The organism is Streptomyces sp. NPDC048255, assembly GCF_040652415.1.
Taxonomy (GTDB): Bacteria; Actinomycetota; Actinomycetes; order Streptomycetales; family Streptomycetaceae; genus Streptomyces.
This window is the reverse complement of sequence record NZ_JBEZMA010000049.1, coordinates 1-55,523: the sequence shown is the minus strand read 5'-3', so window position 1 is coordinate 55,523 and position 55,523 is coordinate 1. Positions and strand designations below refer to the sequence as shown.

General features: G+C 71.1%; 54 protein-coding genes and 3 pseudogenes. 33 read left to right on the top strand and 24 right to left on the bottom strand.

Annotated elements, in window-relative coordinates; all coding sequences use genetic code 11:
- Window positions 1–103 precede the first annotated feature (103 nt).
- The 3 genes from AB0D94_RS29105 to AB0D94_RS29095 form a co-directional block, all read right to left on the bottom strand.
- Window positions 104–1,081: a DEDDh family exonuclease gene (locus AB0D94_RS29105; RefSeq protein ID WP_362057501.1), complete on the bottom strand. Its 978-nt coding sequence runs from the start codon at window positions 1,079–1,081 to the stop codon at window positions 104–106.
- Between the two features lie 99 nt (window positions 1,082–1,180).
- A complete protein-coding gene (locus tag AB0D94_RS29100) occupies window positions 1,181–3,802 on the bottom strand; it encodes an MXAN_6230/SCO0854 family RING domain-containing protein (RefSeq protein ID WP_362057498.1) in 2,622 nt (873 codons plus the stop codon).
- Window positions 3,803–3,954: 152 nt separating this feature from the next.
- Entirely contained in the window at window positions 3,955–4,614 is a 660-nt protein-coding gene (locus AB0D94_RS29095; RefSeq protein WP_362057495.1) for a TetR/AcrR family transcriptional regulator, read from the bottom strand.
- A gap of 123 nt (window positions 4,615–4,737) precedes the next feature.
- Between AB0D94_RS29095 and AB0D94_RS29090 the strand changes: the two genes are divergently transcribed.
- The 7 genes from AB0D94_RS29090 to AB0D94_RS29060 all read left to right on the top strand — a co-directional run bounded on the left by AB0D94_RS29090 (window position 4,738) and on the right by AB0D94_RS29060 (window position 12,150).
- A complete protein-coding gene (locus AB0D94_RS29090; RefSeq protein ID WP_362057492.1) occupies window positions 4,738–5,535 on the top strand; it encodes an acetoacetate decarboxylase family protein in 798 nt (265 codons plus the stop codon).
- A 1-nt stretch (window position 5,536) separates the two neighbouring features.
- On the top strand, window positions 5,537–6,421 hold the full coding sequence (locus AB0D94_RS29085; RefSeq protein ID WP_362057489.1) for an SDR family NAD(P)-dependent oxidoreductase: 885 nt from the start codon (window positions 5,537–5,539) through the stop codon (window positions 6,419–6,421).
- Window positions 6,422–6,452: 31 nt separating this feature from the next.
- Entirely contained in the window at window positions 6,453–7,781 is a 1,329-nt protein-coding gene (locus AB0D94_RS29080) for an amidohydrolase family protein (RefSeq protein WP_362057512.1), read from the top strand.
- Window positions 7,778–9,004 (top strand): amidohydrolase family protein, encoded by a 1,227-nt coding sequence (locus AB0D94_RS29075; protein ID WP_362057486.1) that lies wholly within the window; start codon window positions 7,778–7,780, stop codon window positions 9,002–9,004. The genes AB0D94_RS29080 and AB0D94_RS29075 overlap by 4 nt, the downstream gene beginning before the upstream one ends.
- 245 nt (window positions 9,005–9,249) lie before the next feature.
- The gene (locus AB0D94_RS29070) at window positions 9,250–10,347 is read left to right on the top strand and encodes a sterol desaturase family protein (protein WP_362057483.1); all 1,098 of its coding nucleotides are present in this window, start codon (window positions 9,250–9,252) and stop codon (window positions 10,345–10,347) included.
- An 89-nt stretch (window positions 10,348–10,436) separates the two neighbouring features.
- Window positions 10,437–11,048, top strand: coding sequence for a lysoplasmalogenase (locus AB0D94_RS29065; protein ID WP_362057510.1), 612 nt, complete (start codon window positions 10,437–10,439; stop codon window positions 11,046–11,048).
- 58 nt (window positions 11,049–11,106) lie between these two features.
- Window positions 11,107–12,150 carry a zinc-dependent alcohol dehydrogenase family protein gene (locus AB0D94_RS29060; protein ID WP_362057480.1) on the top strand — a complete coding sequence of 348 codons (1,044 nt, stop codon included), beginning with the start codon at window positions 11,107–11,109 and terminating at the stop codon, window positions 12,148–12,150.
- A gap of 67 nt (window positions 12,151–12,217) precedes the next feature.
- On the opposite strand, the gene AB0D94_RS29055 is transcribed toward AB0D94_RS29060, so the two are convergent.
- The gene (locus AB0D94_RS29055) at window positions 12,218–13,756 is read right to left on the bottom strand and encodes a S8 family serine peptidase (protein WP_362057476.1); all 1,539 of its coding nucleotides are present in this window, start codon (window positions 13,754–13,756) and stop codon (window positions 12,218–12,220) included.
- A gap of 259 nt (window positions 13,757–14,015) precedes the next feature.
- Here AB0D94_RS29055 and AB0D94_RS29050 point away from each other — a divergent pair, with 259 nt between their 5' ends.
- From AB0D94_RS29050 to moaA, 3 genes are all read left to right on the top strand, one after another.
- The gene (locus AB0D94_RS29050) at window positions 14,016–14,381 is read left to right on the top strand and encodes a DUF485 domain-containing protein (protein ID WP_362057473.1); all 366 of its coding nucleotides are present in this window, start codon (window positions 14,016–14,018) and stop codon (window positions 14,379–14,381) included.
- Entirely contained in the window at window positions 14,378–16,018 is a 1,641-nt protein-coding gene (locus tag AB0D94_RS29045; protein ID WP_362057470.1) for a cation acetate symporter, read from the top strand. The genes AB0D94_RS29050 and AB0D94_RS29045 overlap by 4 nt, the downstream gene beginning before the upstream one ends.
- 177 nt (window positions 16,019–16,195) lie before the next feature.
- Entirely contained in the window at window positions 16,196–17,185 is a 990-nt protein-coding gene (gene moaA, locus AB0D94_RS29040; protein WP_362057467.1) for a GTP 3',8-cyclase MoaA, read from the top strand.
- 58 nt (window positions 17,186–17,243) lie between these two features.
- Here moaA and AB0D94_RS29035 read toward each other — a convergent pair whose 3' ends face one another.
- Together AB0D94_RS29035 and AB0D94_RS29030 are read right to left on the bottom strand one after the other, a co-directional pair.
- Window positions 17,244–17,489, bottom strand: coding sequence for a hypothetical protein (locus AB0D94_RS29035; protein ID WP_362057464.1), 246 nt, complete (start codon window positions 17,487–17,489; stop codon window positions 17,244–17,246).
- Window positions 17,490–17,635: 146 nt separating this feature from the next.
- Window positions 17,636–17,977 (bottom strand): DUF3099 domain-containing protein, encoded by a 342-nt coding sequence (locus AB0D94_RS29030; protein ID WP_362057461.1) that lies wholly within the window; start codon window positions 17,975–17,977, stop codon window positions 17,636–17,638.
- Between the two features lie 175 nt (window positions 17,978–18,152).
- On the opposite strand from AB0D94_RS29030, the gene AB0D94_RS29025 reads away from it, so the two are divergent.
- Complete coding sequence (locus tag AB0D94_RS29025) at window positions 18,153–18,428, top strand: GlsB/YeaQ/YmgE family stress response membrane protein (RefSeq protein ID WP_362057458.1); 276 nt, start codon at window positions 18,153–18,155, stop codon at window positions 18,426–18,428.
- An 88-nt stretch (window positions 18,429–18,516) separates the two neighbouring features.
- On the opposite strand, the gene tyrS is transcribed toward AB0D94_RS29025, so the two are convergent.
- The 3 genes from tyrS to AB0D94_RS29010 are packed head-to-tail and all read right to left on the bottom strand — an operon-like array spanning window position 18,517 to window position 22,766.
- A complete protein-coding gene (gene tyrS, locus AB0D94_RS29020; protein ID WP_362057455.1) occupies window positions 18,517–19,782 on the bottom strand; it encodes a tyrosine--tRNA ligase in 1,266 nt (421 codons plus the stop codon).
- A 60-nt stretch (window positions 19,783–19,842) separates the two neighbouring features.
- On the bottom strand, window positions 19,843–21,246 hold the full coding sequence (locus tag AB0D94_RS29015) for a metallopeptidase TldD-related protein (protein WP_362057451.1): 1,404 nt from the start codon (window positions 21,244–21,246) through the stop codon (window positions 19,843–19,845).
- Complete coding sequence (locus AB0D94_RS29010; RefSeq protein ID WP_362057448.1) at window positions 21,243–22,766, bottom strand: TldD/PmbA family protein; 1,524 nt, start codon at window positions 22,764–22,766, stop codon at window positions 21,243–21,245. The genes AB0D94_RS29015 and AB0D94_RS29010 overlap by 4 nt, the downstream gene beginning before the upstream one ends.
- 185 nt (window positions 22,767–22,951) lie before the next feature.
- Between AB0D94_RS29010 and fabG the strand changes: the two genes are divergently transcribed.
- The 3 genes from fabG to AB0D94_RS28995 all read left to right on the top strand — a co-directional run bounded on the left by fabG (window position 22,952) and on the right by AB0D94_RS28995 (window position 25,089).
- Entirely contained in the window at window positions 22,952–23,671 is a 720-nt protein-coding gene (fabG, locus tag AB0D94_RS29005) for a 3-oxoacyl-[acyl-carrier-protein] reductase (RefSeq protein ID WP_362057445.1), read from the top strand.
- Window positions 23,672–23,676: 5 nt separating this feature from the next.
- Window positions 23,677–24,447 carry an enoyl-ACP reductase FabI gene (fabI, locus tag AB0D94_RS29000; RefSeq protein ID WP_362057442.1) on the top strand — a complete coding sequence of 257 codons (771 nt, stop codon included), beginning with the start codon at window positions 23,677–23,679 and terminating at the stop codon, window positions 24,445–24,447.
- A 213-nt stretch (window positions 24,448–24,660) separates the two neighbouring features.
- The gene (locus AB0D94_RS28995) at window positions 24,661–25,089 is read left to right on the top strand and encodes a hypothetical protein (RefSeq protein WP_362057439.1); all 429 of its coding nucleotides are present in this window, start codon (window positions 24,661–24,663) and stop codon (window positions 25,087–25,089) included.
- Between the two features lie 76 nt (window positions 25,090–25,165).
- Here the strand turns inward: AB0D94_RS28995 and AB0D94_RS28990 are convergent, their stop codons facing one another.
- Complete coding sequence (locus tag AB0D94_RS28990; protein WP_362057436.1) at window positions 25,166–25,834, bottom strand: FadR/GntR family transcriptional regulator; 669 nt, start codon at window positions 25,832–25,834, stop codon at window positions 25,166–25,168.
- A gap of 57 nt (window positions 25,835–25,891) precedes the next feature.
- Between AB0D94_RS28990 and AB0D94_RS28985 the strand changes: the two genes are divergently transcribed.
- The 4 genes from AB0D94_RS28985 (at window position 25,892) to AB0D94_RS28970 (ending at window position 28,316) form a co-directional block, all read left to right on the top strand.
- On the top strand, window positions 25,892–27,211 hold the full coding sequence (locus AB0D94_RS28985) for an MFS transporter (protein ID WP_362057433.1): 1,320 nt from the start codon (window positions 25,892–25,894) through the stop codon (window positions 27,209–27,211).
- Window positions 27,212–27,216: 5 nt separating this feature from the next.
- Window positions 27,217–27,336 (top strand): SGM_5486 family transporter-associated protein, encoded by a 120-nt coding sequence (locus AB0D94_RS28980; protein WP_266937465.1) that lies wholly within the window; start codon window positions 27,217–27,219, stop codon window positions 27,334–27,336.
- 152 nt (window positions 27,337–27,488) lie between these two features.
- The gene (locus tag AB0D94_RS28975; RefSeq protein WP_362057429.1) at window positions 27,489–27,704 is read left to right on the top strand and encodes a hypothetical protein; all 216 of its coding nucleotides are present in this window, start codon (window positions 27,489–27,491) and stop codon (window positions 27,702–27,704) included.
- A gap of 90 nt (window positions 27,705–27,794) precedes the next feature.
- Window positions 27,795–28,316 (top strand): histidine phosphatase family protein, encoded by a 522-nt coding sequence (locus AB0D94_RS28970; RefSeq protein WP_362057426.1) that lies wholly within the window; start codon window positions 27,795–27,797, stop codon window positions 28,314–28,316.
- Window positions 28,317–28,427: 111 nt separating this feature from the next.
- On the opposite strand, the gene serB is transcribed toward AB0D94_RS28970, so the two are convergent.
- Window positions 28,428–29,627: a phosphoserine phosphatase SerB gene (gene serB / locus AB0D94_RS28965; protein WP_362057423.1), complete on the bottom strand. Its 1,200-nt coding sequence runs from the start codon at window positions 29,625–29,627 to the stop codon at window positions 28,428–28,430.
- Between the two features lie 114 nt (window positions 29,628–29,741).
- A complete protein-coding gene (locus AB0D94_RS28960) occupies window positions 29,742–31,313 on the bottom strand; it encodes a glycosyltransferase family 39 protein (RefSeq protein ID WP_362057420.1) in 1,572 nt (523 codons plus the stop codon).
- A gap of 296 nt (window positions 31,314–31,609) precedes the next feature.
- Between AB0D94_RS28960 and AB0D94_RS28955 the strand changes: the two genes are divergently transcribed.
- The gene (locus AB0D94_RS28955) at window positions 31,610–34,207 is read left to right on the top strand and encodes an FHA domain-containing protein (protein ID WP_362057417.1); all 2,598 of its coding nucleotides are present in this window, start codon (window positions 31,610–31,612) and stop codon (window positions 34,205–34,207) included.
- A 113-nt stretch (window positions 34,208–34,320) separates the two neighbouring features.
- On the opposite strand, the gene AB0D94_RS28950 is transcribed toward AB0D94_RS28955, so the two are convergent.
- The 3 genes and pseudogenes from AB0D94_RS28950 to AB0D94_RS28940 form a co-directional block, all read right to left on the bottom strand.
- Window positions 34,321–34,977 (bottom strand): transglycosylase SLT domain-containing protein, encoded by a 657-nt coding sequence (locus tag AB0D94_RS28950; protein WP_362057414.1) that lies wholly within the window; start codon window positions 34,975–34,977, stop codon window positions 34,321–34,323.
- Window positions 34,978–35,286: 309 nt separating this feature from the next.
- The gene (locus AB0D94_RS28945) at window positions 35,287–36,399 is read right to left on the bottom strand and encodes an S-adenosylmethionine:tRNA ribosyltransferase-isomerase (protein WP_362057507.1); all 1,113 of its coding nucleotides are present in this window, start codon (window positions 36,397–36,399) and stop codon (window positions 35,287–35,289) included.
- A gap of 239 nt (window positions 36,400–36,638) precedes the next feature.
- Window positions 36,639–37,313 (bottom strand): annotated as a pseudogene (locus AB0D94_RS28940) (SDR family oxidoreductase); the annotation flags it as partial.
- Window positions 37,314–37,481: 168 nt separating this feature from the next.
- Between AB0D94_RS28940 and AB0D94_RS28935 the strand changes: the two are divergent.
- The 3 genes from AB0D94_RS28935 to AB0D94_RS28925 all read left to right on the top strand — a co-directional run bounded on the left by AB0D94_RS28935 (window position 37,482) and on the right by AB0D94_RS28925 (window position 39,641).
- Window positions 37,482–38,627, top strand: coding sequence for a GAF domain-containing sensor histidine kinase (locus AB0D94_RS28935; protein ID WP_362057411.1), 1,146 nt, complete (start codon window positions 37,482–37,484; stop codon window positions 38,625–38,627).
- On the top strand, window positions 38,620–39,267 hold the full coding sequence (locus AB0D94_RS28930; RefSeq protein WP_362057408.1) for a response regulator transcription factor: 648 nt from the start codon (window positions 38,620–38,622) through the stop codon (window positions 39,265–39,267). The genes AB0D94_RS28935 and AB0D94_RS28930 overlap by 8 nt, the downstream gene beginning before the upstream one ends.
- A gap of 128 nt (window positions 39,268–39,395) precedes the next feature.
- Entirely contained in the window at window positions 39,396–39,641 is a 246-nt protein-coding gene (locus AB0D94_RS28925; RefSeq protein WP_362057504.1) for a chaplin, read from the top strand.
- A gap of 341 nt (window positions 39,642–39,982) precedes the next feature.
- On the opposite strand, the gene AB0D94_RS28920 is transcribed toward AB0D94_RS28925, so the two are convergent.
- The gene (locus AB0D94_RS28920) at window positions 39,983–40,762 is read right to left on the bottom strand and encodes a hypothetical protein (RefSeq protein WP_362057405.1); all 780 of its coding nucleotides are present in this window, start codon (window positions 40,760–40,762) and stop codon (window positions 39,983–39,985) included.
- 133 nt (window positions 40,763–40,895) lie between these two features.
- On the opposite strand from AB0D94_RS28920, the gene AB0D94_RS28915 reads away from it, so the two are divergent.
- The 4 genes from AB0D94_RS28915 (at window position 40,896) to AB0D94_RS28900 (ending at window position 44,121) form a co-directional block, all read left to right on the top strand.
- The gene (locus AB0D94_RS28915) at window positions 40,896–41,690 is read left to right on the top strand and encodes an ABC transporter ATP-binding protein (RefSeq protein ID WP_362057402.1); all 795 of its coding nucleotides are present in this window, start codon (window positions 40,896–40,898) and stop codon (window positions 41,688–41,690) included.
- A gap of 54 nt (window positions 41,691–41,744) precedes the next feature.
- Window positions 41,745–42,176 (top strand): NfeD family protein, encoded by a 432-nt coding sequence (locus tag AB0D94_RS28910; protein ID WP_362057399.1) that lies wholly within the window; start codon window positions 41,745–41,747, stop codon window positions 42,174–42,176.
- A gap of 84 nt (window positions 42,177–42,260) precedes the next feature.
- Complete coding sequence (locus tag AB0D94_RS28905) at window positions 42,261–43,247, top strand: SPFH domain-containing protein (RefSeq protein WP_362057396.1); 987 nt, start codon at window positions 42,261–42,263, stop codon at window positions 43,245–43,247.
- A 103-nt stretch (window positions 43,248–43,350) separates the two neighbouring features.
- Window positions 43,351–44,121: a sulfite exporter TauE/SafE family protein gene (locus tag AB0D94_RS28900; RefSeq protein ID WP_362057393.1), complete on the top strand. Its 771-nt coding sequence runs from the start codon at window positions 43,351–43,353 to the stop codon at window positions 44,119–44,121.
- Between the two features lie 93 nt (window positions 44,122–44,214).
- Here AB0D94_RS28900 and AB0D94_RS28895 read toward each other — a convergent pair whose 3' ends face one another.
- The 3 genes from AB0D94_RS28895 to AB0D94_RS28885 form a co-directional block, all read right to left on the bottom strand.
- Complete coding sequence (locus AB0D94_RS28895) at window positions 44,215–44,718, bottom strand: HNH endonuclease (RefSeq protein WP_266937479.1); 504 nt, start codon at window positions 44,716–44,718, stop codon at window positions 44,215–44,217.
- 149 nt (window positions 44,719–44,867) lie between these two features.
- Complete coding sequence (locus AB0D94_RS28890; protein WP_362057389.1) at window positions 44,868–45,401, bottom strand: YbhB/YbcL family Raf kinase inhibitor-like protein; 534 nt, start codon at window positions 45,399–45,401, stop codon at window positions 44,868–44,870.
- A gap of 122 nt (window positions 45,402–45,523) precedes the next feature.
- Window positions 45,524–46,306 (bottom strand): sporulation protein, encoded by a 783-nt coding sequence (locus AB0D94_RS28885; RefSeq protein ID WP_362057386.1) that lies wholly within the window; start codon window positions 46,304–46,306, stop codon window positions 45,524–45,526.
- Between the two features lie 117 nt (window positions 46,307–46,423).
- Between AB0D94_RS28885 and AB0D94_RS28880 the strand changes: the two are divergent.
- From AB0D94_RS28880 to AB0D94_RS28855, 6 genes and pseudogenes are all read left to right on the top strand, one after another.
- Window positions 46,424–46,681, top strand: a pseudogene (locus AB0D94_RS28880) (DNA-3-methyladenine glycosylase); the annotation flags it as partial.
- A 14-nt stretch (window positions 46,682–46,695) separates the two neighbouring features.
- Window positions 46,696–47,307, top strand: a complete 612-nt coding sequence (locus AB0D94_RS28875) for a DNA-3-methyladenine glycosylase (RefSeq protein ID WP_362057383.1) — start codon at window positions 46,696–46,698, stop codon at window positions 47,305–47,307.
- Between the two features lie 271 nt (window positions 47,308–47,578).
- A complete protein-coding gene (locus AB0D94_RS28870; protein ID WP_362057380.1) occupies window positions 47,579–48,268 on the top strand; it encodes an SMI1/KNR4 family protein in 690 nt (229 codons plus the stop codon).
- A 205-nt stretch (window positions 48,269–48,473) separates the two neighbouring features.
- Window positions 48,474–48,926, top strand: a complete 453-nt coding sequence (locus AB0D94_RS28865) for a hypothetical protein (protein WP_362057377.1) — start codon at window positions 48,474–48,476, stop codon at window positions 48,924–48,926.
- Window positions 48,927–49,260: 334 nt separating this feature from the next.
- The gene (locus AB0D94_RS28860) at window positions 49,261–49,593 is read left to right on the top strand and encodes a hypothetical protein (RefSeq protein WP_362057374.1); all 333 of its coding nucleotides are present in this window, start codon (window positions 49,261–49,263) and stop codon (window positions 49,591–49,593) included.
- A gap of 771 nt (window positions 49,594–50,364) precedes the next feature.
- The gene (locus AB0D94_RS28855; protein ID WP_362057371.1) at window positions 50,365–50,952 is read left to right on the top strand and encodes a recombinase family protein; all 588 of its coding nucleotides are present in this window, start codon (window positions 50,365–50,367) and stop codon (window positions 50,950–50,952) included.
- A gap of 35 nt (window positions 50,953–50,987) precedes the next feature.
- Here AB0D94_RS28855 and AB0D94_RS28850 read toward each other — a convergent pair whose 3' ends face one another.
- From AB0D94_RS28850 to AB0D94_RS28830, 5 genes are all read right to left on the bottom strand, one after another.
- On the bottom strand, window positions 50,988–51,236 hold the full coding sequence (locus AB0D94_RS28850; RefSeq protein ID WP_362057368.1) for a hypothetical protein: 249 nt from the start codon (window positions 51,234–51,236) through the stop codon (window positions 50,988–50,990).
- 291 nt (window positions 51,237–51,527) lie between these two features.
- Window positions 51,528–52,361: a helix-turn-helix transcriptional regulator gene (locus tag AB0D94_RS28845; protein ID WP_362057365.1), complete on the bottom strand. Its 834-nt coding sequence runs from the start codon at window positions 52,359–52,361 to the stop codon at window positions 51,528–51,530.
- Window positions 52,358–52,882: a DUF6879 family protein gene (locus tag AB0D94_RS28840; RefSeq protein WP_362057362.1), complete on the bottom strand. Its 525-nt coding sequence runs from the start codon at window positions 52,880–52,882 to the stop codon at window positions 52,358–52,360. Before AB0D94_RS28840 ends, AB0D94_RS28845 begins: the two co-directional genes overlap by 4 nt.
- Window positions 52,866–53,072, bottom strand: a complete 207-nt coding sequence (locus tag AB0D94_RS28835) for a hypothetical protein (protein WP_351184895.1) — start codon at window positions 53,070–53,072, stop codon at window positions 52,866–52,868. The genes AB0D94_RS28840 and AB0D94_RS28835 overlap by 17 nt, the downstream gene beginning before the upstream one ends.
- A 254-nt stretch (window positions 53,073–53,326) precedes the next feature.
- Window positions 53,327–54,775 carry a recombinase family protein gene (locus AB0D94_RS28830; RefSeq protein WP_362057359.1) on the bottom strand — a complete coding sequence of 483 codons (1,449 nt, stop codon included), beginning with the start codon at window positions 54,773–54,775 and terminating at the stop codon, window positions 53,327–53,329.
- 68 nt (window positions 54,776–54,843) lie between these two features.
- Here AB0D94_RS28830 and AB0D94_RS28825 point away from each other — a divergent pair.
- Window positions 54,844–55,239 (top strand): annotated as a pseudogene (locus AB0D94_RS28825) (DNA-3-methyladenine glycosylase); the annotation flags it as partial.
- Window positions 55,240–55,523 lie beyond the last annotated feature (284 nt).

The following is a 55,523-nucleotide window of genomic DNA, read 5'->3' as shown; positions in this document are numbered from 1 at the left end:
CGATCTGTCGGTCGCCGACGCTCCGCGTCGACTCCCTCCTCCGCCTTGCAATCCACGGCACCAGCCGACCCGGGCTCTCCGACCCTGATCCACCGGACACCCCCTAGTCCTCGGCGGCCGCCACGTCCCGCAGCAGTTGGGTGAAGGCCGCCTCGTCGACGACCGGAGTGCCGAAGGACTTCGCCTTGACCGTCTTCGAGGTCGCCGAGTCGGGGTCGTTCGTCACCAGGAGGCTGGTGAGCCGCGACACACTCGTCGCGATGTGCAGGCCCGCCTCCACCGCGCGGTCCTCCAGCAGCTCCCGGTCGACCGAGGTGTCACCGGAGAAGGCGATCCGCATGCCCTGCTTCAGCGGCTTGCCGTCCTGGAAGCGCCCCGGGTTCGGGTGCGGGCACGGCGGCCGCTTGCGCGAGGGCCGCCAGCTGCCGCCCCGGTACGAGGCCTGGTAGCCCACGCGCGGTGTGACGGGGGAGTCCGACCACTCGGTCAGCGGCCGGCACTCCAGCAGCGGCAGCCGTACGCCGTCCCGCGCGGCCGCGTGCAGCGACGGACGGAAGGCCTCGGCCAGCACCCGGGCGTCGTCGAGCGCGTGGTGGGCGCGCTGCTGGACCACGCCGAAGTGCGCGGCGAGCGACTCCAGCTTGTGGTTGGGCAGCGGGAGGTTCAGTTCCTTCGACAGGGCGATGGTGCACAGCCGCTGACGGACGGGCGCGGTCCCGGCGGCCCGCGCGTACTCCCGGGCGATCATCTGCCAGTCGAAGATGGCGTTGTGCGCGACCAGCACCCGGTCCGCGAGCCGGCCGGCGAACTCCTCGGCGACGTCCTTGAAGAGCGGCGCGTCCTGGAGCATGTCGCTGGTCAGACCGTGGATCCACACCGGTCCCGGGTCCCGCTGCGGATTGACCAGGGTGTACCAGTGGTCTTCCACGTTGCCCTGGGCGTCGAGCCGGTAGACGGCGGCGGAGACTATCCGGTCGTCGCGAGCGAGCCCGGTGGTCTCCACGTCGACGACCGCGTACCCCTGTGGGTACGCGGTCGGCCACATCGTCTCTGCGGTCGTACGGTCGTCGAGCATGGTCACAGAGGATATCGGCCCCGACTGACAGCCGTGGCCCCGATGTCCCTGCGGCCCTCCCCGCCGGGCTCCCCGCCGGGCTCCCCGCCGGGTCCCCCGCGGAGCTCAGCCCAGCGCGGCGACGAGGTCGCCCGCCGCCAGCTGTTCGAGGCCGCAGCCGTCAACGGGCCCCGGCAGCAAGCTGTATACGGCGCCGCTCGCACCGGCCGGCGCGACCTCGCCGTCCACCAGCGCGAGGAAGGCCGACCGCCCCGAGGCCGCGGTGGCCGCGAGGGCCTCGACCTTGGCCGAGGGCAGCAGGGCGTCCGGGTCGCGCAGCCCGACCAGCCGGGCCGCGAAGGCCGCGGTGTCCTCGTCCGCCCGCCGCCGGTAGGTCCACAGCTCGTCGGGGTCGCTGGGCCGGGGCGTGCGCCGCAGGACGGCCACCTCGGGGCAGCGGGCGGCCGCGTGCCAGCCGGCCAGCTCCCACAAGGTGGTGCGGCCGGTGGAGAAGTACTGGAACAGGTCGCGCCCGACGCGGGCCAGATCGTCGCTGTGCGCCGACACGCTGTGGAAGCCCTCGTCGTCCGGCAGGTGGACGTCGGTCCACAGGAAGCCGCGCCGTTCCAGGTCGACGATCAGCGGCACGTGGATCCGGGAGTTGCCGACCAGGTCGTACTTCTGGCGGACCGTCCGCGGGTCGTAGCGGGAGGTGCGCCCGGTGCGGCCGGGCAGGGCCATGAACCCGGCGAAGGCGTCGGGCAGCAGCTCGAAGGGGATGTTGTTGAAGCTGAAGACGACCGGCATGGCGAAGCGCACGCCCCGGTCGGCGAGGGCGTCCAGGTCGATGTCCACGTACTCGCTCGCCCCGTGCGGCGCGGGCGCCGAGACGAGGTCGCCGGAGTGGACCACGGCGCCCCGGCCGTACACGAGGTTCGTGTAGTCGCACAGGCCCGTGTAGTTCCAGTCGGAGTCGAACAGCACCACGGACAGGTCCAGGTCCACCCGCTTCCTCGGCGGTTCCATCCAGTGCAGGAACATTCGCAGCACCTCGCCGTCGGGCAGCGCCTGGAAGCTGCCCTTGGGGACGGTGACCAGGGCCTTGGCCGCCGCCCGCTCGGTGGCCGGGACATGGAGGTGGGCCAGGCGCGAGTCGAGGACCGCGATGTCGTACGGGGCCGCCGCGGCGAGCCGGCGCAGCACCTCACCCTCGAACAGCCCGGACACCGAGCGGGTCACCGCCTCGGCCAGCGGCGCCCGGTCCTCGTCCCGGGTGAAGGAGTGCGCGACCTGCCCGCGCGGGAAGAACACCCGCCGGGTGCCCGGGAGATGGCGGATCCGCAGCCGCCCGAGCGCGGACAGCAGGGGCCCCGGACCGGCCTTCGGGAGCCGCTGCTCCAGCACCTCGGCCACCTGCGGGGGCAGGGTTTGCGCCGCGTAGAGCCGCAGCAGGTGGTCGAGGCGGCGGACGAGTTCGCCCGGCCGCTCGGCCAGTACGGCGAGGGCCTGGTCGGGGTCGCCGCCGCGCAGGGCCTCCTCGGCGCGTCCCTTCCAGGTGGCCGCCCGGATCCGGTCGCCGTCGACGCGTACCGCGTCCGGGTGCGCGGCGGCGGTGGCGAGCAGCGCCGCGCCCAGGGCGGTGCCCGTGACCGGGGTGGAGCGCAGCACGGCGAAGGCGAGCGCGGCGCGCTGGTGACGGGCGTACCGCTCGAAGGGGTGCAGGATCTCGGCGGCCCGCTTCCAGGGGTCCGGGTGGCGCAGCACGTCCTCGACCAGCAGCGCCGGATCGAGCGCGCCCAGGACGGCGAGCAGTTCGCGCCGCAGCGCACGGGGCAGCGAGCGCATCCGCGGGGGCTCCAGCAGGTTCGCCTCCCCGCCGGACCATACGGCGAGCAGCCGCAGCACGTCGGTGGCGGTGGTGAGCCGCCCGGGCAGCAGGGCCCGTACGGCCTCCCGGGTGCGGCGCTCGTGCAGCAGGGTGCCCAGGACCAGGGCCTTGGTCTCCCGCACCGGTATGTCGTCCGGGAGCCAGCCGAGATCCGCGGGCGCGTGGGCGAGGAGGACCCGGGCCTCCTCGGTGTCCTGCGGGGAGAGCGGGGTCCGGCGGGCGAGGAGCTTGCCGAGCGCGGCGGCGGAGCCGGCCGCGCGGTCGGTGCCGAAGCACAGCAGCCGCACCGGGCCCGCGTACCCGTCGCCCGCGTACCTGTCACCCGCGCCGCCCGTGTCGCCGGCGTCGGCCGCGGTGGCGGGGCGCAGGAACGGGTCGGCCGGGTCCACGCGGCAGTTGCAGATCGGGCAGCCCGTGTAGTCGGCGCCGTCCCAGCAGGTCCGGCACACCAGATGGGCGCACGGCGCGACGGCGTGGACGCTGCCGACGGTCGCGCACAGGACGCACGGCTGGTCCGGCCACTGCGTGAGCAGGGTGAAGACGCGGTCGACCCACAGCCCGTAGGTGTCGTCGGGCACGGAGGCGGGGAAGGAGCGGAACAGCGGCATGTGCGTGCGGTCGGCGCCCAGCAGGACGTCGATGTCGCGGACCAGCTGGGTGCCCGCGCGGGCCAGTCCGGTGGGGCCCAGCCAGGCGAGCGCGGCCCGCAGGGGCGCCGTCAGGACGTGGCCCCGGTCGAGGAGTTCGGCCTCCAGGGCCGTCAGGCCCGCGGCTGTCGGCGGATCGCCCGGGCGAGGCCCGGCCTGGTCGACGTAGACGGTGTGCAGACGGCGCAACAGGACGGTCGACAGCTCGGGCAAAGGGGGGATTCCTCCGGAACCGGAAAGGGGAGTCGTGGCGGGGGCGGAGAGGGGACGCGCTACGGGTTTCAGTGAAGGTGAGAAGGAAGCACGTCGCGGAGCCGCCCCCGCGCAGCAGATACAACCACGGGGCCCGGACCCGCGCACCCGATTTACCGCGGCGGCGCGGACGGCGACAGAAGGGCCTGTACGAGGGCCCGTACGGACAGCAGGAAGAGCCGTTCCGGATCGGCCGGGCGGGCCAGGGCGCGGGCGAGCGCCGGGTCGTGGGGGGCGGCGGCCGGGTCCCAGAGCTCGCTCTCGGCGGGGGACTGGGCGGGGGAGCGTTCGCGGTTGCGCTCCACGAGCAGGAAGCCGACGATCTGGAACTGGACGGCGCGCACCGCGTCGGCCGCCCGGGCCCCGCGCAGTCCGGCGGCGTGCACCTCGTGGACGAGCGCCTGCTGGGCGGGCAGGAACATCCGCTCGGTGAGCCCGCGTTCGTGGACCATCGCGATCAGGTGCGGGCGCGCGCGCAGCTCGCGGCGCAGCACGCGGGCCACCGACAGGATCCGCTCGGCGGGGGTGCGTCCGGCCCCGGGGGTCCCCCCGGACGCGGTCTGGGGCAGGATCGCGCCCATCTCCTCGACCGTCCGCTCTACGAGGGCGTCCAGCAGTGATTCGCGGTTGCCGACGTGCCAGTAGATGGAGGTCACCGCGGTCCCCAGCTCGGCGGCGAGCTTGCGCATCGTGAGGGCGGCCGGCCCGTGCTGTTTGACCAGGGACGCGGCGGCGTCCAGGACCTCCGTACGGGTCAGCGTGGATCTGCTCATGTCGGCGGCCACCCATCTGTCGGTCCGTCAGTTCTGGTGTGTGCAGGGGTCTTTACCCTTCATCGGTGGCGGTGTAACTGTGTTACAGAACCGACTCTGCTCAAGGCGAGGATGGTGCGATACATGGCACGCGTACGGTACGGAGCGCGCACCGAGGCCGAGATCGCGGCGGCGCGCGAGAAGAGCTCCAAACTCCCCGACATCTGGTCCACCGGTGTCGTCGCCGTCTGGGAGAGCGACCCGGACGTGGTGGCGGCGGTCCTGCCGCCCCCGCTCAAGCCCGCCGAACGGCCCCTGGTGCGGGCCAACATCAGCAAGGTGGACCTGCCCGGCTACCCCCTCGGCGCCGGCTCGGTGGCCGTCGCCGCCCAGCACGGCGGGGTCGAGGGCTGGTACCCGCTGGTCATGCCGATGACCCTGGAGCGCGCCCTGACCGGCGGCCGCGAGGTCTTCGGCGAGCCGAAGAAGCTGGGCGAGGTCACCGTCGAGCGCGACGGTCTGGTCGTCCGGGCCGCCCTCGCCCGGCACGGCATCGCCTTCGTGGAGGTGCGCGGGGCGGTGGACCGCGCGCTGCCGCTGCCCGAACCCGCCCAGAAGACCGACTTCTACTTCAAGTTCCTGCCGGCCGTGGACGGTTCGGGCTTCGACGCCGATCCGGTCCTCGTGCACTGCACCCGCAACGAGAAGGTCCGCAAGCTGGAGCACATCACCGGGGACGTCGTCCTGCGGGAGTCGATGTTCGACCCGGTCGCCGACCTGCCCGTGCGCCGGATCGTGGAGATCACCATCGGTGAGAAGACCACCGACCAGAAGGGCAAGGTCGTCGAACGGGTCAGCGCCCAGGCCCTGCTCCCGTACATCCACCAGCGCTACGACGACCCGATGCAGATCCTCGACGGCCCGCCCGAGGGGAGTGTGTGACATGCGGCTCGAACCAGGACAGGTGGCCGTGGTCACCGGCGCCGCCAGCGGCATCGGCCTCGCGATGGCCCGCCGCTTCGCCGCCGAGGGGCTGAAGGTCGTCCTCGCCGACGTGGAGGAGGGCGCCCTGCGCAAAGCCGCCGGGGAACTCTCCGCGGAGGGGGCGCAGGTCCTCGCCCGGACCGTCGACGTCAGCGAGCGCGACTCCGTGGTCTGCCTCGCCGACGCGGCGTACGAGACCTTCGGCGCCGTGCACGTGCTGTGCAACAACGCGGGCGTCGGCTCCGGCGCCGAGGGCCGCATGTGGCAGCACGAGCCGAACGACTGGCAGTGGGCCTTCTCCGTCAACGTGTGGGGCGTCTTCCACGGCATCCAGGCCTTCGTCCCCCGCATGATCGAGGCCGGCGGCCCGGGCCACGTCGTCAACACCTCCTCCGGCGACGGCGGCATCGCCCCGCTGCCGACCGCCTCCGTGTACGCCGTCACCAAGGCGGCCGTGGTCACCATGACCGAGTCGCTGTACGCCCACCTCAGGGCGGAGGGCGCCGCCGTCGGGGCCTCCGTCCTCTTCCCCGGACCGCACATGCTGCGCACGGGGCTGTGGGAGTCGCACCGCAACCGGCCCGAGCGCTACGCGAAGCAGCGGCCGCGCAGGACCCCGTACCGCAGCCTCGACCAGTACGAGGCGGCGATGCGCGAGGCGGGGCACGAGGTCGAGTTCACCCCCGTCGAGGAGGTCGCCGAGCACGTGGTCGACGGCATCCGCGCCGACCGCTTCTGGATGCTCCCCGCGAGCGAGCACAGCGACCGGCAGATCCGGGCCCGGTCGCAGTCGATGCTCGACCGGTCCAACCCCGCCTACCTGGAAAGCTTCATCCTCGACTGAGGGGTCTGACGTGAGCGAGACGCACGAAGCACTGTACGGAGCACCGCACGAAGCACCGCGCGAAGGACCAGCCGAAGACCGGTACGAGGACCCGTACCTGATCATCTCCTCGGACTGCCACGCGGGCCTGCCCACGGAGCGGTACCGGCCCTACCTGGACTCCCGCTTCCACCCCCAGTTCGACGAGTTCCTCGGCGAGCGCGACGCCCGCCGGGCGGAGGCCACCCGGCTCGGCGTCCGCAACGAGGCCTTCGCCGAGAAGTGGTTCCACGACCACGAGGAGGGCCTCAAGGGCGGCTGGGACACGGCCCAGCGGCTGAAGGAGCTCGACGGCGACGGCGTGGCCGCCGAGGTCGTCTTCCCCGACGCGGACGCCGTCGACAGCCAGACCGCGGCCCCCTTCGGGGTGGGCCTGGGCCTCTCCGGCGACCAGGACCCGGAACTGGGCATGGCGGGCGCGCAGGCGCACAACCGCTGGCTGGCGGAGTTCGTTTCGCAGCATCCCGAGCGGCACTGCGGCGTCGCCCTGCTGCCCATCACGGGCGAGCCCCGCGCGGTCGTCGCGGAGATCCACCGGGCCAAGGAGTCCGGGCTGGGCGCGCTGATGATCCCCGCCATGTGGGTGGACAAGGCGCCTTACCACGACCGGCGTTACGACCCCGTCTGGGCGGCGGCGGCCGAGACGCGGATGCCGATCGTCACCCACTCGGGCTCCTCGCCGCGCCACGAGTACGGCGACCACCTGGGCATCTTCGTCTCCGAGGTCACCTGGTGGCCGGCCCGGCCGCTGTGGTTCCTGCTCTGGTCGGGGGTCTTCGAGCGGCACCCGGGCCTGAGGTTCGGCGTCGCCGAGTCGGGCTGCTGGTGGCTGCCCAACCAGCTGTGGTTCATGGACCGCCTCTACCTGGGCGCGCACGGCGGCAAGAAGCTCTCGCCGTTCGAGGAGCTCAAGCGGCCGCCGAGCGAGTACCTGGACCGGCAGGTGTTCGTCTGCGCGACGAACACCAAGCGCCGGGAACTGGCCCAGCGCTACGAGATCGGCGTGGACAACATCCTGTGGGGCTCGGACTTCCCGCACCCCGAGGGCACCTGGCCCGACACCCGCAACTGGCTGCGCAAGACCTTCCACGACATCCCGGTCGCCGAGACCCGCCGGATGCTGGGGCTCGCGGCGGCCGATGTCTTCGGCTTCGACACGCAGAAGCTCGCCCCGCTCGCCCGCCGGATCGGCCCCACCCCGGCCGAGCTGGGCCAGTCCCCGGACCAGGCCGCCGTCGAGGCCTCCTGGGCCCGATCCCGCGAGACGGGCCGGCACTGGCTGACGGGCGAGGACTTCCCGGTCCTGGGGGTGTCCGGATGACCGGCGCCCCGGACCGCTACACGGTCATCTCGGCGGACTGCCACGCGGGCGCCGACCTGCTGGACTACAAGCCGTACCTGGAGAAGCGGCACCACGAGGACTTCGACGCCTGGGCCGCCTCGTACGTGAACCCGTACGAGGACCTCCTCGCCGACACGGCTGACCGGAACTGGAACTCAGGGCGCCGGCTCGCAGAGCTGGAGGCCGACGGGATCGTCGCCGAGGTGCTCTTCCCGAACACCATCCCGCCGTTCTTCCCGAATGCCTCCCTGATGGCGCAGCCGCCTGGCCCGCAGGAGTACGAGCAGCGCTGGGCCGGCCTCCAGGCGCACAACCGCTGGCTGGCGGACTTCTGCGCCGACGCCCCGGGCCGACGGGCGGGCGTGGCCCAGATCCTGCTGAACGACGTGGACGCGGCGGTCCGCGAGATCCGCCGCACCAAGGAGGCGGGCCTCACGGGCGGCATCCTCCTGCCGGGAGCCCCGCCCGGCTCGGGGATCCCCGAGCTCTACTCGGCGGTGTACGACCCCATCTGGGCGGTCTGCGACGAGCTGGACGTGCCGGTCAACCACCACGGCGGCTCGGCGTCGCCCCCGCTGGGCGACGAACCGGCCGCGCGGGCCGTTTTCATGGTGGAGACGACCTGGTTCTCGCACCGCGCCCTGTGGCACCTCGTCTTCGGCGGGGCCTTCCGCCGCCACCCGGGGCTCAAGCTGGTGCTGACGGAGCAGGGCTCCGGCTGGATCCCGGGCGTGCTGGAGATGCTGGACTACTACCACGGCCGCCTGGTGGCGGCTTCGGCCACGGCCGAGTCCAAGTTCGGGGCGGGCCTGGCCGAGGCGATGGGCAAGGGCCCGAGCGAGGTCTGGCGGGACAACTGCTTCGTGGGCGCGAGCTTCATGCGGCCCCACGAGGTCCCGCTCCGGGAGCGGATCGGCCTCGACAAGATCATGTGGGGCAGCGACTACCCCCACGACGAGGGCACCACCCCCTTCTCCCGCGAAGGCCTGCGCATCGCCTACGCGGGCCTGCCGAGGGAGGAGGTCGCCGCGATGGTCGGCGGCAACGCGGCCCGGGTCTACGGCTTCGACCTGCCCCTGCTGGACGCGGTGGCCGCGAAGTGCGGCCCCCGCGTCGCGGAGATCGCCGAACCCCTGACGCGGATCCCGCCGGAGGCCACGAGCCCGGCCTTCGCCCGGGGCGGCTCGGTCCGCGTCTGGTGACGCGCCTCCGCCGGGGCGGATCACGGCAGGCAGGTGATCCGCGCCGGCGGGACGCGCCCGCGCAGCGCACCGGAGGCCGCACCCGGCACCCGTAGGAGAACCGTCGCGGAACCCGTCGTCCCCGGCCCTCCCGCCAGCCCTCGCCCCGGCCCGCGCAGCAGCTCGCGAACCCGCGGTAACCCCGATGGATACCGATCGGTAACAACCTCTAGCGGTGCCCCCGGAGGCGCCTCTATGGTGCGGTCATGCCGAACCTGCCCGATGTCGTGCTGTGGTCCATACCGGCCTTCGTGCTGCTCACCGTCCTGGAGATGGTGAGCTACCGGCTCCGTCCCGACGAGGACGCCGCCGGGTACGACACCAGGGACGCGGTCACGAGCGTCACCATGGGGATCGGCAGCATCGGCTTCGACCTGCTGTGGAAGATCCCGGTCGTCGCGGTCTTCACCGCGGTCTACGAACTCACCCCGCTGCGGGTGCCGTTCCTGTGGTGGACCGCCCTGCTGATGCTGCTCGCCCAGGACTTCCTCTACTACTGGCAGCACCGGCTCCACCACGTCATCCGGATCCTGTGGGCCTGCCACGTGGTCCACCACAGCAGCCGGCGGTTCAACCTCACCACCGCGCTGCGCCAGCCCTGGACCAGCGCCACCACCTGGTGGTTCTACCTGCCGATGGTGGCCCTCGGCGTGCACCCCGCGGCGATCCCCTTCTGCTACGGGATCAACCTCCTGTACCAGTTCTGGGTCCACACCGAGCGCATCGGGAAGCTGCCCCGCGCCTACGAGTACGTCTTCAACACCCCCTCCCACCACCGCGTCCACCACGCCTCCCAAGGCGGATACCTGGACCGCAACTTCGGCGGGATCCTGATCGTCTGGGACCGGATGTTCGGCTCCTGGGTGGGGGAGACGGAGCGGCCCGTCTACGGGCTCACCAAGAACATCGACACCCACAACCCGCTGCGCGTGGCCACCCACGAGTACGCAGCCATCGCCCGGGACGTACGCGCCGCCGCGAACTGGCGCGAGCGGGCCGGACGGGTCTTCGCGGGCCCCGGCTGGCAGCCCCCGGCCGCCGCCGCGGCCCCGGTCCCGGCTGCGGCTGCCGCGCCCACCCCGGCGGCGGCGCCCGCCCCGGCCCCGGCTGCGACACCGGCTCCGGCCGCCACCGCGGCCGCGCCCACCGTCCCGGCCCAGGCCGCCGCTCCCGCTCCTGCGGCCGCGCCCACCGTCCCGGCCCAGGCCGCCGCTCCCGCTCCTGCGGCCGCGCCCACCGTCCCCGCCCCGGCCGCCGCGCCCGCCGCCGATGCCCTGCCGCCCGTACGGGAGACCACCGCGTGAGCACCGCGACGCCCGCCGACCGACCCGCCCCCGCCTGGGCCGCCCCCCGCGCGCCCGCCGGCGGCGAACGCCTCGCCCGGGCCGCCCTCGTGGCCTTCGCCCTGGCCGCCGCCGCCGACCTCGGGTCCCTGCTGGCCGACTGGCACCTCGGGCACGTCCTCGCCAAGCCCCTCCTGATGCCGCTGCTCGTCGCCCACGTGATCGCCCGCGGCGCCCCGCGCCTGCTGGTCGCCGCCCTGCTGTTCGGCTGGGGCGGGGACCTCGCGCTGCTCTTCGACGCCGAGGCCGCCTTCCTGATCGGCATGGGCTCCTTCGCCGCCGGGCACGTCTGCTACCTCGCGCTCTTCAGCAGGCACAGCCTCTTCGGCCGCCGCGGCACCAGCCCGCTGCTCGGCGCCGCGTACGCCCTCGCGCTGGTCGCCGCCGTCGCCCTGCTGTGGGGCGAGCTGCCGGCCGACCTGCGGATCCCCGTCGCCGGCTACAGCGTGCTGCTCACCGCGATGGCGCTGCGCTCCAGCGCCCTCGGCCTGCGGGCCGGAGCCGGCGGGGCGCTGTTCCTGCTCTCCGACATGCTCATCGCCACCGGGGTCGCCGAATGGCCCCAGTTGCCCCGTCCGGACTTCTGGATCATGGCCACCTACCTGGCCGCCCAGTACCTCCTGGCCACTGGCGTGACCACCCGGGAACCAGGCGTACGGTAGGACGGTCCTACAGGTCTTACAAGACCGAACGATCCCCGAGCCGGAGGACTGCACCACCATGCGCGCCACCGTCATCCACGCCCCGCACGACATCCGCGTGGAGGAGGTGCCCGACGCTGCGATCCAGCGCCCCGAGGACGCCGTCGTCCGCGTGCTGCGCGCCTGCATCTGCGGCAGCGACCTGTGGGCCTACCGCGGCGAGGCCGAGCGCCAGCCCGGCCAGCGCATCGGCCACGAGTTCCTCGGCATCGTCGAGGAGACCGGCTCCGCGGTGTCCGGCCTGCGCGCCGGCGACCTCGTCGTCGCCCCCTTCATGTGGTCCGACGGCACCTGCGACTACTGCTCCGAGGGCCTCTACACCTCCTGCGAGCACGGCGGCTTCTGGGGCTCGGTCGGCCACGACGGCGGCCAGGGCGAGGCCGTCCGCGTCCCGCACGCCGACGGCACCCTGGTGAAGCTGCCCGCCGCGGCCGTCTCCGACGACCACCTGCTCACCGGGCTGCTCGCGCTGTCCGACGTCATGGGCACCGGCCACCACGCGGCGCTCGGCGCGGGCGTCCGCAAGGGCTCCACGGTCGCCGTCGTCGGTGACGGCGCGGTCGGCCTGTGCGGGGTCCTCGCCGCCAAGCGCCTGGGCGCCGAGCGGATCATCGCACTGGGCCGCCACACCGTCCGTACGGACATAGCCAGGCTCTTCGGCGCCACCGACGTCGTCGCCGAGCGCGGGGAGGCCGCCGAGGCGGCCGTCCGCGAGCTCACCCGCGGCCAGGGCGCGCACGCCGTCATCGAGGCGGTCGGCACCGAGGTTTCCATGCGCACCGCCGTGAACATCACCCGCGACGGCGGGACCGTCGGCTACGTCGGCGTCCCGCACGGCAGCGGCACCGGACTCGACCTCGGTGTCATGTTCGACCGCAACATCACCCTGCGCGGCGGTGTGGCCCCGGTCCGCGCCTACATCCCGGAGCTGCTGGAGGACATCCTCAGCGGCGCCATCGACCCGGCTCCCGTCTTCGACCGGGCCGTGTCCCTCGAAGAGGTCCCCGACGGCTACCGCGCGATGGACGACCGCAGCGCGCTCAAGGTGCTGATCAAGCCCTGACGCCGGACGGCCGGGAGGGCCGGGCGGGGGTCACCCCCGCCCGGCCCTCCCGCGTTCGTACCGGGTGTTACTTCACGGCCTTGAGCGCGTCGACCACGCCGTGCCCGTAGTAGCCGGTCTGGCCCCACTTGCTCGCGCAGGTGGCGGCGTCTATCAGGGCGCCGGTGGCGTCGTAGATCTGGCTCGGGCAGTCCGCCTTGGTGGCCTGGCCCTTGAGCATGGCCTGGATCTGCGCCGGCCTGGCCGAGGGGTGCGCGCTCTTGAGCAGCGCGGCGACGCCCGCGACGTGCGGGGCGGCCATCGAGGTGCCCTGCTTGTAGCCGTAGCCGCCGGGGACGGTCGACAGCACGCGGCCGTTGGCGTCCGGGGTGGCGGGGACCTGCCACTTGTCGCCGCCGGGGGCGGCGACGTCCACGACTCCGAGGCCGTAGCTGGAGTAGTACGACCGAAGGCCCTGGTCACCGGTCGCCGACACCGTGACCACGCCCGGGAGCTGCGTGGGCAGGTCCAGGCAGACCTTGGGGTCGATGGTGCGCGGGCCCGGGGTGGTGTCGTTCGGGCTGGAGTCGTCCAGGATCGAGTCCGCGGCAAGGTCGTGGTTGGAGTTGCCGGCCGAGGCCACGTGGAGCGTGCCCTGGCGCTCGGCGTACTTGGTGGCCCGTCCGATGGCCTCCACCAGCGCCTTCTGGTCGTCGTCCGACTTGCAGTTGTAGAGCCAGGGGTCGACGTAATAGCTGTTGTTCGTCACCTCGATCCCCTTCTCGGCGGCGAACATGAAGCCGCAGACGACTGCCTCGGTGTAGAAGAGGCTCGTCCCGGGCTCGCTCACCTTGATGCCCGCGATCTTCACGCCGGGCGCGACACCGCTGATGCCGACGCCGTTGCGCGGGGCGGCGATGGTGCCGGCCACGTGCGTGCCGTGGTCGCTGCCGTCGGCGTACGGGCGCCAGGCGCCCTCGGTGGTGTCCGCGACACCGCCGACGCAGTTGGCGGACTGCTCCTTGGAGAAGTTCGCGGCGAGGTCGGGGTGGGTGTCGTCGACACCCGTGTCGATGATGCCCACGGTGACGTCCGGGCTGCCATCGTTGATCTTGTGAGCCTGATCGGCCTTGATCGTCCGCAGGTCCCACTGGTTGGACTCCAGGGGCTCCTGACCCTCCTGGGCGGCGGCCGCCGCCTTGGCGGCGTCTGCCTCGCTGAGCCGCTGCGTGGCACCCTCGTCGGTGGTCTGCACGGTCTGCAGGGGGGCCGTACGGGTGGCGCCCACGGACACGAACAGGCTGCGCTGCGCTCGCAGCTGCTTGGCGAAGTCCGGGTTCTGGGAGTGTGCGACGACGACCCCGATCTGCTCATAGGCCGTCACCACCGTTCCACCGGCCCGCTCGATGGCCTTCTTCGCCTGCTTCACCGTGCCGTACGCGGTCAGGTTCGCCACATACGACAGCTTGGGCCCGGTGGTGTCGGCCTTGGAGGCCGTCGCCGCGTCCGCCGTGCTGCCCAGCGGGGCGGCGGAGGCCGCGACCGAAGGCAGGAAGGCGAGCGAGGCGGTGAGCGCCAGGCCGACCGGAACGGCGAGTCGCCGGCGGCCGGATCCCAGATGAGCCATGGGTTCTCCACATCATCTTCGAAAAAGCCGTCCGGACGTGGTCACGGCGGACGGGTTCATGACAGGTGGAACCTAGTGCCGGCGTTCCCCTCTGCGCCATCAGTTCGAGAAATCAGTCCCTAAAGAAACAGCGGGTGTTGAACCGTCCCGACACGCCGACCGTGCCGTTGACAGGGGGGCTCAGCACCATCCGGCCCCCCACACGGAGGTTGTTTTGTCCGTCGTCCCCACCGCACCCGCGTCACAAGGAGAGCCCCCCGTGACCACCGAAGCAGCGCCGCCGCCAGGCAGCACGGGAACGCCCCCGGCGGCTCCCACGGCCGAACAGTTCGGGCAGGTCCAGCGCAGTGCCGAGTTCGGCGAACTGCGCAGTTCCTACCGCTCCTTCGCCTTTCCGCTCACCGTGGCCTTCATCGCCTGGTACCTGCTCTACGTCCTGCTGTCCAGCTACGCCGGCGGGTTCATGGGGACCAAGCTCTTCGGCAACATCAACGTCGCCCTCGTGCTCGGTCTCGCCCAGTTCGCGACGACCTTCCTGATCGCCTGGCTCTACTCGCGACACGCCGCCGCCAAGCTCGACCCGAAGGCCGCGGCCATCAAGGCGCGGATGGAGGCCGGGGAATGACCGACACCCTCCAGCTGACGACCGCGACGATGACCGTCGGCGCCGGAGCCACCGAGCACCGCCCGCTGATCATCACCCTGTTCGGACTGTTCGTCGTCGCCACCCTGATCATCACGATCTGGGCCGGCCGCCAGACGAAGGACGCCGCCGACTTCTACGCGGGCGGCCGCCAGTTCACCGGCTTCCAGAACGGCCTCGCCATCTCCGGCGACTACATGTCCGCCGCGTCCTTCCTCGGCATCGCCGGGGCCATCGCCCTCTTCGGCTACGACGGCTTCCTCTACTCGATCGGCTTCCTCGTCGCCTGGCTGGTCGCCCTGCTGCTCGTCGCCGAGCCGCTGCGCAACTCCGGCCGCTACACCATGGGCGACGTCCTCGCGTACCGGATGCGCCAGCGGCCCGTCCGCACCGCCGCGGGCACCTCCACCATCGTGGTCTCGATCTTCTACCTGCTCGCCCAGATGGCAGGCGCCGGCGTGCTCGTCTCGCTGCTGCTGGGCATCACCAGCGACGGCGGCAAGGTGGCCGTGGTCGCGCTGGTCGGCGTACTGATGATCGTCTACGTGACCATCGGCGGCATGAAGGGCACCACCTGGGTCCAGATGATCAAGGCGGTCCTGCTCATCGCGGGCGCCTTGCTGATCACCTTCCTGGTGCTGCTGGAGTTCAACTTCAACGTCTCCGACCTGCTGGGCAAGGCCGCCGAGAACAGCGGACAGGGCGTCAAGTTCCTGGAACCCGGGCTGAAGTACGGCAAGGACGGGACCACGAAGCTGGACTTCATCTCCCTCGGCCTCGCCCTGGTCCTGGGCACCGCCGGCCTGCCGCACATCCTGATCCGCTTCTACACGGTGCCCACCGCCAAGGCCGCCCGCAAGTCCGTGAACTGGGCCATCGGCATCATCGGCGCCTTCTACCTGATGACGATCGCCCTCGGCTTCGGCGCCGCCGCCCTGCTGAACCGGGCCGACATCCTCGCCTCGAACAAGGCGGGCAACACCGCGGCCCCACTGCTCGCCCAGGAGATCGGCGGCGGAGCGGACTCCACCGGCGGCGCGATCCTGCTCGCCGTGATCTCCGCGGTCGCCTTCGCCACCATCCTCGCCGTGGTCGCGGGCCTCACCCTGGCCTCCTCCTCGTCCTTCGCGCACGACCTCTACGTGAACGTCATCCGCAAGGGCAAGGCCACCGAGCAGGAGGAGGTGCGCGCGGCCCGCTGGTCCACCGTGGTCATCGGCGCCGTCGCCATCGGCCTCGGAGCACTGGCCCGCGACCTGAACGTCGCCGGCCTGGTCGCCCTGGCCTTCGCGGTCGCGGCCTCGGCCAACCTGCCCACGATCCTCTACAGCCTCTTCTGGAAGCGCTTCACCACCCAGGGCGCGCTGTGGTCGATCTACGGCGGCCTGATCTCGGCCGTCGGCCTGGTGCTCTTCTCGCCGGTCGTCTCCGGCAAGCCCACCTCGATGTTCAAGGACGCGGACTTCTACTGGTTCCCGCTGGAGAACCCGGGCATCATCTCGATCCCCCTCGGTTTCCTGCTGGGCTGGCTGGGAACCGTCCTGTCCAAGGAGAAGGCGGACCCCGACAAGTTCGCCGAGCTGGAGGTCCGCTCCCTCACCGGAACAGGGGCGCACTGAGATCGTCCGAACACCCAGCGTGGCCGCGTCGTAGATCCCTACGACGCGGCCACGTCACGTCTCGTTCATTCGGGCACGTCTACCTGACACACCCGTCGCGTAGTCTCGAAATAGAACGCGTGAAGTAGATCCAATGATGCGCGTACCTCGACATCCGGACAGGGGAGGGGGCCCACAGTGCTTCTCGACACCTACGGCCGCGTGGCCACTGACCTGCGCGTCTCGCTCACCGACCGGTGCAATCTGCGCTGCACCTACTGCATGCCCGAAGAGGGGCTGCAGTGGCTCGGCAAGTCCGACCTGCTCAGTGACGACGAGATCGTCCGGCTGATCCGCATCGCGGTCACCCGGCTCGGCATCACCGAGGTGCGCTTCACCGGCGGCGAGCCGCTGCTGCGGCCCGGCCTGGTCGGGATCGTCGAGCAGTGCGCGGCCCTGGAGCCCCGCCCCCAGATGTCGCTGACCACCAACGGCATCGGCCTCAAGCGCACCGCACAGGCCCTGAAGGCCGCCGGCCTGGACCGGGTGAACGTCTCCCTGGACACCCTGCGGCCCGAGGTCTTCAAGACCCTCACCCGCCGCGACCGCCACCACGACGTCATCGACGGCATGGCCGCGGCCCGCGAGGCCGGCCTCACCCCCGTCAAGGTCAACGCGGTCCTGATGCCCGGACTGAACGACGACGAGGCTCCCGACCTGCTGGCCTGGGCCGTGGAGAACGAGTACGAGCTCCGCTTCATCGAGCAGATGCCGCTCGACGCCCAGCACGGCTGGAAGCGCGAGGGCATGATCACGGCCGGCGACATCCTCCAGTCGCTGCGCACCCGCTTCACGCTCACCGAGGAAGGGGCCGACGAGCGCGGCTCCGCCCCCGCCGAGCGCTGGGTGGTCGACGGCGGTCCGGCCACCGTCGGCGTCATCGCCTCGGTCACCCGCCCCTTCTGCGGCGCCTGCGACCGTACGCGGCTCACCGCCGACGGCCAGGTCCGCACCTGCCTGTTCGCCACCGAGGAGTCGGACCTGCGCGCCGCCCTGCGCTCCGGCGCCGCGGACGAGGAGATCGCCCGGCTGTGGAAGCTGGCGATGTGGGGCAAGAAGGCCGGGTCCGGCCTCGACGACCCGTCCTTCCTCCAGCCCGACCGCCCGATGTCGGCGATCGGCGGCTGAGACGGCTGAGAGCCGCTCCCGGACCCGTACGATCCTGAGCCCCGGCCCCGGCCGGGGCTCAGGTGCGTTCGGAGCCCTCCGGCTGGACCCACTCGTCGAGCTTCACCACGTCCTTGAGGAAGCCGCGGACGCCGAGGAACTGGGAGAGGTGCTCGCGGTGCTCCTCGCACGCCAGCCAGGTCTTGCGCCGCTCCGGCGTGTGCAGCTTCGGGTTGTTCCACGCCAGGACCCAGACGGCCGTGTCACGGCAGCCCTTGGCGGAGCAGGTGGGATCGTCGGTACCGGGGGATTCAGGGGAAATCACGTCTCAACCCTACAAAGCCCTGAACCGGAAGGGCGACGCCGAGCAGCCACGGGGGGAGCTGCCCGGCGTCGGTCCGTCGCTCCGACGGGGGATGCGGAGCGCGTAGGCAGTATGTCACGCAGGACCCGGTGCAGTGCACCGGAACTTCATGATTGATCTGAGCTTTTCTTGAGGTTTCCCGCTCCCAGGGCCGGACGGACCGGTGCCGGGACGAAGTGGGAGGGCAGGGTGGGCGTCGACTCGCGGCCCGCGTTGGCGATGACCACGGCGACGTAGGGCAGCAGCGCACCCGCGACGAGCGTCACGATCGCCACGTGGCGTTCCACGTTCCACAGGACCACGGTCGCGATGACCGACAGGGTCCTGATGACCATCGAGATCACGTACCGCCGCTGACGGCCCCGCACGTCCTCGGCGAGTCCCATCCGCGCCCCGGTGATCCGGAAGACCTCGGCCCCGGCCTGCTTCTGCCGCTTCGTCCGCTGCACGCTCCACCACCCGATCGCCCGCCGGGCGCTCCCCGGCCCGGACCCCCTCCACGGTACGCCGCCCGCCGGGCGGCGAGGAGAGCGGGTGCCCCCGGATGGTCCTGCCCGAAATGCGCCATCCGCTGTACGGGTTGAGACTGGCCGCACATGCGCACATCGCGCCGGAGGAGGCGACATGCATTGGTTGTGGGCGATCATCGTCGGTTTGGTGCTGGGGCTCATCGCCCGCTTGATCCTGCCGGGCAAGCAGCACCAGCCCCTCTGGCTGACCGCGATCTTCGGCATCCTCGGCGGCGTCCTGGGCAACGCCGTCGCCACGTGGATCGGCGTCAATGAGACCAGGGGCATCGACTGGATCCGGCACCTGCTGCAAGTGGCCGGAGCCGTCCTGCTCGTCGGCCTCGGCGACATGGCCTACATGGCGCTGAGAGGGAACAAGCGCACGGCCTGACACGGCGACGCGGGGGCCGGTACGGACAGTGTGTCCGTACCGGCCCCCGCGCCCGCTTCGTACGCGTACCAGCGCGGACCCCGGAGGGTCAGCCCGTGACCTCGACAGCGGCCAGGTTCTTCTTGCCCCGGCGCAGCACCAGCCAGCGGCCGTGCAGCAGGTCCTCGACGGCGGGGACCGCGTCCTCGGCGGTGACCTTCACGTTGTTCACGTAGGCCCCGCCCTCCTTCACGGTCCGGCGCCCGGCCGACTTGCTCGCGACCAGGCCGGTCTCCGCCAGCAGGTCCACGACCAGGCCGGGTTCCGCGACCTTGGCGTGCGGCAGCTCGGACAGGGCCGCGGCCAGCGTGGCCTCGTCCAGGTCCGCCAGCTCGCCCTGACCGAACAGCGCCTTCGACGCGGCGATCACGGCGGCGCACTGGTCGGCGCCGTGCACCAGGGTCGTCAGCTCCTCCGCCAGCGCCCGCTGGGCGGCGCGCGCCTGCGGCCGCTCGGCGGTCTGCGCCTCCAGCGCCTCCAGCTCCTCACGGCTCTGGAAGGACAGGATCCGCATGTAGGTGGAGATGTCCCGGTCGTCCACGTTCAGCCAGAACTGGTAGAACGCGTACGGGGTGGTCATCTCCGGGTCGAGCCAGACGGCCCCGCCCTCGGTCTTGCCGAACTTGGTGCCGTCCGCCTTGACCATCAGCGGGGTCGCCATCGCGTGCACGACCGCGCCCGGCTCCACCCGGTGGATCAGGTCGAGACCGGCCGTCAGGTTGCCCCACTGGTCGGACCCGCCCTGCTGGAGCACGCAGCCGTGGCGCCGGTACAGCTCCAGGAAGTCCATGCCCTGGAGCAGCTGGTAGCTGAACTCGGTGTAGCTGATGCCCTGGTCGGACTCCAGCCGCTTGGCGACGGAGTCCTTCGTCAGCATCTTGTTGACGCGGAAGTGCTTGCCGATGTCCCGCAGGAACTCGATGGCGGACATGCCCGCCGTCCAGTCCAGGTTGTTCACCAGGACCGCGGCGTTCTCGCCCTCGAAGGACAGGAACGGCTCGATCTGCGAACGCAGCCGGTCCACCCACTCCGCGATGACCGCCGGGTCGTTCAGGGTGCGCTCGGCGGTCGGGCGCGGGTCACCGATCTGGCCGGTGGCCCCGCCGACCAGCGCCAGCGGCCGGTTCCCGGCCAGCTGGAGCCGGCGCATGGTGAGGACCTGCACCAGGTGCCCCACGTGCAGCGAGGCCGCGGTCGGGTCATAGCCGCAATAGAACGTGACAGGACCGTCCGCGAACGCCTTGCGCAGCGCTTCTTCGTCGGTGGACTGGGCGAACAGCCCGCGCCACTTCAGTTCGTCGACGATGTCCGTCACGGTTTCCTGACTCCTTCGGATGAGGGAATTGCGACACTCCGGTGACTCAGTCTAGGTGGGTCAGACACCCTTGCTGACCGAGCTCATGTTGAAGTCCGGGATGCGCAGCGCGGGCATCGCGGCCCTGGTGAACCAGTCGCTCCACTCGCGCGGCAGGGTCTTCTCGGTCCGCCCGGCCTCCGAGGCCCGCGACAGCAGGTCCACCGGGGACTCGTTGAACCGGAAGTTGTTCACCTCGCCCACGACCTGCCCGTTCTCCACCAGGTAGACGCCGTCCCGGGTCAGCCCCGTCAGCAGCAGGGTGGCCGGATCGACCTCGCGGATGTACCAGAGGCAGGTCAGCAGCAGACCCCGCTCCGTACCGGCGACCATCTCCTCCAGGGACTTCTCGCCGCCCGCGTCGAGGATCAGGTTCCCGAAGCCGGGGGACAGCTGCATGCCGGTCAGGCCCGCCGTGTGCCGGGTCGTGGTCAGCCGGGCCAGCTCGCCGTCGCGGATCCACTCGGTCGCCGGGACCGGCAGGCCGTTGTCGAAGACGGACGCGTCGTCGCCGGAGCTGTGGGCGATCACGAACGGCGCCGTCTCCAGCCCGGGCGCGTTCGGGTCGCTGCGCAGGGTCAGCGGGAGCTCGGAGAGCTTCTCGCCGAGCCGGGTGCCGCCGCCGGGCTTGGAGAAGACCGTCCGGCCCTCCACCGCGTCCCGGGCCGCCGCCGACCACATCTGGTAGATGAGCAGGTCGGCCACGGCGGTCGGCGGCAGCAGGGTCTCGTACCGCCCGGCGGGCAGCTCGATCTTCCGCTCCGCCCAGCCCAGGCGTACGGCGAGCTCCGCGTCCAGGACCGTCGGGTCCACGTCCTTGAAGTCCCGGGTCGAGCGGCCCGCCCAGGCCGAGCGCTGCCGGTCCGGGGACTTGGCGTTGAGCTCCAGGGTGCCGTTCGGCTGGTCGTGGCGCAGCCGCAGGCCCGTGGAGGTGCCGACGTACGTGGAGACCAGCTCGTGGTTGGCGAAGCCGTACAGCTCCCGGCCGCCCGCGCGGGCCCGGGCGAAGGCCTCGCCGAGGGCCGGGGCGAAGTCCGCGAACACCGCCGAGGTGGTCTCGGCGGGGGCGTCGGTGAAGTCCGGGGAGTCCGGGGTGCCGGTCACCAGCGGCTGGGCGTCCTCCGCCGGACCGGCCCCGCGCGCGGCCGCCTCGGCGGCCCGTACCAGCGGCTCCAGGTCCGCCGCGGTGACGGCGGAGCGCGAGACGACCCCCGAGGCCGTGCCCTCCTTGCCGTCGACCGTGGCGATGACCGTCAGGGTCCGGCCGCGGGTGACGCCGTTCGTGGTGAGCGCGTTGCCCGCCCAGCGCAGGTTGGCGGTGGACTCCTCGTCGGCGATGACGACGCAGCCGTCGGCGGTGGACAGTTCCAGCGCCCGCTCGACGATCTCGTGGGGCTTGGTGCGTCCGTTCGAAAGCGTGCTCATCGGCCGGCCTCCTGCGTGGTGTTCAAGATGTTCACGTCGCGGAACAGCGCGGACGGGCAGCCGTGCGAGACCGACGCCACCTGGCCCGGCTGGGCCTTCCCGCAGTTGAAGGCGCCGCCCAGGACGTAGGTCTGCGGGCCGCCGAGCTTCTCCATCGAGCCCCAGAACTCGGTGGTCGTGGCCTGGTAGGCGACGTCGCGCAGCTGACCGGCCAGCTTGCCGTTCTCGATGCGGAAGAACCGCTGCCCGGTGAACTGGAAGTTGTAGCGCTGCATGTCGATCGACCAGGAGCGGTCGCCGACCACGTAGATCCCGCGCTCCACCCCGCCGATCAGGTCCTCCGTCGAGAGGCCGCCCGGATCCGGCTGGAGCGAGACGTTCGCCATCCGCTGCACCGGGACGTGCCCGGGGGAGTCGGCGTAGGCACAGCCGTTGGAGCGGCCGAGTCCGGTCAGCTTCGCGATCCGCCGGTCGAGCTGGTAGCCGACCAGGGTGCCGTCCTTGACCAGGTCCCAGCTCTGCGCCTCGACGCCCTCGTCGTCGAAACCGACGGTGGCCAGGCCGTGCTCGGCGGTGCGGTCACCCGTCACGTTCATGATCGGGGAGCCGTACTTGAGCGTGCCCAGCTGGTCGAAGGTGGCGAAGGAGGTTCCCGCGTACGCCGCCTCGTAGCCCAGCGCCCGGTCGAGCTCGGTGGCGTGGCCGATGGACTCGTGGATGGTGAGCCACAGGTTCGAGGGGTCCACGACCAGGTCGTAGCGCCCGGCCTGCACGCTCGGCGCCCGCATCTTCTCGGCGAGCAGGCCCGGGATCTGCTCCAGCTCGGCGTCCCAGTCCCAGCCGGTGCCGGTCAGGTACTCCCAGCCGCGGCCGGCGGGCGGGGCGATGGTGCGCATCGAGTCGAACTCGCCGGTCGTGCCGTTCACGGCGACCGCGGTGAGCTGCGGGTGGATGCGGACGCGCTGCTGCGTGGTCGAGGTGCCCGAGCTGTCGGCGTAGAACTTGTTCTCGTGCACGGCGAGCAGCGAGGCGTCCACGTGCGCGACCCCGTCGGCCGCCAGCAGCCGGGCGCTCCAGTCGGCGAGCAGCGCGGCCTTCTCCGCGTCCGGGACCTCGAAGGGGTTCACCTCGTAGGCGGAGATCCAGGTCCGGTCGGAGTGCACCGGCTCCTCGGCGAGCTCGACCCGCTCGTCGGAGCCGGCCGCCTTGATCACCTGGGCGGACAGCTTCGCCATGGCCACGGCCTGCGAGGCGACCTTGGCGGCAGCGTCCATGGTCAGGTCCACTCCGGAGGCGAAGCCCCAACTGCCTCCGTGCACCACGCGGACCGCGTACCCGAGGTCGGTGGTGTCGGAGCCGCCGGAGGGCTTGGCGTCACGGAGCCGCCAGGAGGCGTTGCGAATGCGCTCCAGCCGGAAGTCGGCATGATCGGCGCCCAGCGCGCGCGCCCGGGCGAGCGCCGCGTCGGCGAGCGCCCGCAGGGGCAGCGCGGTGAATGCCGCGTCGATGGAATGGGCCACGGAAGTCCTCCCGGGGTCGGGGCCGGTCGCCTCGATCATGTCGCGCTCGGGGCTCTTGTGCCTACCTCTTTCTGTAGGGACTCGACAGAGCCCGTCGCAAGGCCCTGTCGGAGCCCGATTCTCCGTACGGGCGGTGCGACCTATAGGTTTTTGGTATTCACACCGCTGAGCGAAAGGGTGATCCGTTGAGCCGCTCGGTTCTCGTCACCGGAGGAAACCGGGGCATCGGCCTCGCCATCGCCCGTGCCTTCGCGGAGGCCGGAGACAAGGTCGCCATCACGTACCGGTCGGGCGAGCCGCCGGAGGCGCTGACCTCCCTGGGCGTCCTGGCGGTCCGCTGCGACATCACCGACTCCGAGCAGGTGGAGCAGGCCTACAAGGAGATCGAGGACAAGCACGGCGCGGTCGAGGTGCTGGTGGCCAACGCCGGCATCACCAAGGACACGCTGCTGATGCGGATGTCCGAGGAGGACTTCGCCTCGGTCGTCGACACCAACCTCACCGGCACCTTCCGGGTGGTCAAGCGCGCGAACCGTGGCATGCTCCGTGCCAAGAAGGGCCGCGTCGTCCTGATCTCCTCGGTCGTCGGGCTGCTCGGTTCGGCGGGGCAGGCCAACTACGCCGCCTCCAAGGCGGCACTGGTCGGCTTCGCCCGGTCGCTCGCCCGGGAGCTGGGCTCCCGCAACATCACCTTCAACGTCGTCGCCCCCGGCTTCGTGGACACCGACATGACGAAGGGGCTCACCGACGAGCAGCGCGCGGGCATCGTGGCCCAGGTGCCGCTCGCGCGCTACGCGCAGCCCGAGGAGATCGCGGCAGCCGTCAGCTTCCTGGCGTCCGACGACGCCGCGTACATCACCGGAGCCGTCATTCCCGTTGACGGCGGATTGGGCATGGGTCACTGATCACCATGAGCGGAATTCTCGAGGGCAAGCGCGTCCTCATCACGGGTGTGCTGATGGAGTCGTCCATCGCGTTCCACACGGCCAAGCTGGCCCAGGAGCAGGGCGCCGAGGTCATCCTCACAGCGTTCCCGCGGCCGACGCTGACCGAGCGCATCGCGCGCAAGCTGCCCAAGCCGGCGAAGGTGATCGAGCTCGACGTCACCAACGACGAGCACCTGGCCCGCCTGGAGCAGCTCGTCCGCGACGAGCTCGGCGGCCTCGACGGGGTCGTCCACTCCATCGGCTTCGCCCCGCAGGACGCCCTCGGCGGCAACTTCCTGAACACGCCGTTCGAGTCGGTGGCCACGGCCATGCACGTCTCGGCGTTCTCGCTGAAGTCGCTGACCATGGCGTGCAAGCCGCTGTTCCCGCACGAGGGCGCGGCCGTCGTCGGCCTCACCTTCGACGCGCAGTTCGCCTGGCCGCAGTACGACTGGATGGGCCCGGCCAAGGCCGCGCTGGAGGCCACCAGCCGCTACCTCGCCCGCGACCTGGGCAAGGAGAACATCCGCTGCAACCTGGTCTCGGCCGGTCCGATCGGCTCCATGGCCGCCAAGTCCATCCCGGGCTTCGGCGAGCTGGCGGAGGTCTGGAACTCCCGCTCGATGCTGGAGTGGGACATGAGCGACCCGGAGCCGGCCGGCCGCGGCGTCGTCGCGCTGCTCTCGGACTGGTTCCCGAAGACCACCGGCGAGATCGTCCACGTGGACGGCGGTCTGCACGCGATGGGTGCCTGACGGCTCCCGCATCCGTACGGCGACGGCCGCGCTTCCCCTTCCGGGAGGCGCGGCCGTCGCCGTTTCCGCGGGGCGGGCCCTTCGCGGGCCGGGCCCGCGCACTCGTTCAGATGTGCGGCGTCTGACCGGATCTTCCCGAGTCGAAAACCGGGACAGATGCCTGCAAACTGTCCAAGTCGGGATCTTCCCGGCTCCTGCGGGGAGGAGGTAGGAGTGCGCGCGAGACCGAGCCGAGCGGTATCGCTGCTGGTCACCTCGGTGATCCTGACCGGGCTCCTGGTCCCCGGGGCAGCCGCGCAGCCCGTGGGGGACGAGACCGCACACGGCCCGGAGGCCGCCCCGGCGGTGGTCGACCTCGCGGAGATCCCCGCCGAACCACCCGTACGGCCCCCGCCCGGCACCGAGCGGGAACTCTTCGGTGCGGACTGCGACACCGAGATCAACGGGTCACAGGTGACGGCGTACTGCCACAACAGCTATCCCGAGACCGACCTGGTGACCCTGCACGTGGAGTGCGACCGCTGGTGGGACGTGGACGGGGACGCCGCTCCCGTGGCCGTAGGCCCGGCCGGGCGGGTGGCCCTCGCCGGCCGCTGCTGGAAGGAAGTCCGCTCCGCCTGGGTCAGCCACCGGCGGTCCTGACCGCGTCCGCGTCCGCGTCCATGTCCACGGCCGTGCCCGTTTCCGCGTCCGCCCCCGTGCCCGTCTCCGCGGCCGCTCACTTGCCGAGGCAGGCGAACGGGTAGCCCGCCGCCTCCGAGGCCGCCGCGTCCCCGTCCCCCCGCCGGATCGCCTCGATCAGCCGGGAGTGGTCCAGATGGGCGGCGGGGTCCAGTTCCGCCCCGACGTCCGCCCGCAGCCAGTCGGCCACCAGGTCCCCGAGGTCCGCGTACAGCTCGATCAGCACGTCGTTGTGCGAGGCCGTCACCACGGCCATGTGCAGGCTCACGTCCGCCGCCACGAACAGTTCCGCGTCCCCGCTCGCCCAGGCCTCCTCGCGCCGCGCCAGCAGCGCGTCCAGCTGTACGAGGTCCCGCGCGGTCCGCCGCTCCGCCGCCAGCCGGGCCGCCGAGGACTCCAGCGTCGAGCGCAGCTCCGCGATGTGCCGCGGCTCGGCTCCGGCGAAGCGGCGGTGCATCACCCCGGCCAGCTCGCTGGTGGCCAGTACGTAGGTGCCCGAACCCTGCCGGATGTCGAGGAGCCCGTTGTGCGCGAGGGCCCGGACGGCCTCGCGCACCGTGTTGCGGGCGACGCCCAGCAGCTCCACCAGCTCCGGCTCGGTGGGGATGCGGGAACCGACCGGCCACTCGCCGGAGGTGATCTGGTTCCGCAGCTGGGCGATCACCTGGTCGACGAGGGCGGAGCGCCGTGGCGAGGTCAGCGGCATGGGTTCCTCTCAAGAGCAATTGGACAACCAATCATCCCATGATTCTATGATGGTTGAATGTCCGACGAAGAAATCCAGACCATGAGCCGCCCGCCGGTCGCCCGCACCCGCGCCGACCAGCGCTTTTCCTCCTCCGCCCACGTCACCCCCACGTGGCTCGGCCCGGTGCTCATCGTCGGAATCGTGCTGGCCGCCCTCAACCTGCGGCCCGCCATCACCAGCCTCGGCGCCCTCTTCGAGGAGACCCGCACGGGCCTCGGCATGAGCGGCACCGTCGCCGGACTCATCACCTCCGTCCCCGCCCTCTGCTTCGCCGTCTTCGGCGTCACCGCGCCCCGGCTCTCGCGCCGCTTCGGCCCCGCCGCCGTCGTCTGCGCCGGCATGGCCGCCGTCGCCACCGGCCTGCTGATCCGGCCCTTCGCCGACAGCGCCCCGGCCTTCCTCGCCGCCAGCGCCCTCTCCCTGGCCGGCATAGCCGTCACCAACGTCCTCCTCCCGGTCATCGTCAAGCGCTACTTCCCGGACCGCGTGGGCACGATGACCGGCCTGTACTCCATGGCCCTGGCCGCCGGCACCTCGCTCGCCGCCGCCGCGACCGTCCCGATGACCGCCGCCCTGGGCGGCAGCTGGCGTACCGGCCTGCTCGTCTGGGCCGTGCTCGCCCTGGCCGCCGTACTGCCCTGGCTGCCCATCGCCCGCGCCTCCCGCCGCGCCGAGCGGGCCGCCGCCGCACAGGAGGCGGCGGCACGCGGCGCCGTACCGGGCTCCGTACGCGCCGACGCGGGCCCGAAGATCGTCCGCAGCCGCACCGCCTGGGCCCTGGCCTGCTACTTCGGCCTCCAGGCCACCGGCGCCTACATCACCATGGGATGGCTCCCGCAGATCTTCCGCGACGCCGGGGTCTCCGCCTCCACCTCCGGCGTGCTGCTCGCCGTCACCATGGTCATGGGCGTCCCGCTCGCCTTCGTCATCCCGGGCCTGGCCGGCCGGATGAAGAACCAGGGCGCCATCGCCGCCGCCCTCGGCCTCTTCGGACTCGTCGGCTACCTCGGCCTCTACCTCGCCCCGGCCGCCGGCGCCTGGGCCTGGGCCCTCCTGCTCGGCGTCTCCAACTGCGCCTTCCCGCTCGTCATCACCCTGATCGGACTGCGCGCCAAGTCCCCGGCCGGAGTCGTCAAGCTCTCCGCCTTCGCCCAGTGCACCGGCTACCTCATCTCCATCCCCGGGCCGCTGCTCATCGGCACCCTCTACCAGCACAGCGGCGGCTGGGACCTGCCGCTCGCCCTGATGGCCGGACTCCTGGTCCCGCAGATCGCGCTGGGCATCCTGGCGGGCCGGGACCGCACCATCGAGGATGAATGCGGCATGCGAGACTGAGGGACATGTCGCCCGTACTCGAACCGAACCCCCAGGACGGCCGCAAGAAGTTCGGCCTCGTCCTCGGCGCGATGCTCGCCGTGACCGTGATCATCGCCGTCATCGCGACGATCGCCTCCCCCTGACACACCCGCCGCCGGTAGGGCTAGCCCCACCACCCCCTAGGGGGCCAGGCTCAGGGTGAAGTGGGGTGCGCCCCGGATGGGAACCGCTCCTTCGGATCCATAGATTCGAAGAGAACGATCCCGCTCCGGCCCGCACACCCACGGAGGCGGCCATGTCGGCCCCCACGCACTCCCGGTCCCTCCCCGCCGGCCCCCGCGCGGGCACCGGCGCCGACGCCCGTCTGCACTGGTGGGCGCTGGCCCTGCCCGCCCTCGGATTCGGCCTCCTCCTGCTCCTCCTCGCCGGGTCCGCCGAGGCCCACGCGGCTGCCGGGGAGGCCACCGGTCTGATCCACGTCACCCAGCAGCTGCTGCGCGCCGTCGGCTGATCCCGCGTGCGCCGGGGTGCGCCCCAGCACCGGGCGGCGGCCCTCCAACGCCCTGCGCCCCATGGCCCGTTTCATGCGAAGCTGGGAGCCATGAGCGCCGACACACCCCGCAGGATCGCCCTCCTCCGGCACGCCAAGGCCGACTGGCCGCAGGTGGCCGATCACGACCGCCCGCTGGCCGAGCGAGGCCGCAAGGACGCCCCGGCCGTCGGTCTGAAGCTCGCCGAGACCGGCATCGCCTTCGACCTGGCCCTCTGCTCCACCGCCGCCCGCACCCGCGAGACCTGGAAGCTCGCCGTCCAGGAGATGCCGCACCGGCCGAAGACCTCGTACGAGGAGCGGCTGTACGACGCCTCGCTGGGCGAGCTCATCGCCCTGCTGAACGAGACCTCCGAAGACGTCGCGGACCTCCTCGTCATCGGCCACAACCCGGGCATGCACGCCCTCGCCGACGCCCTCTCCGGGCGCGCCGAAGGCGACACCCTGGCGCGGATGAGCCGCACGGGATTCCCGACCGCGGCCCTCGCCGTCGTCTCCTTCACCGGCTCGTGGAAGTCCCTGGAACACGGGGTCGGCACGCTGCTGGACTTCTGGACCCCCAAGGACCACTGACCCCCAGCGCTGATCCACCCGGCGCTGACCCCCCAGCGCCGGCCGCTGACACGCGTACGGGCCCCGGCAGCAGTCCTGCCCGCCGGGGCCCGTACGTGTCTTCGCCCGCGCTCACGCCAGGTCGGCGGCCTCGACCTCTTCACGGGTGATGCCGAGCAGGTACAGCACCGCGTCCAGGAACGGCACGTTCACCGCGGTGTGCGCGGCCTCGCGGACCACCGGCTTCGCATTGAAGGCCACGCCCAGCCCGGCCGCGTTCAGCATGTCCAGGTCGTTGGCCCCGTCGCCGATCGCCACCGTCTGGGCCAGCGGTACCCCGGCCTCCGCGGCGAAGCGCCGCAGCAGCCGGGCCTTGCCCGCCCGGTCCACGATCTCGCCGGTGACCCGGCCGGTCAGCTTCCCGTCGACGATCTCCAAGGTGTTGGCGGAGGCGAAGTCCAGCCCCAGCCGCTCCCGCAGATCGTCCGTGACCTGCGTGAACCCGCCGGAGACCACACCGACCTGGTAGCCCAGCCGCTTCAGCGTGCGGATCAGGGTCCGGGCACCGGGGGTCAGCTGCACCTCGGAGCGGACCTTGTCCACCACCGAGGCGTCCAGCCCCGCCAGCAGCGCCACACGGGCGTGCAGCGACTGCTCGAAGTCCAGCTCGCCGCGCATGGCCCGCCCGGTGACCTCCGCGACCTCGGCCTCGCAGCCCGCGTGGGCGGCGAACAGCTCGATGACCTCGTCCTGGATCAGCGTCGAGTCCACGTCCATGACGACCAGCCGCTGGGCCCTGCGGTGCAGCCCGGCCGAGACCACGGCCACGTCCACGCCGATGTGCGCGGCCTCGGTGGCCAGCGCGGTGCGCAGCGGTTCCGTCTCGACGCCGGAGACGGCGAACTCCACGGCCGTCACCGGGTACTTCGCGAGCCGGAAGATGCGGTCGATGTTGCCGCCGGCCGAGGTGATCCGGGCGGCGATGGCCGCCGTGGACTCGGCGGTGAGCGGGTGCCCGAGCACGGTGACGTGCGAGCGGCCGCTGCCGCGCGGGCGGTTGTCACCCGTACCGGAGAGGATCTCGGCCTGCATCTTGAGTGACTCGGCCCAGCTGTGGACGGTGGCCCGCAGCGAGCCCTCGGTACCGGGGGCGGGCTGGGTGACCAGGGCGCACAGCACTATGCGGCCCCGGGTCACGACCTGTTCGATGTCGACGACGTCGACGGAGTAGGCGGCGAGGGTGTCGAACAGCCCGGCGGTGATCCCGGGACGGTCCTTGCCGAAGATCTTGACGAGGAGAGTGGGGGCGTCGGAGGTCTGCGAAGCGCTCATGGTGCTCTCACCGTATCTTCCCCGCCCGCGGGCCAGGACCCCCGTCCCACCCTCCGGGACCGGCGTCGCCCGGGGGCGTACGGCCGCGGGCGCGGTCCGCGCCCGCGGCCGGCCTCAGCGGCGTACGAGCAGGGCGACCGAGAGGCCCGAGACCTGCTGGAAGCTGGTCTGGGTGTAGCGGTCCTGAAGGGCCTTGGCGTGCTGGGGCAGGACGGTGCTGAAGGGGTCGCCGCCGTCGTCCTTGGAGACCAGCCAGATCCGCGGCGGCCGGGTGGCGTCCAGCGCGGCGGACGGGTCGCCGACCAGCGAGGGCCACAGGTCGTCGCGCTGCTCGCCGGTCTTGTCGAGCAGGACGTCGCGCGGCTTGATGTGCGGGGGCAGGTAGTACTGGACGCCGGTGTCCACGCCCCACCACACCTGGTCCCCCTGCTGCCCGTACGCCACCGCGTCGCCCGGCCGGTAGCCGGCGGCGACGACCCCGGCCGCCGCCCGGTAGTCCAGCGGTGCGAAGGGGGCCGGCTCGGGGTAGGTGTACGCGGCGTGCGAGAGCGGGCGGTGCATCGTGACGTGGTCCGGGAGGACCATCACCGCCAGCACCAGCAGCGCCGCCACCACGCCGCGTACGCGCACCAGGGCGATCCCGGCCCCGGCCATCACGGCCCAGGCGGGCAGCACGAAGAACAGGTACTTCGGCATGAAGTAGGAGACGTCGCCCCGCTGAGAGATCACCCAGATCGCGACCACGGGGAGCACGGCCGAGACGGTGCCGAAGAGGGCCGACCGCTTGCGGTCGCCGCCCCAGGCCAGGGCCGCGGCCAGGAACAGCGCGGCGGCCAGCGCGGTGCTGGAGAAGACCTGCGGCCAGATGCCGGCCAGGTCGCTCAGCCGCGGCCGGGGGATCCAGCTGATCTGGCGCCCGGCCTGCCCGCCGCCGAGCCTGATCAGCGGGTACGTCGAGGCCACGCCGAGGGCGGCCGCCACGGCGAAGCCGATCGGGATCCGCCGGTTGCCGCGGTCCTTCCACCAGTACAGCGCCACTCCGAAGGCGTGCGCGCCGAGGAAGACCAGGGACACGAGGTGGAGGTAGCCGGCGGCCGCCACCGACACCGCGTAGAAGGACCAGCGCACCGGCCCCGGCCGCTCCAGCGCCCGCAGCAGCAGAAGCAGCGCCGCCGCGGCGACCAGCACCACGAGGGCGTAGGACCGGGCCTCCTGCCCGTATCGGGTGACGGCCGGGATCAGCGCGAACACCAGGCCGGCGGTGATCCCGGCCCGCGCGCCGAACATCCGCCTGCCCGCCAGGGCCACACAGCCCGCCGCCGCGGCCATGGCCAGCACGGTGGGCAGTCGGAGCGTCGCCGGGGATTCGCCGAAGAAACCGATCCAGTAGTGCAGCAGCAGGTAGTAGGCGCCGTGTACGGCGTCCACGCTGTGGAGCATGTCCAGCAGCGCGCCGGTGGGCCGCCGGACCACCGTGAGGGTGGCCAGCTCGTCGTGCCAGAGCACAGGGGTGCTGATCCGGAACAGCCCGGTGGCCAGGGTCGCCAGTACGGGCAGCAGCCAGACCAGCCCGGATATCGGCCGGCGCCGGATGGCCCGCCGCGCTCTGCGGGCGGCGCTGCGAGGGCCGAGCGGCTGGGCCGGTCGCTCGGTCTCGGCCGTCGCGGCGTGATCTGTACGCGTCATTGCAGTCCTGGAGGTGGTGCCGGGCGGCGCGGCGGAAGCGGAGGTGTCGGACAGCCATTCTGCCGGGGCCGGGGTGCGGGTGCGGACCCGGGACGCCCCACTGTGAGGGAAATCCTGTAGGACGCCGGCCCGCTCGCGGCTCCGATCGTGCCGGCCCCGGCCGTCACGGCGTGCGGGCGAGACGTCCCTTTATCACACTCTCCGGGCGGCTTTCGGCCCCCGCCGACACGCCGCCACGGACAGCCGGACAGGCCCGGATTCCACTTGTGGCCGCGGGCCTGAAATAGTTCCCCCCGATGTTCGCCATCCCTAGACTCCCTGACGCAGGGGGATTCTCGGGGGACTTAAGTGGGGCTGGAGTGCCGGAACTCGTACTGGAATTGAACGGACGGACCTGGACGCTTGATCCGTCCAGGTCGTACTCCCTGGGGCGAGACCCCCAGGGCGATGTGGTGATCGATGACGCACGGGTGTCGTGGCGACACGCCACCATCAGCTGGAACGGCCGTGGTTGGGGCATTGAGGACCACGGCAGCACCAACGGCACGTACCTGCACGGGGCTCGGGTCCAGCAGGCCGAACTCGTGCCCGGCACGCCGGTCTTCCTGGGCAACGCGACCGACGGCCCGCGGCTGAATCCCGTCGGGGCGGCGGCGCCCGCGCAGGCGGCGGCCCAGCAGCCCCAGCACGCGCAGGCGTACGCACAGCCTCAGGCCCCGGCCTACCAGGCCCCGCAGCAGCAGGCGCAGCAACAGCAGCCCCAGCAGGCCTGGCAGCAGCAGGCTCCGCAGCAGCAGCAGCAGCCGCAGGCGCACGTCCCGCACCAGCAGGGCGGCGGCCCCGCCGCCTCCCACCCGGCGCAGGGCGCGGCACCCGGCTACAACGACCGCAGCCCGACCACGTTCCACCAGCTGTCGCTGGGCCACGTCATGCGCATCGGCCGTGCGCTGGAGAACGAGCTGGTCGTCTCCGACCTCCAGGTCTCCCGCCACCACGCCGAGTTCCGCTCGATGCCCGGCGGCCGCTTCGAGATCCACGACCTCGGCAGCCACAACGGCACGTACGTCAACGGCCAGCCGCTGCCCAAGTCCGGCACCGTCCTGCTCGGCCCGAACGACATCGTCGGCGTCGGCCACTCGACGTTCCGGATCGTCGGCGACCGCCTCGAGGAGTTCGTCGACACCGGCGAGGTCTCCTTCTCGGCCCGCCACCTCACGGTCACGGTCGACGGCGGCAAGCAGATCCTCAAGGACGTCACCTTCGGCGTCCCGGAGAAGTCGCTCATCGGCGTCATCGGACCCTCCGGTTCCGGCAAGTCGACCCTGCTCAAGGCGCTGACCGGCTACCGGCCCGCCAACCAGGGCGACGTCCTGTACGACAACCGCAACCTGTACAAGCAGTTCGCGGAGCTCCGCCAGCGCATCGGCCTGGTCCCGCAGGACGACATCCTGCACAAGGAGCTGCGGGTCCGCACGGCCCTCAAGTACGCGGCCAAGCTCCGCTTCCCCGGCGACACCGCCGAGTCCGAGCGGGCCGCCCGTATCGACGAGGTGCTGCGCGAGCTCAAGCTCGACATCCACAAGGACAAGAAGATCACCGCGCTCTCGGGCGGTCAGCGCAAGCGCGTGTCCGTGGCGCTGGAGCTGCTCACCAAGCCGTCGCTGATCTTCCTGGACGAGCCCACCTCCGGCCTCGACCCGGGCATGGACCGCGACGTCATGCAGCTGCTGCGCGGCCTCGCCGACGACGGCCGCACGGTCCTCGTCGTCACGCACTCGGTCGCCGAGCTGGCCATCTGCGACAAGCTGCTGGTCATGGCCCCGGGCGGTTCCGTCGCCTACTTCGGCCCGCCGGACGAGGCGCTGAACTTCTTCGGCTACACCACGTGGGCGGACGTCTTCTCGGCCTTCGAGAACTACCGCGACTACGACTGGGCCGGCCGCTGGAAGGGCTCCCAGCACTACCAGCTGTACGCCGCCGACATCGACGCCGTCGCCCCGCAGTCCGTCGCGATGCCGACCCCGCAGCAGATGAACCCGCCGAAGCCGCAGGCCTGGGGCTCCCAGCTGTTCACGCTGATGTTCCGCTACCTGTCGGTGATCGCGTCCGACAAGGGCTTCATGGCCCTGATGCTGATCCTCCCGGCCGTCCTGGGGGTGGTCTCCACGGTCATCCCGGCGACGTTCGGCCTCGCGCCCCCGAAGCCGCCGTCCAACTTCAACGGCGACGCCGGCACGATCATGCTGATCATCTGCGTCGGCATGTGCTTCTCGGGCGCCGCGAACTCGGTCCGCGAACTGATCAAGGAACGGGTGATCTACGAACGTGAGCGCGCGACCGGCCTGTCCCGGTCGGCGTACCTCATGTCGAAGGTGATCGTCCTCGGCCTGATCACCGCCGTCCAGGCCGTGATCATCTGCGGGATCGGCTTCTTCCCGCGCGACCTGCCCGCCGAGGGCCTGCTCATGCCGCCGGCCGTCGAGCTCTGCCTGTCGGTCACGGCGCTCGGCTTCACCTCGATGATGTTCGGCCTCGTGATCTCCTCGCTGGTGAAGACCTCCGAGAAGACCATGCCGCTGCTGGTCATGTTCGCGATCGTCCAGGTCGTCTTCACCGGCATCCTGTTCCAGGTGTACGACTCCCCGGGCCTGGAGCAGTTCGCCTGGCTGATGCCGTCCCGCTGGGCCGTCGCCGCCGCGGGCACCACGCTGAACCTCGGCGTGCTCATGCCGCCGTGGGACCGCGAGAACCCGACCAACACCGACCCGCTCTGGGACGCCACGGTCGGCCAGTGGAGCCTGGACATCACCGTCCTGCTCGTCATGGGCATCGCCTGCGGCTTCCTGGTGGCGCGCCTGCTGCGCCGCCACGAGCCCGAGGTCATGCGCAAGTAGAACCGCGCACGGCGTGCGACACCGCGCCGCGCACCACGCAGGAACGCCTCAGGGCGGCCACCGGAAGTCCGGGGGCCGCCCTGAGGCGCGTGGGGGGTCAGATCGCCACAGGCTCAGTACGCGCTGTTGACGTTGTCCATCGAGCCGTAGCGGTCGGCCGCGTAGTTGCAGGCGGCGACGATGTTGGCGACCGGGTCGTACTGGTCGAACTTGGTGCCCTTGACGTGGTACGCCTTGAAGGTCGGGAGGATGACCTGGAGCAGACCCTTGCTGGGGATGCCGTTCTGGGCGTTGATGTCCCAGTTGTTGATCGCCATCGGGTTACCGCTGGACTCACGCATGATGTTCTTGTGGATACCGGCGTAGGTGCCCGGAATGCCCTCCTTCTTCATGATGAAGAGGGCTTCCTTGATCCAGCCGTCCAGGTTGTTCGCGAAGACGGGGGTGCGGGCGGCGGAACGGCTCGCGGCAGCCTTCTGCTCGCGGGCCTTCTTCGCCGCGGTCTCGGCCTTGGCCTTCTCGGCGTCCGTCGCCTTCTTGGCGGCGACGACCTGCTGCACGGAGAGGTGCTGCTGTACGGCCTTCGTCTGCGCGCCCTCGATGGCCTGGGTCCAGGCGACGGGGGCGATGGCGACCGTCTGGGCCTCTGCGGCGCCGGACGGGACCAGGGAGAAGGCGACGGCGGCGGCACTGAGCGTGGCGACACCGGCAAGGGACAGCTTGTGTGCCTTCGTCAGACGACTGTGACCGGGAGTGCTGGAAGCAGACATGGCGGGGCAACCTCTTCGAATAGCGGGGGCCGCAGGAAGGCGCCGCGAGGATCCGGGGATCCGCGGCGCTGTGCGACGGGAGCAATTCTTAGCGGCGGCAAAATCGCCTGGCAAAGGTGTGACCTACGATCCCGCTTAGTGGATCACGCACCGGCGCCGAGGCCGGAATTCCGGCCTCGGCGCTACGCCCGCCCGTGCTGACGGGACCTTTACCTGTCCACTAGGCGTCTTCGTAAGTGACGTGCGTCCTATGCGCGGGCTCACATCGGGCACGTAACAGTCTCACCATGAGTTGCTACAGCAATTCAATCAGTCACCGGTCTCATCCTTGAGTAGCAGATGGACGTCCCCGAACTCGTGCCAGAGGCAGAGCCGGGCCACCGCCTCCGCATACCCACGGCGTACCGCGGCACGCCCGGCGACCGCCTCCAGCATCAGCAGATGGGACGCCCCGGGCTCGTGCAGCCCGGTCAGCAGCCCGTCCACCACCCGCACCCCGCGCTCCGGCGTCACCACCAGATCCGTCCAGCCCCCGGCCGCCCGCACCACCCCGGCCCCGTCCGCGGCCGACTCCAGCGCCCGTACCGCCGTGGTCCCCACCGCGATCACCCTCCCGCCCGCGGCCCTGGCGGCGTTCACCAGCCACGCCGTCGTCGCGGGCACCTCGTACCGCTCCGGGTACGGCGGCTCGTGCGCCTCCTGCGAGGCCACCCCCGTGTGCAGGGTCAGCGGCGCGAACTGCACCCCGCCGCTCACCAGCCGCGCCACCAGCTCCGCGGTGAAGGGCCGCGCCGCGCTCGGCATCTCCGCGGACCCCGCCCCGTCGGCGCCCGGCACCGCGAACACCGTCCGGTACGCCGACAGCGGCTGGTCCCGCTCCGTGTACGCGTACCGGATCGGCCGCCCGTACGCCTGCAGGAGCCCCGGTACGTCCGCCCGCGCCGCGCCGCCGGGCCCCGCGGGTCCGAGGGGCCGCGCCCACCACAGCCGGTCCGCCCCGGCCGCCAGGGGCTCCTCCAGCAGGAGCCGGTGCCCGCCGGGCAGCTCCACCACCGCCCCGGCGGGCCCGTTGGCGCGCGGCCCGGTCGTCCCCCGCCCGACCGGGTCCCGCAGTTCCACCGCCCAGCGACCCTCCCCGGACTCCGCCCCCGGGTACTCCCCGTCACCCCGCGTCGAGAAGTGCACCACCACGTCCTCGCCGCCCAGCCGCCCGTCCACGGCGGCCGCCAGCGTGGCCGAGGTGTTCACCACCAGGACGTCCCCGGCCCGCAGCAGCCGCGGCAGCTCGCGGAAGGCGTGCAGCGACACCCGCTCACTGCCCCGGGAGACCAGCAGCCGCACCGCGTCCCGCCCCAGTCCCGGCCCGCGCTGCTCGGCGGGCACCCGGGCCGAAAGGCCTGGCGGAATGTCCGTTATATACAGTCCCTTCTCCGGTAGAGCCGAACCCCCGCCACCCCCGGCCCGCCTCCTCACCGCACACCCCCCGCCGTGCCGTGAGGTTCGGCCCCCGCCGTGCCGCCGGGTTCGGCCCCGGCGGTTCCGACGACCCCGGGGACCGGCCCACCGGGTTCCGCGTCCGGCCTGCCGCCATCGCCGCCGGCCCCGGCCCCGCCCCCGGCCCCGCCCCGCTCCTCGTCCGCCCGGCCCGCCGCCAGGCGATCGGCCGTGTACCGCCCGCTCGGCAGCCGCTCCGCCACCAGCCGCAGCAGCAGCGGAGCCACCTCCTCCGGCGTCGGCATCCCCGTCAGGTCCTCCTCCGGCTCGGCCGCCGCCATCATCCGCGTCCGCATCGAACCCGGATCCGCCCACCACACCCGCAGCCCCGGCTCCTCCACCGCCAGCACGCCCGACATCAGATCCCCGGCCGCCTTCGTCGCCCCGTACGCCCCCCACGTCTCGTACGCCACGACCGCCGCGTCCGAGCTGATGTTCAGCACCGCCCCCGCCTCCGCGGCCCGCAGCAGCGGCAACCCCTCCTGGATCAGCCCGAGCGGCCCCACCACGTTGACCTCGAAGGCCTCGCGCAGCCCGTCCAGCGAGTGCACCGCCAGCGGCACCAGCGGCTCCGCCCCCAGCACTCCCGCGTTGTTCACCAGCAGGTCCAGCCCGCCCAGCTCCCCGGCCGCCCCCACCAGGGCCGCCCGGTGCTCCGGCGAGGACACGTCCCCGGCCAGCGAGCTCACCCTGACCCCCGCCGCCCGCGCCGACCGGGCCGTCTCCTCCAGGGCCCGCTCACCCCGCGCACTCAGTACGAGGTCCCAGCCGCGCGCCGCCAGCTCCCCGGCCAGCGCCCGGCCCAGCCCCCGCGAGGCCCCCGTCACCATCGCCACCGCCATGACCGCACCTTGCCTTCCGTCCCGCCCAGCAGATGCCCCCAACCTAGGAACCCGGCACCCGCCGCCGCCTCGGCCGCAGGACCCACCCCGGGCGGTCCCTTGGCCCTACGCCCAGCCCTACGTCCCGGGCCCGATCCCGCGGCCGACCCCCGCGGGTACGGTGAGCCCATGCACCGACCCCGCAGCGGCCTGGCCGCCGTCAGCACCGCGCTGCTCGCCATGAGCCGCACGCTGGAGGTGCGCGACGTCCTGCGCACGATCGTGGTCTCGGCCCGCGAGCTGCTGGACGCCGAGTACGCGGCCCTGGGCGTGCCCGACGACCACGGGGGCTTCGCCCAGTTCGTCGTGGACGGCATCACCGAGGAGCAGTGGCGCCGCATCGGCCCGCTGCCCCGCCAGCACGGCATCCTCGCCGCGATGCTCCACCAGGACGGCGCCGAGCGCCTGGCCGACGTGCGCAAGGACCCGCGCTTCGAGGGCTGGCCCGCCGCCCACCCGGAGATGTCCGACTTCCTCGGCCTGCCGGTCCGGGACGGCGAGGAGACCCTCGGCGCCCTCTTCCTCGCCAACAAGCGCTGCCCGCGCCCCGGAGCCGGCTGCGGGTTCACCGAGGAGGACGAGGAACTCCTGGCCCTCCTCGCCCAGCACGCCGCGATCGCCCTCACCAACGCCCGGCTCTACGAGCGCAGCCGCGAGCTCACCATCACCGAGGAACGCTCCCGCCTCGCCCACGAGCTGCACGACGCCGTCAGCCAGAAGCTCTTCTCGCTCCGCCTCACCGCCCAGGCCGCCGCCGCCCTGGTGGACCGCGACCCGGCCCGCGCCAAGGACGAACTCCAGCAGGTCGCCGCCCTCGCGGCGGAGGCCGCCGACGAACTGCGGGCCGCCGTGACCGAGCTGCGCCCGGCCGCGCTCGACGAGGACGGTCTCGTGGCCACCCTCCGCACCCACGTCCAGGTGCTCGACCGCGCCCACACCGCGCACGTCACCTTCACCTGCGAAGGCGTACGGGCCCTCCCCGCGGCCCAGGAGGAAGCGCTGCTGCGCGTCGCCCAGGAGGCCCTCCACAACGCCCTGCGCCACTCGGGCGCGGACCGCGTCGAGGTCACGCTGGCCCGGACGCGCGCCGGCGGAGCCGTACTGAAGGTCATCGACCCGGGCCGGGGCTTCGACCCCCGTACGGTCCGCAGGGCGGGCCGCCACCTGGGCCTGGTCTCCATGCGGGACCGCGCGGGCGGCGTCGGCGGGCGGCTCGAGGTGCACTCGGAGCCCGGCAGGGGCACCACGATCGAGATGGAGGTCCCGGGTGGCTGACACACCCCCCGTCCGCGTCCTGCTGGTCGACGACCACCAGGTGGTCCGGCGCGGCCTGCGCACCTTCCTGGAGGTCCAGGACGACATCGAGGTGGTCGGCGAGGCCGCCGACGGCGAGGAGGGCATCGCCCGCGCCGAGGAGCTGCGGCCCGACGTGATCCTGATGGACATCAAGATGCCGGGCACCGACGGCATCGAGGCACTGCGCAGGCTGCGCGAGCTGGCGAACCCGGCGCGGGTGCTGATCGTCACCAGCTTCACGGAGCAGCGGACCGTGGTCCCGGCCCTGCGGGCGGGCGCCGCCGGATACGTCTACAAGGACATCGACCCCGAGGCCCTGGCCCGGGCCATCCGCTCCGTCCACGCCGGCCACGTACTCCTCCAGCCGGAGGTGGCCGTGGCACTCCTCTCCCAGGAGGACCGGAGCCCCTCGCCCGGCCGCAGCGGCTCCCTGACCGACCGGGAACGGGAGGTGCTCTCCCTCATCGCGGACGGCCGCTCGAACCGCGAGATCGCCCGGGCGCTGGTCCTGTCCGAGAAGACGGTCAAGACGCACGTGTCGAACATCCTGATGAAGCTCGACCTCGCGGACCGCACCCAGGCGGCGTTGTGGGCGGTCAGGCACGGAATCGCCGAGTGAACCGACCGGTCTGAGATTCATACGGTCGGGTGTATGTCGCCCACATGGCGTATCCCGGGGGCGGGGCGGCCGTTCTCCATGGCGTGCCGCGACGGCTGGTCGCGGCAGACGTACTGGAGGACGAGAACGTGAAGAACTTCAAGAAGGCCGCCACCGTCACCATGATCGCGGGTGGCCTCCTCGCCGCCGGCGCCGGTGTCTCCTCGGCGCACGGCGGTGCGTCGGCGGAGGGCGAGGCCCTGAACTCGCCCGGCGTGGCCTCCGGGAACCTGCTCCAGGTCCCCGTGCACGTCCCGGTGAACGTGGTCGGCAACACGGTCACCGTGATCGGCCTGCTGAACGGTGCCTTCGGCAACACGGGCGTCAACGCCTGATTGCGCTGCTCGCACTGCTCCGCAGGCTTCGCACCGCTGCGCCGGACTCCGTCCGGCGGGCGGCGAGGACCCACGGGGCAGGCGCACTGCTCCGGCCCCGCTTCCCCCCTCTCCCCGGGAAGCGGGGCCGCGGCATTCCGGGCCCGGCACATCAAGCCCGGGCCTCACACCTCAAGCCGGGGCCCGGCACATCAGGCCGGGACATATCAAGCCCCGCCGGCGTTTGCGGCGCGGGGTCTGGGGCGGAGCCCCAGGAGCCCCGGCGCAGCCCGGCCCATCCGGCGCAGCCCAGCCCCCACCCCACCCCAGCCAAAGGCACGGCCGGACCCGCCGGCCAAGCCCTACCGCCCACGCTCCTCAACGGCCGAGTTGTACGCCGCGACGAGCGCCCGCCGAGCCACCCGCTCCACCGGACGCAAGGCCTCCGCCCGCGCCGCCATCTCCGACGCGGCCACCGCGCCCCCGTGCCCGTTCTCGTACGCCAGCGACACCAGCAGGTCCACCCGCTGCGCCAGCGCCAGCACCCGTACCGCCCGCGGCGGATACCCCGGCGCCAGTACCTCGCCGCCCGCCTCCGCCCGGGCCCGGTACGCCGACAGCGCGGCCTCCGCCACCGGGCCGGAGCCCGCCACGTCCAGCCGGGTCAGCACCTCGGTCGCCTCGCGCAGCGCCTCCGCCAGTTCCCGTTCCGCCTCGCTCAGCGACGGCACGTCCGCCGGGGGTGCCTCCCGTACCGGCAGGCAGTGCCAGGTCACCGACACGTGCAGGTCACCCGCGGGCCCGGCCTCCGCCACCTCCGGCACCAGCCCCAGCGCCGCCCCCACCGCGACGACGGCCTCCTCGGCCTCCAGCGCCCGCGCGTTGAACTCCGGCGGCCCGCTCAGCCCCAGCGGATGCCCCGGCGCAGGCAGGGCCACCCGCAGGCCGGTGACCCCCAGCGCCCGCATCCGCCCCAGAGCCAGCGTGAGCCCCACAGGTCCCGATTCCCCCGGCAGCCCCACCACCCGGTGCACGGCGTCCTCGCCCACGATCGACGAACCGGCCTCGTCGGGCGAGACCAGACCGGCCAGCAGCGCGTTCCCCCAGGCGGCCAGCCGCCCTGAACGTGGTTCGAAAAGCATCCCCCTACTTTACGGATCGGTTCCGGCACCGGGCCCCGGCCCCGGACCCCTCCCGCAGTGGCGTAGGTTTTCCCCTGGGGCTGCGTCTACCGGCGCACAGAGAACCGTGACTGCAAGGGGTGACAACACGCTCATGAGCGATGTTCTGGAACTGGTGGACGTATCCGTGGTCCGCGAGGGCCGGGCTCTGGTGGATCAGGTCTCCTGGTCGGTCAAGGAGGGCGAGCGCTGGGTGATCCTCGGCCCCAACGGCGCCGGCAAGACCACCCTGCTGAACCTCGCCTCCAGCTACCTGTTCCCCACCAAGGGCAGCGCCACCGTCCTCGGCAGCACCCTCGGCCGGGTGGACGTCTTCGAGCTGCGCCCCCGCATCGGCATGGCCGGCATCGCGATGGCCGACAAGCTCCCGAAGAGGCAGACCGTCCTGCAGACCGTCCTGACCGCCGCCTACGGCATGACGGCGACCTGGCAGGAGGAGTACGAGGACATCGACGAGCAGCGCGCCCGCGCCTTCCTCGACCGCCTCGGCATGACGGAATACCTCGACCGGAAGTTCGGCACCCTCTCCGAGGGCGAGCGCAAGCGCACGCTGATCGCCCGCGCCCTGATGACCGACCCCGAGCTGCTGCTCCTCGACGAGCCCGCCGCCGGCCTGGACCTCGGCGGCCGCGAGGACCTCGTACGCCGCCTCGGCCGCCTCGCCAGCGACCCGCTCGCGCCCTCCATGGTCATGGTCACTCACCACGTCGAGGAGATCGCCCCCGGCTTCACCCACGTCCTGATGATCCGTCAGGGCAAGGTCGTCACCGCCGGACCGATCGACCTCGAACTGACCTCGCGCAACCTCTCGCTGTGCTTCGGTCTCCCGCTGATCGTCGAGCGCAACGGCAACGACCGCTGGACCGCCCAGGGCCTCCCCCTGAGGTAGTACCCGGCCCCCGCACCCTGTCCGGACCGCGCCCCACCGACCTACCATGACCATGTGGACGACATCGACGCATGGGTGTGGTGGCTGATCGGCGCGGTCGGACTGGGCATTCCCCTCGTCCTCACCGCGATGCCGGAGTTCGGCATGTTCGCCGTCGGCGCGGTGGCGGCCGCCGTCACGGCGGCCCTCGGCGGGGGAGTGGTGGCGCAGGTCCTCGTCTTCGTGATCGTCTCGGTCGCCCTCATCGCCGTCGTACGGCCCATCGCCAACCGCCACCGCGACCAGCGGCCCCAACACCGCAGCGGGATCGACGCGTTGAAGGGCAGGAGCGCCGTCGTCCTCGAACGCGTCGACGGCAGCGGCGGCCGCATCAAGCTCGCCGGCGAGATCTGGTCGGCGCGCACCCTCGACGCGGACAGCAGTTTCGAACCGGGCCAGTCCGTGGACGTCGTGGAGATCGACGGGGCCACCGCCGTCGTGATGTGACAAGCAGCCTGCTCGCAGCCCCCGGGTCTGCGAGACTCCGCTCAACGGGGCAGCACAGACAGCCGGAAGGGCACGGGGAACCGCATGCAACCGATCATCATCGTCCTGATCATTCTGGTGGTTCTGGTCTTCATCGCACTGGTCAAGACGATCCAGGTGATCCCGCAGGCCAGCGCCGCCATCGTCGAGCGGTTCGGCCGCTACACCCGCACCCTCAACGCGGGCCTCAACATCGTCGTCCCGTTCATCGACTCGATCCGCAACCGGATCGACCTCCGCGAACAGGTCGTCCCCTTCCCGCCGCAGCCCGTCATCACCCAGGACAACCTCGTCGTCAACATCGACACGGTCATCTACTACCAGGTGACCGACGCACGCGCGGCGACGTACGAAGTGGCCAGCTACATCCAGGCCATCGAGCAGCTCACCGTCACCACCCTCCGCAACATCATCGGCGGCATGGACCTGGAGCGGACCCTGACCTCCCGCGAGGAGATCAACGCGGCCCTGCGCGGCGTCCTCGACGAGGCCACCGGCAAGTGGGGCATCCGCGTCAACCGAGTCGAGCTCAAGGCCATCGAGCCGCCGACCTCCATCCAGGACTCGATGGAGAAGCAGATGCGCGCCGACCGCGACAAGCGCGCCGCGATCCTCCAGGCCGAAGGTGTCCGGCAGTCCGAGATCCTGCGCGCCGAGGGTGAGAAGCAGTCCTCCATCCTGCGCGCCGAGGGTGATGCCAAGGCCGCCGCCCTGCGCGCCGAGGGCGAGGCGCAGGCCATCCGTACGGTCTTCGAGTCCATCCACGCCGGCGACGCCGACCAGAAGCTCCTCGCCTACCAGTACCTCCAGATGCTCCCGAAGATCGCCGAAGGCGACGCCAACAAGCTCTGGATCGTGCCGAGCGAGATCGGCGACGCCCTCAAGGGCCTCTCCGGTGCCATGGGCAACTTCGGCCCCATGGGCGGGGGTTCGGGCTTCAACCCGCAGAACTCCGGCAAGGACGGCGGCGGCATCCCCGCCGCACGGGACAAGGACGCCGCGGACCGCCGCGAACAGCCCCCCATCGACTGACCCCGGGCCACGGACGGACCGTCCCCTCCTGCATGATCAGTGAGGCCCCTCGACCTTCATGGCGGGGAGGCGACTCACTCATGCAAAGGGGACGACCCAGCCCATGTCCATCTGGGAATCACTCGCGGTCTTCGCCGCCGGCATCGGCGCGGGCACCATCAACACCATCGTCGGCTCCGGCACGCTCATCACCTTCCCGGTGCTGCTGGCCACCGGCCTGCCGCCGGTCACCGCCAACGTGTCCAACACCCTCGGCCTGGTGCCCGGCGCGATCAGCGGGGCCATCGGCTACCGCAAGGAGCTCCAGGGCCAGCGCTCGCGCATCCTGCGCCTCGGCGCCGTCTCACTCGTCGGCGGACTCGCGGGCGCCGTCCTGCTCCTCACCCTGCCGTCCGACTCCTTCGACACGATCGTGCCCGTCCTCATCGGGCTCGCCCTCGTGCTCGTCATCGTCCAGCCCCGCCTCGCCAAGGCCCTGCGCCGCCGGCAGGACGCCGCGGGCGGAGACACCGGCCACCCCGACGGCGGACCCGCGCTGATGGGCGGCATGCTGTTCGCCAGTGCCTACGGCGGCTACTTCGGCGCCGCCCAGGGCGTCCTCTACATAGGCCTGATGGGCCTGCTGCTCCGCGAGGACCTGCAACGCGTCAACGCGGTGAAGAACGTCCTCGCCGCGATGGTGAACGGCATCGCGGCCGTCCTCTTCCTCTTCGTCGCCGAGTTCGACTGGACGGCCGTCCTGCTCATCGCCGTCGGCTCCACCATCGGCGGCCAGATCGGCGCCAAGGTCGGCCGCCGCCTCCCGCCGAACGTCCTGCGCGCGGTCATCGTGACGGTCGGAATCCTCGCGATCGTCCAGCTGCTCGTCCGCTGAGCGACGTAGCAGAGATACGTCGCCCAGCGGGGCCGGACAAGGCCCCGGACGGGGCACACGAGCCGTCGGGAACGCGGCGGGAGCGCGTCCGGGCTAGGCCGAGCGCTCCAGCCAGTCCGGCAGCGCGTCCCGCCCCGCCACTCCCAGGGCGAGCAGCATGGCATCGGCCGGAGACGGCACGAAGGGCTTCCGGAGCAGAGGCATCCCCGCCTCCTCCGGAGTCCTGGCCGCCTTGCGGTGGTTGTCCTCGGCACAGGAGGCCACCGTGTTCAGCCAGGTGTCCCCGCCCCCCTGGGCCCGCGGAAGTACGTGGTCCACGGTCGTCGCGCGTTTCCCGCAGTACGCGCACCGGTGCTGGTCCCGGACCAGCACCCCCCTCCGCGACCAGGGAGCATGTCTTCGGAAGGGCACCCGGACGTACCTGCAGAGCCTGATCACCCGGGGCATCGGAAGCTCCATGGTGGCGGCGCGCACACGCAGCTCGGGATGGGACTGCTCGACGACGGCCTTGTCCTGAAGGACCAGGACCACCGCCCGGTTCAGGGTCACCGTCGACAGCGGCTCGAAGCTCGCATTCAGCACCAGCGTGTCCCGCATCTCGCCCACCTCCCGTGTGCAGGCCCGCGACCACTGTGGCGGCGGGGCCCGCAACCACTCTGGTCGCGCGCGCCACGCGGGACAACGCAATAAAAATGCCCGGTCCTGGCCGTCTTTAGACCAGGACCGGGCAAACGCTGTGCGAAGAATCAGCCGACAGGACCCTCGTACTCACCGATGAGTTGGGCCCGCCCGAGCGTGTGGAACCGCAGATTGAACCCGACGACGGCGGGAGACGCCCCGTCATCGGGGCCCAGCTTCTCCTTGTCCACGGCGTACACGGTGAACACGTACCGGTGCCGCTCCCCGGCCGGTGGCGCCGCCCCGCCGAAGCCCTTCGTCCCGTAGTCGTTGCGCACCTGCACGGCGCCCGCGGGCAGCCCCTCGAACGCGCCGCTGCCTGCCCCGGCCGGCAGCTCGGTGACCGAGACCGGCAGATCGAAGAGCACCCAGTGCCAGAACCCGCTGCCCGTCGGCGCGTCCGGGTCGAAGCACGTCACGGCGAAGCTCTTCGTCCCCTCCGGGAACCCCTCCCACCGCAACTGGGGCGAGAGGTCGCCACCCGACTTGACCTGAGCGTCGTCCAGTTCCGCACCCGGAGCCAGATCGGCGCTCGTCACGGTGAAGGCGTGCACCTCGGGGTGGAAATCATGCGGGAGCGGCGGCCTTTTCAGCTCGGACACGACGGAAACCTCCTGGGTGATCGAAAAGGGTCCGCCCCGGAGCTTAGGGGCTGCCGCCGTGATCCCACGGCATTAGGCAACGACGGAACGAGGCAACGACGGAGCCCAACGCACGGAACCGGTCAGAACCAGTTCCGCTGCGACCCCACGGACGCGATCCACTGGTTCAGGTACGCCGCCCAGTCGGTCTCCTGGTACGACTGCAGGCCCACCTGGAAGCAGCGGTAGGTGTCACTGCCCTCGCTGAACAGCCCCGGCTTCTTGTCCATCTCCAGGACCACGTCCATCTCCCGGCCGTCCGAGACGAAGGTCAGCTCGACCTGGTTCAGCCCCCGGTACTGCGACGGCGGCAGGAACTCGATCTCCTGGAAGAAGGGAAGCGTCTGGCGCGTACCGCGGATGTGACCGCGCTCCATGTCCGCACTGCGGAAGGTGAAGCCCAGCTGGCGGAAGGCATCCAGGATCGCCTGCTGCGCCGGCACCGGGTGCACGTGGATCGAGTCCAGGTCGCCGGCGTCCACCGCGCGCGCGATCTCCAGCTCGGTGCTGACCCCGATGTTCATCCCGTGCAGGTGCTGACCCCCGAAGTGGGTGATCGGCGTCTCCGCCGGGATCTCCAGCCCGAAGGGCACCACGTGCAGCGCGCCCGCCTGCACCTGGAAGGCACCGCCGAGGCGCTGCTTGCTGAAGACGATGTCCTGCTTGTACTCCTGGTCACCGCCCTCGACCTCGACCCGCGCCTGCAGCCCGACGGACAGCCCCTCGATCTGCTGCTCCACGGACCCGCCCTGGATCCGGACCTCGCCCTGGACGATGCCGCCCGGGACGACGTTCGGCTCGGTGATGACCGTGTCCACCGAGGCACCACCGGCACCCAGGCTCGCGAACAGCTTCCTGAACCCCATGCTCAAACTCCCCTGCTACGGATCTAAGGATCTGGCGACTACGTCGCGACTACCCCTTACCAACGCGGAACCTTAGGCCCCGGTTGCAGGTGTAGGCGTTCCACTACGCTCGACCGGATGAGCGCGCGACCTGACCGTACGCCCCTGCCCCGGTCCTTCTTCGACCGCCCGGTCCTCACCGTGGCCCCGGACATCCTCGGCCGCACCCTGGTCCGCCGCACCCCGGAAGGCCCTATCGAACTGCGCATCACGGAGGTCGAGGCGTACGAGGGGGAGGCCGATCCGGGCTCCCACGCCTACCGGGGCCGCACCAACCGCAACGCATCGATGTTCGGTCCGCCCGGACACGCGTACGTCTACTTCATCTACGGCATGTCAAGGCGGTCAGCATGAACATCGACTTCCTTGCCCACCCAGCCGCAGAGGTCGCCCCCAAGCTGCTCGGGAGCGTCCTCACCTGCAAGACCCCCGAAGGTACCGTGAGCATCGCCATCACGGAGACCGAGGCGTACTCCGGTGAGGCCGACCCGGCTTCCCATGCCTACCGAGGCCAGACACCCCGTAACGCCGTCATGTTCGGACCAGCAGGGCACCTGTACGTCTACCGGTCCCACGGACTCCACTGGTGCGCCAACGTCGTCACCGGGACGGACGGCATCGCCTCGGGTGTGCTCATCCGGGCGGGCAGGGTCATCGAGGGGGAATACCTGGCACGCAAGCGACGCGGGGAAAGGGTCGAGAGCCCACGTCTCGCCCGAGGTCCGGGAAACCTCGGCCAGGCGCTCGGCATCACGGCAGAGCACAACGGCGCAGACCTGCTGACGGGCACCTCGGTCGTTCTCTCCGAGGGCGAGCCGATCCCCGCTGAGCTCATCCGGGTCGGCCCACGGGTGGGGGTGAGCAAAGCCCACGACTGGCAGCATCGCTTCTACATCGCCGACGATCCGACGGTCTCGGCGTACCGACTGAGCCCGCGAGCCAAGCCGCCCACCGGAGTCTGAGCCGCTGTGCGCCTTTCTCGCGGCTCGCCAGCGGGTCAGCATGGAAGTTGGCCGGAAGGCGGGTGATCGCCCGCGAGCGTGGCGCGTGGCGCGTTCCTGCCGGTTGCGCGGCTGCCGACGTGCGCCGACTTGGGCCGGAAGGGTGGGTGAGACTTAGCGGTCTACCTGGCCCCTTTTCGCACCTACTTGGCCTGCTGAGCGTCGTAGTTGGCCTAGCGGCCTGCAATGGCCCGGCCGGGTGGTTGTCACTGGCTCCGCCTACGGTCAGCGCATGGTTGATCAACTGTGGAACGGTGTGCGCCAGCGTGTCGCCGCGTTGGGTGCCCAGTCGGCGAGCGGCCAGGTGTTCGGTTCGCTCGGGCACCGGTGGGTCTTGGAAGATCCGCTGGCGGATGACGCGCTTGCCGAGCTCGAAGCGCAGGTGGGTGTGCGGTTGCCGGAGGACTACCGGGACTTCCTCACCTGCGTAGGCGCCGGCGGCGCAGGTCCCGCTTACGGGCTCTTCCCCGTGCGTCGCGTGCAAGGCCGCTGGCGTTGGGAAGGGGACGGCGCCGATCTGGCTGACCTGGCCACGCTCGCCCAGCCTTTTCCTGACCACGGCCCCGACCCTGAGCTCCTCGACGCACTCCTTGCCGAACGTCCCGAGGAAGAGGACTTCGAGGAGATCGAGGACTTCGACGACGCCATCGAGGCATGGGACGAACGCTGGGATGCCGTGATGTTCGCCCCGGAGCGCACCGCCGGGGCGATCGTGATCTCGCACCTCGGCTGCGCCCAGAGGGAGTGGCTGATCATCAGTGGCACGCACCGCGGAACCATCTGGTCCGACTGCCGCGCAGACCATGCCGACCTCGTCCCGCTGCTCGATGACGGCGGGAGGCCGGTCACTTTCGCCCGCTGGTACACCGCCTGGCTCGAAGCGGCCGAGCTCACTGCACAGCAGGAACCTGGGACCACCTGACGCCACACCGTGCCCCGCCCCGGCCGACTGCTCCAGCCATCGTCTCTTAAGGGATCTCGGCAGGTCAGCGATCTCTTGGAACTTGCGTTGCAGCTGTCAGGATGGGCCAGCTGCGGCGCCAAGTCACAACTGGACGACCGGGCTGCGTACGCACGCGCGGGAAAAGGAAGTGCTGGCCCCTGGCCTGCGCAGGCAGGATCTCTCCATGTCTACCGACGTCAGCGGAATGATCGAATGCCGGCCAGGGGCCCGCCTATGGGGACCCGACGATGAGGACTCCGTATGGGACGTCGGCATCGATCTCTTCCTCCTCAACAGGGGCAACGCCTACGACGGCCTGGCCTGCCTCTTCGGAATCCGGAACTCTTACGGCTTCCGTCCCCTGGCGGAAGATCGTGGCTTCCCGGACGACGCCTCGGATGGGCTGCGAGATGAGTTCGCCGGCTACGGCGGCCCCCACGATGTGCACGGCACCACCTGGCTGACCTGGGCCGAGCTTGACACCACGGACTGGCAGGAAACCAACGCCTCAGGCACACGAACCCGCGCCTCAGCCGCAGGGATCGACACCGACTGGGGCCGGGTCTGGCGCGTCATGCGCATACTCAGTGAAGTCCACGGCGCGGAGAACGTACGTCTCGTCGTCTGGTTCCACTGAAGTAAGGATGTGCGCGCCACTTGGCCAGGCAGGCCAAGTAGCAGCACCACACAGGAGGGCCCCCTGAACGGGGTCCTCCCTGCTTCGTGTAAGGTCCATCGGCCAAGTCGCCGTAGTCGCTCCCGACCGCACGAGACCGAGTCCAGGCCCGAAGGCTTGGGCGTCTACCTGTGAAGAGAGACCGCGCCATCAGTGCCCGGTCCACCCCCGCAACGAAAGGGAGGCACATGTCCCGCCATCCGGCGGGGGTCACTGGCGCACCCGTGTGCGCCTCACAGGAAGGGACTGCCCAGTGGGACGTCTCCCGTTTCAGTTCGAAGGCGACTTCGCCGCTGTGTCTCAAGAGCAGTACAAGCGGCGGGCACGCGATCCACGCTTCGACTACGCCCACCGCGTCGAGTACGCGGCCATGGGATGGGCCAACCAGATCGGGCACGCGGAGTTCCCGCCGGATGAGCTGAACAAGATCCTTGCCGACAGGGACGGCAAGGTGCCCAGCAACAACGCTTTGAACAACCATGTGCGCAAGGCGAAGGGGTGGGGCTTCATCGAGACGGAGTCCAACCGCCGGTGCCTCATACTCCCGGTGTTCCACTTCCAGAAGGGCATCGGGGACACAACCTGCGATGAGCACGGCATACGCAAGGCCAAGAGGTTCCGGCCGTAGCTCACAGGCGGGACGTGTCGATCAGGCATGCCCGCGACACGTGAGGCGTGCCGATCGGGCAGCCAACGACATGCGACACGTGTAAGGGCAGGGTTGTGACCTGCGGTGATGTGCTGCCCTTCTTAATCTTCTTGGTAAGCCATCGGCAACACTCGCAAGGAGTAGCGGAGGGGCGGCCGGTAGGCCGGCACAGGCGGAAGTGGTCAGCAGTAGGGCGGCCCCTTGGGGCCGAAGCGCCAAGCCTCACCGGCGAAGAGAGAAGCGGCAGGGGGCGGCCTTCCGGCCGCCACAGTCGCACGTGGTCTACGGCAGTGCGGCCCCGGAAGGGGCCGCCAGGAGCAAGCCAGCGAGACCAGGGGGCGCTGCCGCGCCCCACAGCCACAGCCGTAAGGCCCTGTTCCTTGCAGCCTTCCGCCGCCGCCAGCAAGGGCAGGGCAAGGCTGCGACCAGGTCGTACGCTCCCGCAGTGGCGGTGTGCGTGCAGGCGGACCGACCCTGAAACCGTGGCGGAATCTTGGCTGCCAAGACATGGCGGTCGAGCAAGGACCCGCCAGGGGGTCATACCCCACCCCCCCTTGCCGTCGCCTCACTCCGGCGCTGCTGGCCGTCGAGCATGGCGCAGCGTGACCAGGTAGGGCCGTCTCGAAAACCAAGGTTTGTGAGACGAGAGGCTGGGAGCCCCCCTGCGGGGGCGCAACCCTGTTCAAAACCCGTCTCGAAACTTCCATCTCGGGCTTGATCTTTTGAGATGAGTTCTGAGACAGTCTCGCCATGGCAGAGATCACCACGTCCCCGGGGCAGCTCATCGGATACGCCCGCGTCTCGACCGATGACCAGGAAGCGCAGTTGCAGCGGGACGCACTGACGGCCGCAGGGTGCGCCCGGATCTTCGAGGACAAGGCGTCCGGCAAGAACACCAACCGACCAGAGCTCACGGCCGCACTGGACTACGCCAGACCTGGCGACACCCTGTGCGTGTGGAAGCTCGACCGATTCGCTCGGTCGCTGATCGACCTTGTGACCATGGTCGACACCCTTCGAGAGCGCGGTATCGGGTTCAAGGTGCTCACGGGTGCACTGGCCAACATCGACTCCGGTACGGCGGACGGCCGTCTCATGCTTCAGGTGGTCGGAGCCATGGCCGAGTTCGAGCGCAGCCTCATCAAGGAGCGCACCCGCGCCGGACTCGACGCAGCCAAGGCCCAGGGCCGTACCGGCGGCCGTCCGTCCGTGGTGGACGAGGACGTACTCACCGTGGCTCGTGCCAGGCAGGCCAGGGGAGAGAGCGTCAGTGCCATCGCCAAGGCCCTCGGCGTCTCCCGCGCCACGCTGTACCGGCACCTGGGAGAGCACACCTGAGACAGGAGCGCAGCGGTGCAGACAGGCCCTCGGCTCTACGCCGGGGGCCCTTGTCGTCTGTCCGGCTCGGTGCGCACCACCATGGCGAACGCCGTACAGATCCGCCGGAACCCGCGATGGTTGCTCAGGCCGGTGTGACTCATGCACTCGACGTCGACCGTCGCACTGTCCGTCGAGGGCTCCGCCTTCCACTTGCAGTGCAGGCACTCCGCCTCGAAGGTCACGTCCGTGTCCGGATGCTGCGTGATCCGGTGCGTCACGAACCGCAGGATCGTGCGCGCCATCAGCGCCCCTGGTGTTCGTTCCGGAGGTGAGCCCGCAGGCCCACGTTTACGTCCGACACCTGTGACTGATCCCCGACCGACGTGGCGTTCGCGCGAGCCACCGCGTACCGAAGGCACTCACGACAACCCGACACAGGGTCGGGCGGTGCAGAGGGAAGGGTCAGGTGTACCGGCCCGTCCATCGTCGTTTTGGGTGTGCTCATCCGTGCGACCTCCCGACTGTTCGCTTGCCGAAGGATGATCCCCCGGGGTGCGTACGGGATGGCGCTTCAGTCGCGTAGTCGACTGAAGTCATGCGCGGCAAGCGGCGGACCACTCGGCGAGCCGTGCCCGGAGGTCTTCGTCGAAGAGGGCGTGTTCCTCGTACCCGGCGAACTCCTTCAGGTACGCCTGGATATCCCGGCCGTCGCGGAGTACGAGACTTCCCGCCGTCGTCTCGATGGTGACCAACGCGGCGTCGTAGATGGTGAACGTACTCAGAGGGGTTCGGGGCGTCGCTGCCCCTACGGGGATCACCCCGATCTCAACGTTCGGGAGGTAGGACAGGGACGCCAGCCGGTCCATCTGCTCGGCCAGTGCCAGCGGGGAAACGACCGGCCAGCGAACCGCCTGCTCGGTCAGAAGGAACGTGAACCGCTTCGAGGCGTCGTAGAGGACGGCTTGCCGTCCGAGCTTCCCCGCTACGGCCTTGCTCGTATCGGCCGGCGAGTGGGCAAGGCTCGCCCGTACGTACTCCGGTGTCGCGAGCAGCCCGGTGACCATCGAGAGCAGGAAGTAGCGCATGTGCGTAGAGGACGCTTCGAGCGACTTCAGCTCGGCCTGTCTCGTACCGAGCCCCTTGCGCCGGAGTTCCCGGAGGTTCCGCCACTCGGTGTTCGCCATCCTGGCAAGGGCGGAGACCTTGGCGATCAGCTCCGGCGGAGCTTCCAGTGCTCGCAAGATCTGCTCGACGTCGACCAGGGACGGCCGTGTGCGGCCGTTCTCGATGCGGGACACCTTCGACTGGGACATGTTGCAGCGCGCTGCGAGCCGGTCCCCTGAGAGGCCGGCTCGCTTGCGCAGGTCCCGGAGCAGAGAGGCGAGTTCGGTACCAGACTCGCCGAGCTGCTCAGCTTCGAACGTCACTCCGTCACGCGCTCCGCGTACTCCAGGAAGGGAACCGACTCGGCAACGGCGATGCGCTGCCACTCGACGAACGGAGCAGGGTCACCCTCGTACAGCTCCCGGCCGATCTGCGTTCCGTCGTCCTCGTACTTCATGAGAACGACCGTCGAGCGGTCGAACATCCAGAAGTCCTCGACATCCGGCAACGGGTTCCCTCGCTCGGTCACGTCAAGGATGCGGATGTCCTCCCCGGCGAGCACGTGCGGGGCGTAGTACCGGGAGAACTCGAAGCGCAGGTACTCGGAGAGCGGTCGAGTCAGGACGTGCACGCGTCCCTTGCTCTTGCCCTCGCCGCGCAGACGCTTCAGGTCCTCCGTGTAAGCCGACGAGTACGTGTCCGGGTCGACGCGCCTGCCTGCCCTGAAGGCTGCGAGTTCGTCCGACTCCTGCGGTACGAGGTACTGGGGCAGGGCCTCCAGCCGCCACGCTTCCGACTGGAAGCCGCGGAGCATCGCCCGCCACTCCTCACCATCCAAGAGCACGAACAGCCTCCCGAAGAACACTCTCGGGGATCTCCACGAGCCCTTCCCCCTGCGGGGGAGTGAAGGCATCGGACACGTCGCCCTGAACCACGATGGAGCCAGACGTGGTGCGGTAGACGTTCGGGCAGTCATCCTCTCCACACGTGCCGTTGCCGTTGCCAGTGAGCCGAGTCAGTTCTTCGCGTGCCATGCGGAACCCCCTTGACCTGCCAGCCCGGTTGGGCCGCCTGAGACGACCGTACGGGGGCCACTCATAGCCGTCCATGCACGGACGTGACTCATGCACGTTGTTGCATGAACTGAGGAGAGAGGGGCGCACAGATGCTCTGAGGGATGTCCGGCCCCTCCCTCGCCGGGCATGACGAAGGGCCCTGCCCGACTCGCGTCAGACAGGGCCCGTACTCGTTGAGCGCGACCGCCGGCTCAGCTCTCCGGCAGCGGATCTCAGGGGTTCCGGAACGTGATCCGGCAGTGCTCGCCCTTGAAGGACCGGACCCCTCGACCGCGCGGCATCAGCTCGACTCGCTCGCAGACCTGCATGACGACGGTCCGCACGTAGTCGATGCGGTCGGGGTCCTCGTAGTCCAGCTCCTCCCACAGGTACTCGATGTCGCCCAGGTCGACGCGCACCCGCTGCGATGCCAGGTCTGCCAGCTCGGCCCGGATCTTGGTCAGCTCCGCGTCGCACCTGCCGATGCCCGCCCGCAGGGTCGACGCGTCGATGTCCCCTACGGCGAACATCTCCGCCAGGGCGGTGCGCCTCTCGGATGCGGCCGTCTCCTCGGCCAACAGTTCGGCCTCTCGCTCCTCGTCTGCGGCATCAGTGGCCGGTGCCGCGTTCCACTCCTCGGCCCTGTCGATGACCTTCCTGACCACGAAGGAGTCCAGCGGGTCCGCCGGGCAGGTGATGCACCGGCTACCCGAACAGGTGTAGATGCGGTACCGCTCTCCTGCCGCGTTCTTCTTGCTCCACCCTTGAGTGACGACGGCCTGACACTTAGAGCAGCGGACCACGCCGGACAACAGGGCCTTGCGCTTGCCGCCGCCGCCAGTGTTGCGCTCGGGGTCGCTAAGGTGGCGGACCAGGGCACGGAATATGCCCTCGGAGACGATCGCCTCCCAGTTGCCCGCCCCGGTCTCCTCGGTCCGCCGCACGCGCATCCCGTCCGGCTTCTCGACCCACTGCGAGTACGTCTGGATTCCCGCGTTCCTCGGCTTCAAGAGGACGACCCGAAGGTTCGAGCTGCGCCACTCCTTGCCGTGTGGCGAGAGCAGTCCACGTGTGTTCCAGTCCTTCGCGATGGACCAGAGGGTGACGCCGGCCAGGACATCCCGGTACGCCTGCCGCAGGGCTTCCGCCTCTGCTTCTCGGTGCCTGCCGTCCCGCTCGAAGCCGAACGGGCGAGTACTCCAGAAGGGCCTCCCCGACTCCCTGCGCCGCTGGTGTCCGAGTACCTGGCGTTCTACTCGCATCTCGGTCTCGTTGCGAGCCACCACAGCACCGATGCGAGCAGCGAGGCGGCCGGATGGAGTGGACAGGTCGAGCACTCCCTGAGCTTGCGCGGCGGCCAGCGTGACGCCGGTCGCCTCCGCCAGGTCCACCAGGTCTTCAAGATCCCAGGGGGTGCGGTACATACGGTCGTAGTGGCGGGACACGATGGCGTCTGCCTTGCCGTCCTCCACCAGAGCCTTGACGCGCTCCCACTCGGCGCTCCGCTTGGTTCCCCGCTTCGTCGAAGCCGACGTGTCCTTCTCAACGATCGTGGCTACGACTGACCAGCCCTTCCGGTCGCACAGCGCCTGACTCAGCTCGACCTGTTGTGTCAGGTTCCCGCCCTTGGATTCTTCGCCCCTCGGGGTGGGGCTGAGCCTGGCGTAGATGATCGCTCGCACTGCCTGTCTCCTGCTTGTCGTCGCTTCGCCGATGCTGCCGGACTAACGACGTACATGCCTAGTGAGTTACCTACGGCATGTGGTTCAGCCTCAACCTGGTGTGCGGCCCGGCGGACCACGCGAGCGGGGTCCTGCTGCGCGCGGGCGAGATCACCGTGGGCGCCGACCTGGCCGCCAAACGGCGACTGTCAGCCAGAAACCGGAGCGAACTGGCCAAAGGCCCGGCCCGCCTGGCCACCGCCCTGGACGTGGACCGCTCCCTAGACGGCACCGACCTCTGCGGGGGCCCCGATTCCCCCCTGTCCCTCCTCGCGGGCACGTCCACCTCACCCGACCTGGTGAGCAGCGGCCCGCGCACCGGAGTGGGCGGCGCCGGCGCGGCCCACCCCTACCGCTTCTGGATCACGCACGACCCGACGGTGAGCCCGTACCGCGCCCACGCGCCGCGCCGCCGCTCAACTTGACTCGGCCCTGGCGGACGCCTAACGTAGCCCGAGCCGCTTGAACGGGGCACTGCTGTCAGCAGACCTCCGGAGCGGCCAACCCACTACCTACGACTTACCCCTGGCGGGGTCCTATTCGGCATGCCCGAATTCCCGGCCGGCGGCTCGATTATGAGCCGCAAGGGAAAAGCGCTAATGTGGTGGCACGCCGAAAGGGAAACGCGAAAGCGGAAACCTGGAAAGCGAAACCCGCTTCGACCGGGAATCGGACACGAAAGAGTCTGATAGAGTCGGAAACGAAGAAC

Bases quoted from the DNA above. Each gene is read 5' to 3' on its own strand.
- AB0D94_RS28955 (WP_362057417.1), top strand. From the start codon at position 31,610: ATGTTCGCCATCCCTAGACTCCCTGACGCAGGGGGATTCTCGGGGGAC.
- AB0D94_RS28950 (WP_362057414.1), bottom strand. From the start codon at position 34,977: ATGTCTGCTTCCAGCACTCCCGGTCACAGTCGTCTGACGAAGGCACAC.
- AB0D94_RS28865 (WP_362057377.1), top strand. From the start codon at position 48,474: ATGTCTACCGACGTCAGCGGAATGATCGAATGCCGGCCAGGGGCCCGC.
- AB0D94_RS28920 (WP_362057405.1), bottom strand. From the start codon at position 40,762: ATGCTTTTCGAACCACGTTCAGGGCGGCTGGCCGCCTGGGGGAACGCG.
- AB0D94_RS28975 (WP_362057429.1), top strand. From the start codon at position 27,489: ATGTCGGCCCCCACGCACTCCCGGTCCCTCCCCGCCGGCCCCCGCGCG.
- AB0D94_RS28915 (WP_362057402.1), top strand. From the start codon at position 40,896: ATGAGCGATGTTCTGGAACTGGTGGACGTATCCGTGGTCCGCGAGGGC.
- AB0D94_RS28900 (WP_362057393.1), top strand. From the start codon at position 43,351: ATGTCCATCTGGGAATCACTCGCGGTCTTCGCCGCCGGCATCGGCGCG.
- AB0D94_RS28935 (WP_362057411.1), top strand. From the start codon at position 37,482: ATGCACCGACCCCGCAGCGGCCTGGCCGCCGTCAGCACCGCGCTGCTC.
- AB0D94_RS28850 (WP_362057368.1), bottom strand. From the start codon at position 51,236: ATGGCGCGCACGATCCTGCGGTTCGTGACGCACCGGATCACGCAGCAT.
- AB0D94_RS28980 (WP_266937465.1), top strand. From the start codon at position 27,217: ATGTCGCCCGTACTCGAACCGAACCCCCAGGACGGCCGCAAGAAGTTC.
- AB0D94_RS29055 (WP_362057476.1), bottom strand. From the start codon at position 13,756: ATGGCTCATCTGGGATCCGGCCGCCGGCGACTCGCCGTTCCGGTCGGC.
- AB0D94_RS28895 (WP_266937479.1), bottom strand. From the start codon at position 44,718: ATGCGGGACACGCTGGTGCTGAATGCGAGCTTCGAGCCGCTGTCGACG.
- AB0D94_RS28870 (WP_362057380.1), top strand. From the start codon at position 47,579: ATGGTTGATCAACTGTGGAACGGTGTGCGCCAGCGTGTCGCCGCGTTG.
- AB0D94_RS28960 (WP_362057420.1), bottom strand. From the start codon at position 31,313: ATGACGCGTACAGATCACGCCGCGACGGCCGAGACCGAGCGACCGGCC.
- AB0D94_RS28970 (WP_362057426.1), top strand. From the start codon at position 27,795: ATGAGCGCCGACACACCCCGCAGGATCGCCCTCCTCCGGCACGCCAAG.
- AB0D94_RS29095 (WP_362057495.1), bottom strand. From the start codon at position 4,614: ATGAGCAGATCCACGCTGACCCGTACGGAGGTCCTGGACGCCGCCGCG.
- AB0D94_RS29025 (WP_362057458.1), top strand. From the start codon at position 18,153: ATGCATTGGTTGTGGGCGATCATCGTCGGTTTGGTGCTGGGGCTCATC.
- AB0D94_RS29085 (WP_362057489.1), top strand. From the start codon at position 5,537: ATGCGGCTCGAACCAGGACAGGTGGCCGTGGTCACCGGCGCCGCCAGC.
- AB0D94_RS28885 (WP_362057386.1), bottom strand. From the start codon at position 46,306: ATGGGGTTCAGGAAGCTGTTCGCGAGCCTGGGTGCCGGTGGTGCCTCG.
- AB0D94_RS29015 (WP_362057451.1), bottom strand. From the start codon at position 21,246: ATGAGCACGCTTTCGAACGGACGCACCAAGCCCCACGAGATCGTCGAG.
- AB0D94_RS29090 (WP_362057492.1), top strand. From the start codon at position 4,738: ATGGCACGCGTACGGTACGGAGCGCGCACCGAGGCCGAGATCGCGGCG.
- fabI (WP_362057442.1), top strand. From the start codon at position 23,677: ATGAGCGGAATTCTCGAGGGCAAGCGCGTCCTCATCACGGGTGTGCTG.
- AB0D94_RS28990 (WP_362057436.1), bottom strand. From the start codon at position 25,834: ATGCCGCTGACCTCGCCACGGCGCTCCGCCCTCGTCGACCAGGTGATC.
- serB (WP_362057423.1), bottom strand. From the start codon at position 29,627: ATGAGCGCTTCGCAGACCTCCGACGCCCCCACTCTCCTCGTCAAGATC.
- AB0D94_RS29075 (WP_362057486.1), top strand. From the start codon at position 7,778: ATGACCGGCGCCCCGGACCGCTACACGGTCATCTCGGCGGACTGCCAC.
- AB0D94_RS28905 (WP_362057396.1), top strand. From the start codon at position 42,261: ATGCAACCGATCATCATCGTCCTGATCATTCTGGTGGTTCTGGTCTTC.
- AB0D94_RS29060 (WP_362057480.1), top strand. From the start codon at position 11,107: ATGCGCGCCACCGTCATCCACGCCCCGCACGACATCCGCGTGGAGGAG.
- AB0D94_RS28855 (WP_362057371.1), top strand. From the start codon at position 50,365: ATGGCAGAGATCACCACGTCCCCGGGGCAGCTCATCGGATACGCCCGC.
- AB0D94_RS28985 (WP_362057433.1), top strand. From the start codon at position 25,892: ATGTCCGACGAAGAAATCCAGACCATGAGCCGCCCGCCGGTCGCCCGC.
- AB0D94_RS28835 (WP_351184895.1), bottom strand. From the start codon at position 53,072: ATGGCACGCGAAGAACTGACTCGGCTCACTGGCAACGGCAACGGCACG.
- AB0D94_RS29070 (WP_362057483.1), top strand. From the start codon at position 9,250: ATGCCGAACCTGCCCGATGTCGTGCTGTGGTCCATACCGGCCTTCGTG.
- AB0D94_RS28875 (WP_362057383.1), top strand. From the start codon at position 46,696: ATGAACATCGACTTCCTTGCCCACCCAGCCGCAGAGGTCGCCCCCAAG.
- AB0D94_RS29045 (WP_362057470.1), top strand. From the start codon at position 14,378: ATGACCGACACCCTCCAGCTGACGACCGCGACGATGACCGTCGGCGCC.